We start from the raw sequence: 55196 nt of genomic DNA, 5'->3' as shown, positions 1-55196 counted from the left end.
CGGGGGCCCAGTTGTGAGCTCCCGGCTGCGGACACCACGACATTCAGCCCAACTGCTGCATGATCTCGTCGGAGATTTCCGCGTTGTGATAGACGTTCTGCACGTCATCCAGATCTTCCAACGCATCGATGAGCCGCAAGACCTTCTGCGCCGTCTCGACGTCGGTGATGGGCGCCATGATGGAAGGAATCATCGCCACTTCTGCTTCGTCACCGCGCAATCCAGCTTCCGTCAGTGCTTCGTTGACCGAGAGGAAATCCGCGAAGCTCGTGTAGACCTCGACCGACCCATCCTCCTGGCTGACCACGTCGTCGGCACCCGCCTCCAGCGCCGCCTCCATCAACGCATCCTCATCGACGCCCGGCGCATAGCTGATCTGGCCTTTACGATCGAACATGTAGGCGACCGAGCCGTCAGTACCGAGGTTGCCGCCGTTCTTGCTGAAGGCGTGACGCACTTCGGCCGCAGTCCGGTTACGGTTGTCGGTCATGGCCTCGATGATGATCGCCACGCCGCTTGGCGCGTAACCCTCATAGCTCAGCTCGGTCATGTTGTCCGCTTCGCTGGAGCCTGCGCCTCGCGCAATGGCGCGATCGATGACGTCACGCGACATGTTGGCGGTCAGCGCCTTGTCCACCGCCAATCGCAGACGCGGGTTGTCCGCCGGCACGCCGCCGCCATGCTTGGCCGCCACGGTCAGCTCACGGATCAGTTTGGTAAAGATCTTGCCCCGCTTGGCGTCCTGGCGCTCTTTGCGGTGCTTGATGTTGGCCCACTTGGAATGACCAGCCATAACTCACTCCATTCTTCGACTGAATCAGAAATCTCGATAGCCGGCTCCGCCTGTCATCACTCGATCAAGACAGCTGCCGGCTATCGCCGTAACGTCTCGCAACTCACAGCCGCAAGACGAAGAAGCCTGGCAGAGCCAGGCTTCGGGTAGCGCTTACTCCGCCTTCGGTTGCTCGCGCAGACGGATATGCAAGTCGCGCAACGCCTTGCTGTCCACCGCACCCGGCGCCTGGGTCATGACGTCCGCCGCACTCTGGGTTTTCGGGAAGGCAATCACTTCACGAATCGACTGCGCACCGGTCATCAGCATCACCAGGCGATCCAGACCGAAGGCCAGACCGCCATGTGGCGGAGCACCGAACTTCAGCGCATCGAGGAGGAAACCGAACTTCTCTTCCTGCTCGGCTTCATCGATCCCGAGAATACGGAACACGGTCTGCTGCATTTCCTTGCGATGGATACGGATCGAACCGCCACCCAGTTCGGTACCGTTGAGCACCATGTCGTAGGCGCGCGACAGCGCCGCAGCCGGGTTGGCCTCGAGTTCCTGAGGCGTGCACTTCGGCGCGGTGAACGGGTGGTGCAGCGCGCTCAGCGAGCCGTCATCGTTCTCTTCGAACATCGGGAAGTCGACCACCCACAGCGGCGCCCAGTCGCAGGTCAGCAGCTTGAGGTCGTGACCGATCTTGATGCGCAGCGCACCCAGGGCCTCGGAAACGATCTTCGCCTTGTCCGCACCGAAGAAGACGATGTCGCCATCGACCGCACCGACGCGATCGAGGATCACATTGAGGTTGTCCTCGGGAATGAACTTGACGATCGGCGACTGCAGGCCCTCGATGCCCTTGGCACGTTCGTTGACCTTGATATAGGCCAGCCCCTTGGCGCCATAGATGCCGACGAACTTGGTGTAGTCATCGATCTGGCTGCGCGGCATGCTCGCCGCGCCCGGAACGCGCAGCGCAGCGACGCGGCCTTTCGGATCATTGGCCGGACCGGAGAACACCTTGAACTCGACAGCGTTGAGCTGATCGGCAACATCCACCAGCTCCAGCGGGATGCGCAGGTCGGGCTTGTCCGAGCCGTAACGGCGCATCGCCTCTTCGAACGGCATGTGCGGGAACTCGCCGAACTCCAGATCCAGCACTTCCTTGAACAACTTGCGGATCATGCCTTCGGTGATACCGATGATGTCCGCTTCCTCGAGAAAGCTGGTCTCGATGTCGATCTGGGTGAACTCGGGCTGGCGGTCGGCGCGCAGGTCTTCGTCGCGGAAGCACTTGGCGATCTGATAGTAGCGGTCGAAACCGGCAACCATCAGCAACTGCTTGAACAGCTGCGGCGATTGCGGCAAGGCAAAGAAATTACCGGCATGGGTGCGGCTCGGCACCAGATAGTCACGCGCACCTTCGGGCGTCGGGCGACCCAGGATCGGGGTTTCCACATCAAGAAAGCCGTTATCATCCAGATAACGACGAATGCTGGCGGTGATACGCGAGCGGAGCTTGAGCTTCTCGGCCATTTCCGGGCGACGAAGGTCGATGAAGCGATAGCGCAGTCGCGTCTCCTCGCCCACATCGCTGTATTCGTTGAGCGGGAACGGCGGGGTTTCGGCGTCGTTCAACACCTCCAGCTCGTAGCCCAGCACCTCAATGGCACCGGAAGCCATATTCGGGTTCACCGCACCAGCCGGGCGCAGGCGGACCTTGCCGGTGATCTTCACTACATACTCGCTACGCACCTTGTCGGCGGTCGCGAAGGTTTCGGCGCGATCCGGATCGAAGACCACCTGAGCCAGGCCCTCACGATCACGCACGTCGAGGAAGATCACCCCGCCGTGGTCACGACGGCGATGTACCCAGCCGCAAAGAGTGATTTCCTGGCCGTCCAGGCTTTCGTTCAATTGGCCGCAATAGTGGCTGCGCATCATGGTGAAGTTCGCTTCTCGTATCTTGAATTCGATGGGGCGCCAGAGCCGCGACAGACTGACAGGACCGTGGCTGCTCTGCGCAAGCGGCATGTACCGTACGCGATACCGCATATGACGCCGGGCGCCGCAGCACGCGCTGGGACCGCCAGGCACAAGCGCGGGATTATATCGACATAATCACCGCGGCGCAGCCGTTGCCCTCGCCAACTCGAAATCGAGCCGGTGATGGAACCCTGAATCGATCAGAGCCTTCCAAGGATGAGCATTCGGCCAGAAACGTATCGCTTCACAACGCCACGCATTTTTCTGGCATAACTAACGGCTGAACCATCCCACTAGGAGAAAAACATGGAAATCAACATTGGCATCGCCGAACAGGACCGGGCAGCCATCGCCGAGGGCCTATCGCGCCTGCTCGCCGACACCTACACCCTGTATCTGAAGACCCACAACTTCCACTGGAACGTTACAGGGCCGATGTTCAACACGCTGCACACCATGTTCGAAACCCAGTACACCGAACTCGCCATCGCCGTGGACGACATTGCCGAACGCATCCGCACGCTGGGTTTCCCGGCTCCAGGCACCTACGCGGCATACGCTCGCCTGAGCTCGATCAAGGAAGAGGAGGGCGTCCCTTCTGCCGAGGAGATGATCAAGCTGCTGGTCGAAGGCCAGGAAGCGGTTGTACGAACCGCTCGCGGCATCTTCCCGCTGCTGGACAAGGTCAACGACGAGCCGACCGCCGACCTTCTGACTCAGCGCATGCAGAGCCATGAAAAAACGGCGTGGATGCTGCGCAGCCTGCTTTCGGCCTAAGCTCGGCTGGGCGGAGTGCCGTTAGGCGTTCCGCCCAGACCGCAACATCTGCAGCAAAACAGCGCGATGCCAGGCATTCTCCACCCCCAAGCCACAACAGCGAAGCACGCTCATTTGAGCCCCCTCCTCCTTTCCTGTTAAATACGCCGCGCTGCAGCCCGGACCCGCGCGGTTTCTCGAACAGTGTTCAGCCCCTGACCGACGAACGTTTTCCACGAGCTCCAGGCCTGCGGCTTCTTCTGTCGCGTTATCAACCGTGAGCCATACAAGAATGTTAAAGATCGTCCATGTTCTGGCGGGCGTCATTGCCCTGCTGTTGTCCTTCGTTCCAAGCCTGCGCGGCGCGATGCCATTACTGCTGCAGCCCGATGCCCTGTGCCTGCTGATGCTCGGCCTGCTGAACGCTCAATTCGCCCCGTCCGCCCAGTTGATCGACAGCCGCACCCGGCCAGTCGTCATCGCCGCATCAGCACTACTGCTCCTGTCTATCGCGCTACAGGCCGTCATCGTACTCGTAGCTGTGCCGCAGATCGCCGGCCAGCCCGCCACACTCGCCAGCCTACTGCTCGCTCTTGTGGCCGTACTGCTGCACCTCGCCACGCCCCGTGGCCTGAGCAAGCAGGTGAAACCGGCTCGCACGAACACCCGCGCGCCGTCCGCAGCAGGGCGCGAGGCCGGCACCGTGAAATGGTTCAATACATCCAAGGGGTTCGGATTCATTTCCAGGGACAGCGGAGATGACGTGTTCGTCCACTTTCGCGCCATCCGCGGCGAAGGACACCGCATCCTGGTCGAGGGCCAGCGCGTGGAGTTCACCATCATGATGCGGGACAAGGGACTGCAGGCCGAAGACGTTGTCCCGGTCGAGTAGACCGACCGAGAAGCTGCCACGGGACGAAGTCGACCACTTCGCCCCGTTTCCACGATTCAATAATGCGGTGGCGGCGCCTCGTCCTCGCCAGCGTCCATTGGAACCTGCATTTCCTCCTGACGTTTCGCCAGTGCACGCAACTGAAGCTGCAGACGCTCCATGGTCCGCTGTTGCTCGAAGAGCACGTCGTTCAGCGCCTGAATCGTATCGTCCTGAAACGCCAGACGCGTTTCCAGATCCATCACCCTCGCCTCAAGGTCCACAGGTCATTCTCCGAAACGAAAGTGATCGGTCAGGACCAACTTCAGCTTGTTTCTGATAGCAGCCACCTGCTCATCACTGTAAGGCTTCGCCGGATGCCTGCCCCACACCGGCGCAGGCCAAGCGGCATCATCCCGTCGCCGCGCAATGACATGCATATGCAGCTGCCCGACGACGTTGCCGAGCGTGGCGACATTCATTTTGTCGGCGCCAAAGGTGTCCTTGACGGTCTCGGCCAGCGCAGTGGTCTCCTTCCACAGCGCCAGCTGATCAGCCGCGTCCAGCTGAAACAACTCACTGAGCTCTTCTCGACGCGGCACCAGGATGAACCAGGGGTACTGCGAGTCGTTCATCAACAGCAATCGACAGAGCGGAAAGTCACCAAGCAGCAATGTGTCCTGCTCCAGACGTGAATCAAGTACAAACATAAGACTCCTCTCGCGAAGCAAGGCCGCGTAAATACGCCATAGGAATAGGTAAAAAGAATACCTGAGACATCCGAGACGACAACCTGGCAACCACGCACAAGTTTGGTGCCCATCCCGGGAAAACGCGCTGCCTTTCAGTGCAATGCGACCCCAATATTTCCTCCGCAAAAGCCCGATCAGCTCAGCCACGAACTTTGAGTACGATTCTTGCTAGATGATCTACGCGAAAGCTAGGGCAGCTTCAAAACACCGCAGTCAGCGTCACACAGCTTGCTCTAGCATTGCACTAGGGCTAAACAGTACATTCTCTGGATGGCTTTTCGCGAGAGCGGCCAAAATTGGCTAAAGCCTGATGCGGGACTAAGAAGTTGCACCCTTTCCGCCCATCCGCGGCAAGGTAAGCACCGTTTTTAAACCAAAGGAGCAATCACAATGAAAGTGATGAAGTGGAGCGTAATCGCCCTGGCCGTATCGGCGGGCACCTCCCAGATGGCGTTGGCCAGCCGGGTTCTACCCCGTTAGCACGGACACTTTCGAGTAAGCTCATACCGAGCTGAAGGAGTGTTCATGAAGCGCAAGAAATACAGTCCTGAATTCAAGCGGGAAGCCATCGAGTTGGTTCGTCGTTCAGGGGCGAGCTGTCGACAAGTGGCCCTGGAGATTGGTGTAGCTCCGAACCTGCTCACACGCTGGGTTCGAGAAGCACAACCAGGCACAGAAAAGGCCTTTCCCGGAACCGGTAGTCCGCGAGATGAGGAGCTGGCCCGCCTCAAGCGTGAGTTGGCCCGGGTGACCAAGGAACGTGATTTTTTAAGAGACGCGGCAGCGTACTTTGCCAGGGAATCATCGAGCGGTACACGGTGATCCAGCGCTGCCGCAACGAGTACCCGGTACGTCTGATGTGCCGTTGCCTGAAGGTTTCTGCCAGTGGCTATTACGCCTGGCAGGATCGTGATCCAAGCCCGCGAACTCAAGAGAATGCACGCCTGGTAAGGCGCATTCGGGAGATTCACGAGGACAGCCGTGGTGTGATCGGAGCGCCCCGGATGCACGAGGATCTGCTCGACGAGGGCGAAACCGTCAGCCTGAACCGCGTTGCTCGCCTGATGGCGGCTGAGCGAATTCAAGGTTGGCCACGCCGCAAGAGGCGTGGCTTTGGAAGAGTCGCCAGCGGGCGTCCAGCAGGCGTGAAAAACCTGCTGGAGCGCGATTTCACTGCGCAGGAACCGGAGCGCAAGTGGGTCACGGACATCACGGAAATAGCCACACTGGAAGGCAAACTCTTCCTATGCGTGGTGCTCGACTTGTACAGCAAGCTGGTGATCGGTTGGTCGATGCATCACCGTCAGGATCGGCAGATGGTGATTCGAGCGGTGGAGATGGCGATCTGGCAGCGCCAGGGTGACTGGTCAGTGATCCTGCATTCGGATCGCGGCAGCCAATTCACCAGTGCTGACTACCAGCGCTTTCTGAATCGCAACACGCTGGTCTGCAGCATGAGTGCAGTCGGGCATTGCGGCGACAACGCTGCCTGCGAAGGCTTCTTCGGTCAGCTCAAACGGGAGCGCGTTGCCCATCAGTCGTATCGAACTCGTGATGAAGCACGGGCGGATTTATTCGACTACATCGAGCGGTTTCATAACCCACGAATGCGTCGTAGAGTCGCCCGGCAAGATCTGAAGTTTTCAGCCCTTTTCAAACCGTCCGTGGAAATGGGGTAGAACCCGCCAGCAGTCGGAGTCCAAGGGATTCGTCGAAGATGCGAGCCTGGATCTGTTGCTGCGCAATACTTATTACAACCGTGATTACAAGGATGGCGCCGGCGACGTACGCAGCTGGGGCCAGGGCTTCATCACTACCTTCGAATCCGGCTTTACCCAAGGCACCATCGGCGTAGGCGTCGATGCCTATGGCCTGCTGGGTGTGCGTCTCGATGGTGGCAAGGGCTATAGCTACGGCGCCATGTTCGAGCGCGACTCCAACAACGAGCCTGAGCGTGACCTGTCGCAAGCTGGAGCGGCTATCAAAGCTCAGTTCTCCAACACCGTGATCAAGTACGGCAACCAGATGCCGATGATGCCGGTACTGGCCTATGACGATTCCCGCCTGCTACCCGAGTCGTTTACTGGCACCTTGATCACCAGCAACGAAATCGAAGGCCTCGAGTTGAATGCTGGCCGCTTCACCGCAGATAGCTCCATGCCCTCTTCCAGCCGCGATGACGTAGGCCTGAAGAGCATCGATGTTGTCGGCGGTACCTACGCATTCACCGACAACCTGAGCGCCTCGCTCTACTACGCAGACAACGAAGACGTTGCCAAGAAGAAGTACGCTAACGTCAATTACGTTATGCCGTTCGGCGGCGATCAGTCGCTCGCGTTCGACTTCAACATCTACGACAACAAGTACGACAAAGAAACATTTGGCGAAACCGAAGACACCACCATCTGGAGTCTCTCAGCCAAGTACTCGACTGGCGCGCACGCCTTTATCCTCGCCCACCAGCGCGTTACCGGTGACGGTGACTATCGCTATGACATCGGCGACGGCGGCAGCTCCATCTGGGTAGCCAACTCCTACTACTCCGACTTCAATTCCAAGGACGAACGTTCCTGGCAGGCCAGCTACGAGCTGGACTTCGGCGGCTACGGTGTTCCTGGTCTGTTCTGGAAAACCGCTTATGTCTACGGCGACAACGTAGACACCGGCACTGGCGAAGGTAAAGAGCGCGAGTTCTTCAACCAGGTTCAATACGTCGTACAGAGCGGCCCGGCGAAAGATCTGTCGCTGAAACTGCGTAACTCGATCTACCGCTCCAACAGTGACATGCGTGACTACTACAGCCCGGATCTGAACGAGATCCGCGCATTCATCGAATACCCGCTGAGCATCCTGTAACCCAGGCGCTCGGACCATTCGATGCAAAACGGAGCCCGGCGAAAGCCGGGCTCTTTCGTTTCGCGGCACACCAAGCGCGGCGCGCCCCGTCCTGTACGCCGCAATGCGCGCGCCGTACAATGCCGAGCCAAATTCCAGCCCCTTCTGCAAGGACACAACGGCCACATGCGCACCAGTCAGTTCCTGCTCTCGACCCTCAAAGAAACCCCATCCGATGCAGTGGTCATCAGTCACCAACTGATGCTGCGTGCCGGAATGATTCGCAAGCTGGCGTCCGGTCTCTACACCTGGATGCCGATGGGGCTACGTGCGCTGCGAAAGGCCGAGGCCATCGTCCGCGATGAAATGAACAAGGCAGGCGCCCTGGAAGTGCTGATGCCGGCCATTCAACCAGCCGAGCTCTGGCAGGAATCCGGCCGTTGGGAGCAGTACGGCCCGGAGCTGCTGCGCCTGAAGGACCGCCACAATCGCGAATTCTGTGTCGGCCCCACCCACGAAGAGGTCATCACCGACCTGGCGCGCAACGAGCTTCACAGCTACAAGCAGCTGCCGATCAACTTCTATCAGATCCAGACCAAATTCCGCGACGAAATCCGTCCGCGCTTCGGCCTCATGCGCGGCCGCGAGTTCCTGATGAAGGACGCCTACTCCTTCCACCTGTCCCAGGAATCGCTACAGGAAACCTACGACCGCATGCACGAGGCGTACTGCAATGTCTTCACTCGCCTCGGGCTCGACTTCCGCCCGGTGCAAGCCGACACCGGCTCCATCGGCGGAACCGGCTCGCACGAGTTCCACGTACTGGCCGAGTCTGGCGAAGACGACATCGCGTTCAGCGACACCTCCGACTACGCCGCCAACATCGAGAAGGCCGAAGCCATTCCGCGCGAAACCGATCGTGCGGCACCAAGCGAACAAATGCGCCTGGTAGACACACCGAATGCCAAGACGATCATCGAACTCGTAGAGCAGTTCGGCCTCGCAATCGAGAAAACGGTAAAAACGCTGGTCGTTCATGGCGTCGAAGAAGGCCAACTGATCGCCCTCATCGTACGCGGCGACCACGAACTCAACGAGATCAAAGCCGCCAACCTGGAGCAGGTTGCCAGCCCGCTGGTATTCGCCTCGGAAGCGGAAATCCGTACTGCCATTGGCGCGGGTCCCGGCTCGCTGGGCCCACTAAACCTGACGATTCCCTGTGTGATCGACCGTTCTGTCGCGCTGATGAGCGACTTCGGTGCCGGCGCCAACGTCGACGACAAGCACTACTTCGGCCTGAACTGGGAGCGGGACCTGCCGCTACCGCAGATCGCCGATCTGCGTAATGTGGTTGCCGGTGATCCGAGCCCGGACGGACAGGGGAATCTGGTAATCAAACGCGGTATCGAGGTCGGCCATATCTTCCAGCTGGGCACCAAGTACAGCGAGACGATGAACTGCCGGGTGATGGGCGAGAACGGCAAACCGGCCACTCTGATCATGGGCTGCTACGGCATCGGCGTATCCCGCGTGGTTGCCGCGGCGATTGAGCAGAACTACGACGACCGCGGCATTCTCTGGCCAGACGCGCTCGCGCCTTTCCAGATCGCCCTGGTACCGATGAAGTACGAAAATGAAGCGGTTCGTGAGGCTACCGACCGACTCTACGCCGAACTCACCGCAGCAGGTTACGAAGTGCTGCTCGACGATCGTGACAAAAAGACCAGCCCCGGCGTCAAATTCGCCGACATGGAGCTGATCGGCATCCCGCACCGCATTGTCATCAGCGATCGCGGGCTGGCCGACGGCACTCTGGAATACAAACACCGCCGCGACGCGCAGCCTCAGCCAGTCGCGACTGCTGACATCCTGTCCTTCATCAACTCGCGTGCTCATCGCTGATCGGAAATCATGCTCAACCGACGTTTTGTCGTTTCAACCAGCGCCGCGCTTTGCGCGGCGTTGCTCCTTGGCGGCTGCGCCAATCACTTGCCGCAGCGCAGCGAGCACGAGGCGCGTGTCGAGCGCAAACTGCTCGACCACAGCCTGCGCATCGAACTCGGTGAACCCCAGGTGCTCGAACTGCCGCAGCGGCGTATCCGAGTGCAAGAGCAGATGACATTCGAAGTCACCGATTTCGAAGTAACCCGCCGTTACGATCGCTATACGCCTTACCAGCCCTGGCGAGAGCTGTACGAGATTCCGCTGGGCGTCGTCGCAGTGGTCGCCGGCGTAGGCGCAAACGTGCTCAACGTGGTGATGCTCGGCAACATGCCAGAGAGCGCGACTCGCGACTGGATCAGCTACGGCTTCGCCGGCATCAACCCGTTCATGAACGCCGAGTCCAATGGCCGCTCGCAGCAGAACCTGGCCAGCCTCGACGAGCAACGCCGGGATGCGCGGCTCGAGTACACCAGCCTGCCTTGGGCGGAGCGTCCGGTGCTCGTCAGCGCCGGTCCGCACACTCACGAGCTGTCGACCGATCGTCACGGCGTCTTGCGCCTGAATCTTCTCGACGGGCCGTTCGCTGATCAGGACGTCACGCAGATCGGCAAGTTGCAGCTGTCGGTTGAGGATGAACAGGATGGCACCCGGGCCGAGGCCACGCTGTTGGTCAGCCACAAGCTGCGCGGCAAGCTGCAAGAAGCTCACGACCTGATCTTCGATGACCTGGAAGGCGACGACGTCGCGCAATGGGTGCATCGCGTCCGGCGCCTGTCCGAACTTGGTCTGGAAGAAGAAGCCAGCGAACTGGAGCAGAGCCTGATCGAACTGACGCGCAACGATCCCGAACTGCAACAGCACTTTCTGCAAAGTCTGATCGAAGGCAGCAACGGAAACTGAAGCCGATGAAGACGCCTGCTCTTCTTCTCGCATTGCTGCTGGTGAGCGCCCTGCCGGCAGCAGCCAATATCCGTCAAGCGCCCGAACCCGAACTCCGCGACCTCATGCAGAGGACAGTCGCTGAGGCGGACAGCTTTCAGGATCGCTTCGATGCAGAGGTCTGGCTGGTCGACATGTCCGGCCGACTCAAGCGCTACATCCCCGATGCCGAAGAGCGGCTGTCGCTGCTCCGGCTGGTGCATCGCGAGGCGAGCAAGGCGGGCCTGAAGCCGGAACTGGTGTTGGCGCTGATCCATGCCGAAAGCCTATTCGACCGATTTGCAATCTCCAGCGTTGGCGCGCAGGGCATGATGCAGGTGATGCCATTCTGGAAAGCGGAACTGGGTCGACCGCAAGACAACCTCACCGACAACGCCACCAATCTTCGCTATGGCTGCACCATCCTCAGCTATTACCTGAACAAGGAAAATGGCGACATCAACCGGGCGCTCGCGCGCTACAACGGCAGCCTAGGGCAGAATCGCTATCCGGCCAAGGTGATCGGCTTCTGGCAGGATTTCTGGTACGTCAAACCCTGAGTCACCAGGCGGGCTACTCGCCCTTCAGCCGCGCCAGATGCACAAGGATGCCCTCGGCAGTCTGTTCGCCAACCAGGCGCTCTCGCACCTTCCCCTGGTCGTCAACCAGATAGGTCACCGGCAGCACCTCGCTACGCGGCAATTGCAGACGCTCGGCGGGATCATCACTAAGCACACGGAAGTCGATACCCAGCGCCTTGGCGGCTTGAGCGAGCTCTTCGCCGCGCAACTCGTCGAAGTTCACACCCAACACTGCCAGTCCCTGCTCGGTTTCGGACAAGGCGTTCAGCTCCGGAATCTCGGTGCGGCAGGGACCACACCATTCGGCCCAGTAGTTGATCAGCAGCCATTGTCCCTGCAACTGCGCCGCGGTCACTTCCTCCCCGTGCTGGTCGAGCCCCCAATCCTTTTCGCAGGCAGACAGGAACAAGCAGCTCAGCAGGAGCAGTAACGAGGCGATGGGTTTGGTCATGATGCTTATCCCTAACGTATACGGCGCGAGGATACCGCCAGGTTGCCGCCAAGGCACGCTCTGAACAACCCGATCCTGACGCAGGCCATGGCGGCGCCAAGTAACCGTCGCGCTTTTCGCCATTCTGCGAGTCCGGTCACGCGCGGCGGCGCTCAAGTGCACAGTTTTGCCGGACCAGCGCTGCCTATAATTCCGCACCCACCACCGCATGCCAGTAGCGAAGCCATGTCCCAACTCCACGACAAACTGATCGGCACCGTACCCTCACGCATCGTCGAGCAAGCTGCCATCGCCCTCACTACCTACGACGGGCGCGTCGCTGAATTCAATGTCGCCAGCTGGTTGCAGCTACAGGGACACGCAGGGCTCATGGTGTCTCTCGTCGCCAAATACCGTGATGGACAGCAGCAGCGAGAAGCGATCATTGATCACGGCCGCACCGACGGCGCAGGCAAGATCCTGCTGTCCGGCGTCGCGCGGCTACCGGTCCGACACAAGATCGAGGAGTTGCAGATTCACCTGCGTCCTGCCGCCACGGTAGCTGCAATCACCGTCGAAGAGCTGTTCGCTCACCCGGTCGAGCCCGTAGCTGCCGAAATGAAAGCCGTCCAGGCCTGATTCAGCCACTGACCTTTTTCGGCTCCAACTGCTCGCTTGCCGATGCGGCGCGCGGGGCGTCGGTTGATTCCCCGTCCCTGACAACCAGGGATTCAGGCCATTGCGTAAAGCGAAGACCGGTAAGACGGTTCAATGCCTCGAGCGCCGCGTCTGGCGCTCTCTGGTGCAGATACAGGATGGTGCTGCGCTTGCCGTCCATTAGGTCTTCCCCTCAACTACTCCGAGCCATAGCCAGAAGCGTGCCATCGCCTCGAAAGCGCCGCCACGGCCTGTACTTACGCATCCGATCGCTCGAACAACCTGCCACTAAGCGCAGCGTCTCCACGCAAACACTCCCTTACTGACGATTTTTGTCACCACCTGATTGCAGCCAGTCGGCGAGGCTGCCACCGAACAGGCTGGCCTGCTCCTGCTGCAGCAGCTCCAATGACTGGCGCAACGTCGGATACCAGGGTTCGTCCAGCTGCTCGGGCAACGCTACACGTGCCGACAGCGGCCAGGGATTGCAGCGCAACAGTTGATCCAGACTGTAGTGGTTCAGATCCCGACAAAGCACCCAGCCCCCGGAGCCCGTCCGGCAGACCAGCTGCTCCTGTTCGAAGAACCCGAGTATGTCGTCCCACTCATCTTCGGGAAGACGCAGACCGGCCCTGTGCAGATCGCGCAGGCGCAGCTCCCGCCCCTCCTGCTGACGCTCGTGCAGGTTGCGCAACAGCATCAGCATGACCAGCAGACGTGGCAGCGGCCGACGGCGCCATTGCTGCGATGAGGACAGGCCGCATACCAGCTCAGCGCCGAAGAGCACGATCATCCAGGACAGATAGACCCATAGCAGAAACAACGGGACCGCCGCGAAAGCACCATAGATCAGCTGATAGCTCGGGAAATAGCTGACGTACAGGCCGAACAGCTGCTTGGCCGCCTCGAACAACACAGCGGTGAATATGCCTCCCGCCAGAGCATGTCGTAACGGGACGCGGGTATTGGGCACCGCGGCATAGATCAGGGTGAACGCCGCTACGCTGAGCAGCAAAGGCATGACCTTGATCAGCGTGCCGACGCCAATGAGCGCGTACGGCCCCGAAATCAGCGATAGCGAGGTGATGTAGGTACTGGTGGCAAATCCTGCGCCGAGCAGCAGCGGCCCAAGGCTGAGAATCGCCCAGTACAGCAGAAAACTGGATACCCCTCGTCGTGGTTGTCGTACGCGCCAGATGGTATTGAACGCCTTCTCGATGGTCAGCAGCATCATCAATGCGGTAGCCATGAGAAACCCGACCCCGAACCAGGTGAGCTGCCGCGCCTGGCTGGTGAACGCGAGCAGATACTCCTGAATGGTCGCGCCGGTGGACGGGATGAAGTTGTTGAATATGTAGAACTGGATCTGCTCGCCAACACCTTTGAAAGCGGGAATCGCCGACAGCATGGCGAACGTGACGGTCATCATCGGCACCACGGCGAACAGGGTGGTGTAGGTCAAGGCCGCCGCGCTATGCGGACCTTGATCGGACAAAAAGCGCCGAACCAGGAAGCGACCGAACTCGAGGGCATTGTCGATGCGCTGATGCATCCCTTCTCCTTTTTACAGCTGCCTGGAGCCATTGGCTCGACAGTGCTCATCGTCAAAAGACCCGGAGCAGACCGAAAGCCTGCCCGGATCGCCCGCGCTGCACATTTCGGCGAGCGCCTCGTTGAGGGTTAGAATGGCCACCTCATCCGGCGAGACGCAACCACAAATGACCGAACTCACGCTGTATCACAACCCTCGCTGCTCCAAATCGCGCAGCGCTCTGGAGCTGCTCGAAGCCCGCGGCCTGACGCCCGAAATCGTGCACTACCTGGAAACACCCCCCACCGCCGCCGAACTCTGTGCCCTGTTGGACAAACTGGGACTCACCGCCCGGCAACTGCTGCGTACAGGCGAAGAGGAGTACAAGAACCTCGACCTGGCCAATCCTGCGCTCAGTGAAGCCGAACTGATCGACGCCATGCTCGAACATCCGCGCCTGATCGAACGGCCGATCCTGGTCGCTGGCCACAAAGCGATCATCGGCCGGCCGCCGGAAAAAGTGCTGGAGATCCTGCCGTGAGTGCACCCTACATTCTGGTGCTGTACTACAGCCGCCACGGCGCCACCGCCGAAATGGCCAGACAGATAGCCCGCGGCGTGGAAATGGCTGGGCTGGAAGCGCGTCTGCGTACCGTACCTGCCGTCTCCACCGAGTGCGAAGCTGTTGCGCCAACCATTCCCGACGCTGGTGCACTGTATGCGACCCTCGAAGACCTGAAGAATTGCGCCGGCCTTGCGCTAGGTAGCCCCACTCGCTTCGGCAATATGGCGGCGCCGCTGAAATACTTCCTCGACGGCACCAGCAGCCTGTGGCTGACCGGCGAGCTGGTCGGCAAGCCAGCCGGCGTGTTCACCTCGACCTCCAGCTTGCACGGCGGACAGGAAAGCACCCTGCTGTCGATGCTGCTGCCGTTGCTGCACCACGGAATGCTGGTGCTCGGCCTGCCATACAGCGAGAACGGGCTGCTGGAAACCCGCGGTGGTGGCACGCCTTACGGCCCTAGCCACCATGCCGGCGCGGACGGCAAGCGCTTGCTCGACGAACATGAAATCGCCCTCTGCCGCGCCTTCGGGCAGCGCCTGGCATACACGGCGCAGCGGCTGGAGACTTCCCGTGGCTAAGAAGCGTAAACCGCTGCCATCGCTGGAATGGCTGATCCCACGGGTCAAATCCAGCCGTGCGATAAGCCTTGTCAGCTTCATCGGCCTTGCAGTGCTACTGGTCGTGTGGAACCTGGTCTTTGCCGACCTGCACGGAGCCAGAACCTGGGTTGTCGTCAGCATCCAGCTCATTCCACTGTTGCTGGTCGCACCAGGGATGATCGCTGGCAGCCCGAGGGCGCACGCCTGGCTCTGTTTTATCGTCAACCTGTACTTCATCCAGGGCGTGCTCGCGGCGATCGATCCGGCACGGATGATCTACGGCCTGCTGGAGGCCGGGCTGAGCCTGACATTGTTCATCGCAGCGCTGCTCTACACCCGCTGGAGTTATCAGTACGAACGCAAGGCGGCGGGCGAGGCCTGAGGGTCGCTGATCACGGCGCAAACCGCTTCAGTGGTTTCGCCGACGCCGCCCGAGGCCTGCGCGGTGAGTTGGTTGAGGCGAGTTCGGATGAACGTGGATCCGAGACAAGGCGCTGCGACGGGCCATTGCGGGGCTATGGTAAGGAGCAGCAGCGCAGCAGCGCCGCCACGGGCGCTGAAATTGACCAGCTGAACTCACCAAACAAGCCACTCGCTACCAGCCGAGCGTTTCCTTGAGAAAAGGGATGGTCAATTTGCGTTGCGCCTGCAGCGAAGCCTGATCCAACTGATCGAGCAGCTCGAACAGCGCATTCATGCTGCGTGAGCCACGGGTCAGGATGAAGCGACCAACGTCATCCGGCAGATTCAGCCCACGACGCGAGGCTCGCAGCTGCAGGGCGCGTAGCTTGTCCTCGTCGGACAGCTGTTGCAGCTGGAAAACCAGCGCCAGACTCAAACGAGACTTGAGATCGGGCAGCGTGATCGACAACTCCCGCGGCGAGGCGTCAGCCGCCAGCAACAACCGTCGACCGGCGTCACGCAGGCGGTTGAACAGATGGAACAGCGCCTCCTCCCATACCGCGTCCCCGGCTACCGCCTCGAGATCGTCCAGGCAGACCAGCTCGCTCTGCTCGAGGTTGTCGAGCAAGGCGGGACCATATTCGGCCACTTCAGCCAGCGGCAGATAGACCGCCAGCTCTCCACGCTCCTCCACCCGCAGGCAGGCAGCTTGCAGCAGGTGACTACGGCCGACACCGGCCTGCCCCCAGAGATAGATCAACTCATCGGACCAGCCCGCCGCAGGCGAACACAACCGCTCGACATAGCCGAGCGCGGCTGCATTGGCGCCAGGGTAGAAGTTGGCGAAGGTGGCGTCGTCGCGCAGACGGACGCCCAGGGGGAGCTGGATGGGTTTCATGGCTGGCTGGGTGGTTCGGCCGGTGCACCGGCAGGCTCGGCGTAAAGGTCCGAGAGTTTATAGAGATCGTGCACGTGGCGCAGCAGAACCATGATGACCGCCGCCACCGGCAGTGCCAGCAGCACACCAGTAAAGCCGAACAGCTGACCACCGGCGAGTACCGCGAAGATCACCGCGACCGGATGCAGTCCGATACGATCGCCGACCAGCAACGGCGTCAGCAGCATCCCCTCGAGCATCTGGCCCACCATGAATACCGCTGCCACGCCTAGCAACGGATAGGGATCCAGGCCGAACTGGAACAGCACCGCCAGCACCGCCGCGCCGATACCGACGACGAAGCCCATGTAAGGCACGATGCTGGCCAGCCCAGCCAGCACACCGATCAGCAGGCCGAGCTCCAGCCCCACCAGCATCAGCCCGCCCGCATAGATGATCGCCAGGGCCAGCATCACCAGCAGCTGGCCGCGGAGAAACGCACCGATCACTTCGTGGCATTCGCTCATCAGGCGCACCACCATGCCCTCACCACGTCGCGGCAGCAGGCTGCGCAGCTTGAGCATGATCAGATCCCAGTCACGCATCAGATAGAAACTCACCACCGGTATCAGCAGCAGGTTGCCGATCCATGCCAGCAGGGCCAGCCCCGACGCGGTGGCGCGGCTCAGCACCATGCCGAGAACGTCGGTGGTACTGCCCAGATGCGCGGCGAAGGCCGCTTTGAGCTGATCGAGACGCCAGAAGTTGTCTTCCAGCCCGAACTGCGCCTGCACCCAGGGCAACGCCTGATGCTGCAGCCAGTCCAGGGCCAGCGGCGCCAACTGGTAGAGCCTCACCAGCTGCTTGCCGAGCATCGGCAGCAACACCAGCAACATCAGCAACATCAGCAGACTGAACAAAGCGAATACGACAATCACCCCCCAGGTACGCGACAGCCCCCAGCGCTCCAGGCGATCGACCAGCGGATCACCGAGATAGGCCAGCAGGATACCGATGAGAAAAGGGGTGAGGATCGGCGTCAGGAGATACACCAGCCAGGCGCACAACAACACGCCTGCCAGCCAGAGCCAGCGGTTCGAATCGTTCATGGTCACTCAGTGCCTTCCGTGCGGGACAGTCGCCAAAATCAAATAGGAATTGCAATCACCAGCGATAACGCAGCACCGTGCCGCTCTCGGGCGATGCAGGCGCATTGTCGGGCCCGTCAGCTTCACCGCCCTCTTCCATCGGCTGACTTGCATCCAGTGGCGCCTCGTCTTCGGCGACTTCCTGCAAACGCGCCAGCGCCAGCTGAGCGCGCAGCTGCTCCGGGCTGGCGTTGACACGATAGACGAGGCGATCACTTTCCACCCGCAACAGGCTGCCACCGAAGGGTTCGAGCAACCTATCCAGCTCTGCGAATCGCGCGACATCGGCACCCAGGATTTCCAGGGTGATGTCCGACGCAGCGCCTGGCGCAACCACATAGCGTGGCGCCAGGTACTGACTGACGGCCAGCATTACCGCATCGGCCAGTCCCTCGAGGGTTTCCGCTTCAGCCTTGCCGTCACGCTGCTCGTCGTCGAGCCAGACGTTCCATTGCGCCTGCCAGCGGGAATCGGCTTCTCGCGCATGGACCGCCAACAGCACGTCGGCATCGTAGCGCTCGGACGCTTCGCCCAGCGTCTGCCGGCTGTTCGCGCCGAATGCGTCCGGCGTTGCCAGCAGCTGTTCGGACAGATCAGCCAGCGGCAGGCGCAACGGCAGGCCACGGTGCTGCGCGGCGGCACGCACTGGCACGGCGCTGCGCTGATCGTCGCCGAGCAACTGGGTGCCCTCGACCCGCTCGTTCAGCCACCAGACCAGAAGCGCCGGCCGGTTCGCCCCCCACAGCGACAAGCCGGCACTACGCAGGCTGCGCTCTGTGGTGCCCGGATCGAAATCGACGACGATATGTTCGTGCTCATAACCATACTTGCTGATCAGTTGCTGCGGATCCTTGCGCAACTCAGCGACGGCCTCGCGCTTACTTGCCTGCGCATCGCCGGTCAGGCGCAACAGCAACGTGTCGAATGCCCGCTGCAACGCAGCTGCGCGCTCCTCGCTCTGCTCACCGGAAACAGGCTCACGCACCTGATACAGACCTTTGAGCTGTTCGGCCTGGCTGGACAATGGGGCCCCCAGCGCAAGGCACAGGATGAGTAAGCGGTAGACAAGGCGCATGATCGATCTCGCAGGCCGCCGGACCCCGGGGCAGGAAGTAGGGAAACAGGACGCTACACCTTAAACAGCCGGCCCAGAGCCGGCAACCGCCTACCTCACAGATGCCCGGCTCAAAATGCGGCCCGCCCGCGCCATCGCAGCTGCCGGGATGGCCGCTGTGCGGCAACCCTGATAAAATCGCGAGCTTTCCGCAGACCGGTTCCGGCGCTCGTACGAGCCCGGCATTCAGTACCTAGGCAAACGCGGCGCAGGCGGATGCAGCCCCGGCGTCAACCGGCCACTCTGGTGACGACACCAGTCCCCGGAAACCGTTAGCAATGGCGTGGATGCAGCACCTGACCGGTCGACACCCGCACTCCTTTCACAGGTTCGGATTCTATGAGCAAGCAACCCTCCCTCAGCTACAAGGACGCTGGCGTCGATATCGATGCAGGCGAAGCGCTGGTCGAACGCATCAAAGGCGTAGCCAAGCGCACCGCACGACCTGAGGTAATGGGCGGCCTGGGCGGCTTCGGCGCCCTGTGCGAAATCCCGGCAGGCTACAAGCAGCCGGTGCTGGTATCCGGTACCGACGGCGTCGGCACCAAACTGCGCCTGGCGCTGAACCTGAACAAGCACGACAGCATCGGCCAGGATCTGGTCGCCATGTGCGTAAACGACCTGGTGGTCTGTGGTGCCGAGCCGCTGTTCTTCCTCGACTACTACGCCACCGGCAAGCTCAACGTCGACGTGGCCGCCACCGTGGTGACCGGCATCGGCGCCGGCTGCGAACTGGCCGGCTGTTCGCTGGTCGGCGGCGAAACCGCCGAGATGCCTGGCATGTACGAGGGTGAAGACTACGACCTGGCCGGCTTCTGCGTCGGCGTGGTGGAAAAGAGCGAGATCATCGACGGCTCGAAAGTCGCCGCTGGCGACGCGCTGATCGCCCTGCCCTCTTCCGGGCCGCATTCCAATGGCTACTCGCTGATTCGCAAGATCCTCGAAGTGTCCGGCACCGACATCGAGAACACCCAGCTCGACGGCAAGCCGCTGGCCGACCTGCTGATGGCGCCGACACGCATCTACGTCAAGCCGCTGCTCAAGCTGATCAAGGACACCGGCGCGGTCAAGGCCATGGCCCACATCACCGGCGGCGGCCTGCTCGACAACATCCCACGGGTGCTGCCGGACGACGCCCAGGCGATCATCGACGTCGCCAGCTGGCAGCGTCCGGCAGTGTTCGATTTCCTGCAGGAAAAAGGCAACGTCGACGAACACGAAATGCACCGCGTGCTCAACTGTGGCGTCGGCATGGTCATCTGCGTCGCCCAGGATCAGGTCGAGCCGGCTCTGGCCAATCTGCGCACATCCGGCGAATCGCCTTGGGTGATCGGCACGATCGCCACCGCGGCGCAAGATGCCGAACGAGTCCTGCTGAACAACCTGAAACAGCACTGATGACCGCAAGCTGCAATGTGGTGGTGCTGATTTCAGGGTCCGGCAGCAATCTGCAGGCGCTGATCGATAGCCAGGCCGAAGACAATCCGGCGCGTATCCGCGCCGTGATTTCCAACCGGGCCGATGCATTCGGCCTGACGCGGGCGCAGAGCGCCGGCATCCCCACAGCAGTGCTCGATCACAAGGCCTTCGATGGGCGCGAGTCGTTCGACGCCGCACTGATGGAAGTAATCGACGGACATGCGCCGAATCTGGTGATCCTCGCCGGTTTCATGCGCATTCTCACGCCAGGCTTCGTCCGCCACTATCAAGGCCGCCTGCTGAACATCCATCCGTCGCTACTGCCCAAGTACAAGGGCCTCGACACCCATCGCAGAGCCCTGGAAGCCGGCGACCGCGAGCACGGCTGCAGCGTGCATTTCGTCACCGAGGAGCTGGACGGCGGCCCGGTGGCCATCCAGGCGGCGCTGGCGGTGGAGCCAGGTGAAAACATCGAGCAGCTGACGCAGCGTGTGCATGCGGCCGAGCACCAGATCTACCCGCTGGCCATGCGCTGGTTCGCCGAAGGGCGCTTGCGCCTCGTCGAACAAGGCGCGATGCTGGACGACGTCAACCTGCCGGCCTCCGGCTATCAGATCAGAATCTAGGAGATACCATGCGTCGCGCTTTGCTGCTCGCTCTCGCCGTGCTGACCCTGCCGGTCCAAGCCCTCGAGCTCAAGCCCTTCTCCGCTAGCTACACCGCCGATTGGAAGCAGGTTCCGGTCAGTGGCACCGCTCAACGCAGCCTCGAGCTGCTGGACGATGGCAACTGGAGGCTGGACTTCGAGGCTTCCATGCTGGTCGCCAGCCTCAACGAACGCAGCACTTTCCGCACCGAAGGCGATACCTTCCTGCCACAGACCTACCGCCTCAAGCGCAGCGGTCTGGGCAAGGGCAAGCGTGTCGAGCACCGCTTCGACTGGGACAACAAGCAGGTCGAGGGCAGTGACCGGGGTGATCCGGTCAAGCTGCCGCTGCATCGCGGCTTGCTGGACAAGTCCACCTACCAGCTGGCGCTGCAGCAGGAAGTCGCGGCCGGCAAGCAGAGCATGAGCTATCAGGTGGTCGATGGCGACGAGATCGAAACCTACGATTTCCGCGTACTGGGCGAAGACAAGGTCAGCACCAAAGCCGGCCAGGTCGATGCCATCAAGGTCGAGCGGGTGCGCGATCCGACGCAGAGCAAGCGTGAAACCATCCTCTGGTTCGCCAAGGACTGGGACTACCTGCTGGTCCGCCTGCATCAGGTCGAGACGGACGGCAAGGAGTACCAGATCATGCTCGAGGAAGGCCGTGTCGACGGCAAGACCGTCAAAGGCAACTGAGTCATCGCGGCGGTCCTTCGCCCGCCGCCTCCTACCTGCTTCGAGTTTCCGATGATCTCTGCACGCCCCCTGCTGATTGCGCTGCTGCTTTCCCTCGCTGGTTGCCAGTCATTGTTCGCCGAGCGTCCTCCGACCAAGGCGGCAACCGAACGCCTGCAAGGTGAAGTTCGGCAAGTCGATGGCCAGCTTCAACTGCAGAGCTGCCAGGGCCAACGGACCTTGAAACTACTGGGCCAGGACACCGGGCTGCAGGACGACGCGCAGGCGCTGCTAATCGATGATCAGGACGCACTGTTCGCCGACCTGCGCGGCGCCCTCAGCCAGGCTGAGACGGACGGTACTGGCCAGCTTGCGCTGACCCGCATCTATCGCCTGCAGCGCGAAGGCCACGGCTGTGGCGAGGAAAACTTCAAGCAGCTGATCCTGCGCGCCAGCGGTCATGAGCCAGGCTGGATGCTGAGCGTGACCACCCGCGGCATGCTGCTCGTTCGGCCGGGGGAATCACCGATCGCCCTGCCCTACCTTGAAGAGCAGCTTCCCGGTGGCCAGCTCAGCTTCACCAGCGAGGCCAACCAGCAGCGCCTTGACCTATGGGTTGCACCGCAGCGCTGCGTCGACAGTGCCAGCGGCACGGTCAGCCACCTGAGCGCGGAGCTCCGCCTGGACGGCCAGACCTTGCGCGGTTGCGCCTATTACGGCGGCGCGCGCGACGACTGATCTCACGAATGCGGGGCGTTCGCCGCGCTCATCCTGAAAGAACTGCATCCATGAACAACGCCCTGAATCTGCTGCACCCATACCCCTTCGAGAAGCTGCGCGGCCTGCTCGCTGGCGCCCAGCCGCCTGCCGACAAGCGTGCCATCGCGCTGTCGATTGGCGAGCCCAAGCACCGTTCACCGGACTTCGTTGCCCAGGCACTGGCCGACAACCTCGATCAGCTGGCGGTCTATCCGACCACACTCGGCATTCCGGCGCTGCGCGAAGCCATCGCGCGCTGGTGCGAGCGCCGCTTCGACCTCGCCGCGGATGCGCTGGACCCAGCGCAGCATGTGTTGCCGGTCAACGGTACGCGCGAAGCACTGTTCGCCTTCACCCAGACCGTGGTGGATCGCGCCGTGGACGGCCTGGTGGTCAGCCCAAATCCGTTCTATCAGATCTACGAAGGCGCGGCCCTGCTCGCGGGCGCCACGCCCCATTACCTGCCGTGCCTCGAGCAGAACGGCTTCAACCCGGACTTCGATGCCGTACCGGCAGAGGTCTGGCGGCGCTGCCAGATTCTCTTCCTCTGCTCACCGGGCAACCCGACCGGTGCGCTGGTGCCGCTGGAGACGTTGAAAAAGCTGATCGCGCTGGCCGACCAGTACGACTTCGTCATTGCCGCCGACGAATGCTACAGCGAGCTGTACTTCGACGAAGCCAATCCCCCTGCAGGCCTGCTCACCGCATGCGCAGCACTGGGCCGCAACGATTACAGGCGCTGCGTGGTGTTTCATAGTCTGTCGAAGCGCTCGAACTTGCCGGGGCTGCGTTCGGGCTTCGTCGCCGGTGACGCCGAGATCCTCAAGTCCTTCCTGCTCTATCGCACCTACCATGGCTGCGCCATGCCCGTGCAGACCCAACTGGCGAGCATTGCTGCCTGGAACGACGAGATTCACGTGCGAGCCAACCGCGAGCTGTACCGCGCCAAGTTCGATGCCGTGCTGGAAATACTCGCGCCGGTCATGGACGTGCAACGCCCGGATGGCGGCTTTTATCTCTGGCCGAAAACGCCGATGGACGATCAACAGTTCACCCGCGAGCTGTTCGCCCGCGAGCATGTCACCGTGGTGCCAGGTTCCTACCTGTCGCGCGAAGTGGACGGCATGTCCCCTGGCGCCGGCCGCGTGCGTATGGCGCTGGTTGCGCCGCTGGCCGAATGCATCGAGGCGGCGCAACGCATTCGCCACTTCATCGAAACGCTCTGATTTCACACCGGCGGCGCAGCACCGCCCGGCCTGCTGAGTTCAGGCAACGCCCGGCGGGATCGCATCCTTGCCATAGTCGCGCAGTTTTTCCAGATTCTCCGGCTTCATGTGCTCGGGGATATCCGCACCCGGATGCTCCTGGCGTGGCTCGGGCTGTGTCTCGCCGTGCTGCCGTTCGGTCCGCTCGTCATGCTCGTTCATCAGGCTGCCTCCCATTCAGATGGCATGTTCTTCCCAGATCAGCTGACCCTCGTCGCTGACCTCTATAACCTTAGTCAAGGCGGCCTCGGCGATGGCGTCCGCTTCCGACGCCAGGTCGTAGCGACGACCATCGGCAACCTTGAACACATGCACGTCCTCATCGCTGTCGCGCCGTTTGATGGCGATCACCGCCTCGAATGCATCTTCGGCAGGCACGGCCGAAGAAATCGCCTCGAACTTCTCGAAATGCTTGCGTGCCATTACTCATCACCTCACCGTTGCGATTGTCATCAATGGACAACAGCATCCGCGTAAAAGGTCGAGAGCGCCGGCTGAACGACGTTGCCGCAGCAGGCTCGAACCTTTTATGCGCAATCCGGAGGGCTACCCCAGTGGAAATGACCGAACACTACGCGAACATCGAACCGAGCCGCGCCGAAGTGGACGCGCTGGAAGGCCCCGTGCTGCTGGAGTTCGGCACCGCCTGGTGCGGCCATTGCCGAGCGGCTCAGCCGCTGCTGGCAAAGGCCCTGGCTAAGCGCAGCGGCATTTCTCATCTGAAGATCGAGGACGGCCCGGGGCGCCCGCTAGGACGTTCGTTCCGGGTCAAGCTCTGGCCGACGCTGATCCTGCTGGAGAACGGCCAGGAGCTAGCGCGTGTCGTACGTCCGCAAAACGAGCAGGCCATCGCACAGGCGCTGGGCGAGGCGGGAAAGGCCTGAGGTTGCGCGTCATTCGCGGCGCAACGCAGCTCGATAGGCATGCTCGCCTCCATAGCCCGGCGAGGCGTGGCATAATCCGCCGTCCAGTTTTGCAGGAGCCTTGGAGAGTCGTTTATGTCCGAATCAGATCAGCGGTTGTGCCTATACGGAATCAAAGCCTGCGACACGATGAAAAAGGCTCGTACCTGGCTCGACGAACACGGACTGAATTACGACTTCCACGACTACAAGAGCGTCGGCATCGACCGCGCCCACCTGGAAGCCTGGTGCAATGAACACGGCTGGCAGACCGTACTCAACCGTGCAGGCACCACCTTCCGCAAGCTGGACGACGCTGCAAAGGCCGATCTTGACCAGGCCCGGGCCATCGAGCTGATGTTGGCCCAACCGTCGATGATCAAACGCCCTGTACTCGACCTGGGCGGTAAGACCCTGATTGGCTTCAAGCCCGATCTTTACGCTGCCGAAGTGGCAGCGCCGAACTGATAGCCGCCCACCAGACGGCGCGGCCAACGAAAAAGGATGATCCTATGTCTGCAACCCTATTCAGCCTCGCCTTTGGCGTCGGCACCCAGAACCGCCAAGGCGACTGGCTGGAAGTTTTCTACGCGCAGCCGCTGCTGCAACCGGCCGGCGAGCTGGTAGCCGCCGTCGCCCCGCTGCTCGGCTATGCCGGCGGCAATCAGGCGATCGCCATCACCACCACCCAGGCTGCGCAGCTCGCCGATGTCCTGAAGCCGCTCGACGCCACCCAATACGCGCTGCTGACCCGCCTGGCTGAAAGCCAGCGCCCGCTCGTTGCCACCCTGCTGGCTGAGGATGCGCCGCTGACCTCGACCCCCGAGGCCTACCTCAAGTTGCACCTGCTTTCCCACCGCCTGGCCAAGCCGCATGGTCTGAACCTGACCGGCATCTTCCCACTGCTGCCCAACGTCGCCTGGACCACCCAGGGCGCGGTGGACCTGAGCGAACTCGCCGAGCGCCAGCTGGAAGCACGCCTGAAGGGCGATCTGCTGGAAGTCTTCTCGGTGGACAAGTTCCCGAAGATGACCGATTACGTGGTCCCGGCCGGGGTGCGTATCGCCGACAGCGCGCGCATTCGCCTCGGCGCCTATGTGGGTGAAGGCACCACCGTGATGCATGAGGGCTTCATCAACTTCAACGCCGGTACCGCCGGCCCAGGCATGATCGAAGGCCGCGTCTCGGCTGGCGTATTCGTCGGCAAGGGCTCGGACCTGGGCGGCGGCTGCTCGACCATGGGCACCCTGTCCGGCGGCGGCAATATCGTCATCTCCGTCGGCGAAGGCTGCCTGATCGGCGCCAATGCCGGCATCGGCATCCCGCTGGGCGACCGCAACACCGTGGAATCCGGCCTGTACATCACCGCCGGCACCAAGGTCAGCCTGCTCGACGAGAACGACCAGCTGGTCCAGGTGGTCAAGGCCCGCGAACTGGCCGGCCAGAGCGACCTGCTGTTCCGCCGCAACTCGCAGTCCGGCGCGGTGGAGTGCAAGACCCACAAATCGGCCATCGAACTGAACGAGGCGCTGCACGCGCATAACTGATCGCAAGCTGGAAGCCATAAGCTAGAAGCTGGAAGTAACAGCGAGCTGTCTTGACTTCCAGCTTCCAGCTTCAGGCTTACCGCTATGCTTGTTTCCCCCTGGCGCGCCGACTTCCCTGCTCTGGCGGTGCTCGAAGCGCAAGGCCAGACCTATCTCGACAGCGCCGCCACGGCACAGAAGCCGCAGGCGCTGATCGATATCCTCAGCGGCTACTACACCTGCGGCGCCGCCAATGTGCACCGCGCCCAGCACCAGCCCGCCGAACGCGCGACTCGTGCTTACGAGGATTCCCGCATCAAGGTGGCGAAATGGCTGAATGCGACTTCGCCCACTGAAATCGTCTTCACCCGCGGCGCGACGGAAGCGCTGAATCTGCTCGCCTACGGGCTGGAACATCTGATCGGAGCCGGTGACGAGATCGTCATCAGCGCCCTCGAACATCACGCCAACCTGCTGCCCTGGCAGCAACTGGCCAAGCGCCGCAACGCCCGCCTCGTGGTACTGCCGATCGACGCCGCCGGGCGCATCGACCTCGACGCGGCGGCCGAGCTGATCGGCCCGCGCACCCGCCTGCTCGCCGTCAGCCAGTTGTCCAACGTGCTCGGCAGTTGGCAACCGCTCGACCGCCTGCTGGCCCTGGCCAAGGCCCGGGGCGCGCTGACCGTCGTCGACGGCGCGCAGGGCGTGGTGCACGGCCGTCACGACATGGCCACCCTGGGTTGTGATTTTTATGTGCTGTCCAGCCATAAGCTCTACGGGCCGGATGGCGTCGGTGCCCTGTACGGCCGCGGCGAATCGCTGCTGCAGCTGCGCCACTGGCAGTTCGGCGGCGAGATGGTGCGCACCACCGACTATCAACACGCCGAGTTCCATGCCGCGCCGCTGGGCTTCGAGGCCGGCACGCCGCCGATCTCCGGCGTCATCGGCCTCGGTGCCACGCTGGACTATCTGGCAGGGCTCGACGCTGCCGCGGTCGAGCGCCACGAGCAGGCATTGCACGATCAGTTGCTCGCCGGACTTGCCGCACGCAATGGCGTTCGCCTGCTCGGCTCAGCGCAGGTTGCGCTGGCCAGCTTCGTTGTCGAAGACGTGCATCATTCCGACCTGGGGCATCTGCTCACCGAGCAGGGCATCGCGGTGCGCAGCGGCAATCACTGCGCCATGCCGCTGATGAAACACCTCGGTTTGGATGGCGCGACACGCGTCTCGCTCGGGCTGTACAACGACAATGCCGACCTCGAGCGCTTCTTCAGCGCCCTGGATCAGGCCTTGGAGCTGCTGCGATGAGCGACTTGCCGCAAGCCGCTTGCGAAGCACTGGAGGCATTCACCCAGGCACCCGGCTGGGAGCAGCGCGCGCGCCTGCTGATGCAGTGGGGTGAGCGGCTGGCACCGTTGGACGAAGATGAACGCAGCGAAACGAATCAGGTATCGGGCTGCGAAAGTCGCGTGTGGCTGGTCGGCCAACAACAGGACGGCTGCTGGAGTTTTCGCGCCGCCAGTGATGCCCGACTCATCCGCGGCCTGCTGGCTGTGCTGCTGGCAAGAGTCAATGGCCTGAAAGCTGCCGATCTGGGCGAAGTGGACATGGCCGACTGGTTCGCCCGTCTCGGCCTTTCGCGGCAATTGTCGCCTTCGCGCAGCAACGGCATGAATGCCGTGCTGCAGCGAATGCGTGAGCTGACCGGCTGAGCCGGCCAAGGCGAATCAGCGCTTGCGCAGGATCACGCTGCCGATAGAGTAGCCCGCACCGAACGAGCTGAGCACACCGAGGCTGCCGCTGGGCAGGTCGTCCTGGTGCTTGTGGAAGGCGATCACGGAACCTGCCGAACTGGTATTGGCGTAGGTATCGAGGATCACCGGCGCCTCTTCCTCGGTGGCATCACGGCCCAGCAGGCGACGCACGATCAGGTGGTTCATGTTCAGGTTGGCCTGGTGCAGCCAGAAACGCTTCACCGATTCCACCGCGATGTCGTTCTCGGCCAGGTGCTCACCGATCAGCTCCGCCACCATCGGGCAGACCTCCTTGAATACCTTGCGACCTTCCTGGATGAACAGCTTGTCCGGATCGTTCATGTGCTCTTCGGCGGCACGGTTGAGGAAGCCGAAGTTGTTGCGGATGTTGTTGGAGAACTCGGTCACCAACTTGGTGCTGATGACGTCCCACTGCTGCGCCGAGGTCGCCAGATCTTCGCGCTCGATGACTACCGCGGTGCAGGCGTCGCCGAAGATGAAATGGCTGTCGCGGTCGCGGAAGTTCATGTGCCCGGTGCAGATTTCCGGGTTGACCATCAGGATCGCGCGGGCCTGGCCGAGCTTGATGCTGTTGACGGCATTCTGGATGCCGAAGGTAGCCGACGAGCAGGCCACGTTCATGTCGAAGCCGAAGCCCTTGATACCCAGCGCCGCCTGCACTTCGATGGCGACTGCCGGATAGGGACGCTGCAGGTTGGAGCAGGCAACGATAACGCCGTCGATATCCGCAGCGGTCTTGCCGGCACGGGCCAGGGCTTCTTCGGCTGCCTTGACTGACATCTCGCAGAGAATCGACCACTCGTCATTGCTGCGCTCGGGAATACGCGGAACCATGCGCTCGGGATCGAGGATGCCGGCCTTGTCGGTGACGTAGCGGCTCTTGATGCCGGAAGCCTTTTCGATGAAGGCGGAGCTGGACTCGGGCAGCGGCTGGATTTCGCCAGCCTCGATGGCAGCGGCATTCTCGTTGTTGAAGCGATGAACGTAAGTATTGAAGGACTCCACCAGCTCATCGTTGGAAATACTGCTGGCAGGGGTGTAAAGGCCGGTACCGCTGATGACGACGTTATACACAGTCGTTCCTCTCGAATGGCTTGATCGTTTCTGACGTTGGGACGGCAGCAACAGGACTCGGCCAGTCACGATCATTCCAGCGCCTCTTATGGCGGCTATTGTGCATGAAAATCTGAAAGAATCCGTAACATTGCACTTATAACGGACAGGTAATTAAGCCTTTTGGCACATCTGGATGTGACCGCTTAGTCCAAAAATGAAGAGAGCGCCGAATGGCGCCCTCTTCTGTCCGCAATGATGTACTTAAGTCTCTATTCGATGCCTTGTCCAAGTACGACGCCATCCACCTCCTGTCCATAGAGATTCACTCCGTCATTGGCGTGATAGCGCACTCGTGTCTTTTCCACCGAGCCTTCGACCAGACGCGGGTCCTGCGGCCGCTCATGGCTGTTCATGTATGCGGCCACGTGCCAGGCGTCCTCGTCGCTGAGCGAACCACCCTTGCCCAGCGGCATGCTCTCCTTGATGAAGGCCGCGGCGGTGTTGATCCGGTGCATGCCGGCGCCCCAGTTGAACGAGTCCTTGCCCCATAACGGTGGGAACACATACGCCCCACCCGCCTGCTGCCCCTGACCATTGTCACCGTGGCAGACCGCGCACTGCTCGGCATAGATCTGCTTGCCCTTGGCGATATCGAAACCATCTTTGGGCTGTGGAACTTCGGGATAAGCCCGCCCCGGTAGCTCCTGGCCTGTCGGAGCGCCTACGGAGAGCCAGTACGAATAGGCCGTCAACGCATTGATCACATGGCTATCGGCTGCCGGCGGCTTGCCGTTCATGCTGAACTGGAAACAGCCCTGTACGCGCTCGGCGTAGCTGTTGACCTTGTCATTCTTCTTCCGGTAAGCCGGATACATCGGATACGCGCCCCACAGCGGAGCGGAGTTGGCCTTGCGCCCCTGATCGAGGTGGCAGTTAGTGCAGTTCATGCCGTTGCCGACGTACTCGGCGGCATACTTCTGCGTGTCGACGAAGATCGCCCGGCCCTGCTGCACCAGTTCGCCATAGGCGTTGGCCGGCAGATCCTTTTCCTGCGGTGGCTGAAAGAAGTTCTCATCTGCGCCCTTGGCGGCTTTCTGGGTCAGCTGGGACTGATCGTCCATCTTGATCTCGGCGGCCAGCGACGCACCGCTGACCGCCATGGCCAGCAGCGTCAACCAGTAGGTTCTCATTGGCTGACCTCCTTCTGCTCCAGGCCGGCGAAGTACTCGGCGACGGCCTGCACCTCGTCGTCGGTCATTGCACGGGCGATATGACCCATCAGGTCGCTCGGATCGTTCTTGCGCGTGCCCTGACGCCAGGCATTGAGCTGCGCACTGAGGTATTGCGTCGACTGCCCGGCCAGCGGTGGGAAGCTCTCGCCGACCCCAATGCCAGCGGGACCATGGCAGGCTACGCACTCGGGAATGTTGCGTTCCCAGGCACCACGAAGGGCAAGGTGCGCCCCCACACCTTCCACCTTTTCCGCCCGACCGACGCTGGCGAAAACCGGCGCTGGCCTGGCTTCGAGCATGGCCGCCACGGCATCCATCTCCTCGTCGCTCAACGCTGCAGCGATCGGCTGCATGACCGGATTGCTTCTGGTACCGGAACGAAAGTCCTCCAGCTGCTTGCGCGTATATCCGGCGGATATCCCGGCGAGGCGTGGAAAGCCCGCCGCCGCCATGCCCATCGCATCGGCGCCGTGGCAGGTGCCACACGCCATCGCCGCGGGATTGGCGCCGCCCTGCACGTAGATCTTTTGCCCATCGGCAGCCTGTGCCTGCATCGTCAGCAACAATGCAGCCACACCGGCCAGGGGCCAGTGAGTGAGTTTCATGAAACGGCCTCATCAACGGTTGTAGTCATGCTTGCCGCCACCGGCGCGGTCTTCGCCGACGCTCTGGCTCTATCGATGGTGTGCGGCAGCTTGTCGCATAAGCGACGCTACCACATCGCAGCAGCCAACCTCCAGAAACAGAATAAGCTTAGAACTACTTTGCATATACCGACGCAACAGCCTTCTGCGCAACCAGCGGATGCCCATGAGGCGGCGTCTTGGTTATCCTTGCGCGCTCACTAGCGCAGGATCCCCCATGAAAGACCAACTGGCCGAACTGATCAGCCTCATCAGCTCCGGCTGCATGACCGACGACGAGATTGGCCGCATCGCTGCGGAAGCGGCAGAGGCGTATGCCGATCCGCAAGCCTTTCTCCAGGCCAACCCGGACATCAATTACGACGACAGCTTTCCCATCCCGCTCGGCGAGTGGGTGGTGGTCGGCAGCCTGCCGGAGACGGTCTTGTTCCAGGCGGATGATTATCAGGAGCTGTTCACGCAGATCGTCGCGTCCTTCGGCGACAGCGTGACCTTCGTCCTCAAGCCCAAACAGCTCGCCAAGACCGAGCTGCTGACCGCGCTGAACCGCATTCAGGTGCAGCTGAGCAGCCTGTATCCGGAGAAAGGCGGCTACGTGCTGGTGGACTTCAGCGAGCCGCTGGACGATGAGCTGCAGGCCGTGCTGGTCTATACCTGCGATGTGCCCCGCCTGATGGAGCTGGCGGTGGAAGTAGGCATCTACGCCGCACCGTCGCTCGAAGCGCGGCGTGCGGAGTCGTAGGCTGTATGCCTAATGAGCATGGCATGCGTACGATGCCATGCAGGGCTTGGTTCGGGCCTCACGACTTCATAGCGGAACGGCACCCGATCCGACCTACCGCCTGTCGAGGTTTCGCCGCAGCGGCTCCAGCAGGGGCGACAGGCCGTTATGGTCGATCTCCTGCATCAGCGCCAGCAGGCGGCCGAGATCGCCGGGCGGGAAGCCGACCCGGGCGAACCAGTTGAGGTAATGACCGGGCAGATCGGCGATCAGGCGGCCCTTGTACTTGCCGTATGGCATCGTCTGGGTGACCAGGCGTTCGAGGTCTTCGGGTTTCATGGTGGCCATCGGGTGGAATCCAGGCGGCGCATGGTGCCACAGCCCCGAACCGGGGTATCGCTTCGATCGATTGCCGATAAAAAGCCCATACAAAAAACGAGAGATTATAAGGCAATGCGCCATGCAGGCTGCGAAAGCCCGTGTCACGGCGCTTGCCGGCTTGCAATCCGTTTCGCTTGAAAAATCGATCCGCCCGATAGTTTGTCTCTATTTTCTCCTTCGGCCGTTCTGGCCTAGGCCTTTTCTACGGTTCGTCCGTCCGTAAGCCATTCCGAGGAGAAAAGAAAATGACTGCACCTCAAGCCAGGGCCTGCCTCGCCGCCGCGCTCGGCATCGCCCTCACCTGTTCCGGCGCCCAGGCCGCCGACGACGAGGTCCCCACCAGTTATTCCCCCGTGGTGATCACCGAGAAGTTCGAGACGATCATGCAACGCATGGTCGCCGACAAGGACGGCATCCTGAAAAGGCATCGGGAGCTGCTGGAACAGCGCTACGACCTCAGCGACAAGCCCGCCGAGGGCCTGCAGATGACCCGTGGCAAGCCGATCCAGGCCGGCGTGCGGGTCAAGCTGCCCGACGGCACCAGCTGGGATGAGCTGGCCAATATGAGCCCCGAGGAAATTCGCCGGCAGAAGCGTTTCCCCCTCGGCTTCATGCCGCTGCCCCACCCCAATCATCCCGAGGGCGGGATGGTCTTCCCGCAGTTCCATATCGACGAAGTGAATCGGCTCGAGGGACGCGATCTCACCCGTTTCGACCTGGACTTCGACCTGCCGGACCATTTCCTTCCCGAATTCCCGGCGCCGATCTTCCTCACCACCCGACCGGACCTGGGCGACGTCTCCCAGGGCAAGCTGGTGAACATCCGCAATTTCTTCGAGCTGTTCAACGGCATCCTCAATCCCAAGCAGCTCGAAGGCCTGCGCCTGCTGGTGACGCCGTTCCCGCAGCAGCAGTTCAACGCCACCGACGACCGCCGCAGCGAGCACCCGCACACCGGCGTCTCCTGCCTGGACTGCCACGCCAACGGCCACACCAACGCCGCCACTCACCTGGCCGGCGACGCGCGGCCGCAGAAATTCCGCCATCGCATCGACACCCCGACCCTGCGCGGCGTGAACATCCAGCAGATCTTCGGCTCCCAGCGGGCGCTGAAATCGGTCGAGGACTTCACCGAGTTCGAACAGCGGGCCGCCTACTTCGATGGCGACCCGGTGCTGGCGACCAAGAAGGGCGTGAACGTGCTCGAGCGCGGCAGCCAGGTGCATTTCATGGCCGAGTTCCAGGCCCTGCTCGACTTCCCACCGGCACCCAAGCTCGACGTCGAAGGCCGCCTCGACCCGGCCAAGGCCACCGAGCAGGAGCTGCGAGGCGAGGAAATCTTCCACGGCAAGGGCGCCTGTGCAGGCTGCCACGTGCCGCCCTACTACACCGATCACCTGATGCACAACCTCAGGACCGAACGCTTCTACGAGCCGCAGGAGTACAACGGCGTCATGGCGGTCGGCGACGGACCGATCAAGAACTTTCCCCTGCGCGGCATCAAGGAGTCGCCGCCGTACCTGCATGACGGCCGCCTGCTGACCCTGGAAGACACCGTGGAATTCTTCAACCTGGTCCTGCAGCGCAAGCTGAACCAGCAGGAGAAGGCCGATCTGGTCGCCTTCCTGCGCACCCTCTGAACGCGCGATCCGGCGTCCCGCCCCGGGACGCCGGATAAAACCCGCCTATATGGCGCATAGAGAGGCTTCGCTGGCACGTCCCGGCAGTCGGGCGGACAATCGCGGCCGACACGGCGAACGCATTCGCCGCTTTGCCAACGGAGGAGCCACGATGTCGCAAGCGCCCAAGCACACCCCGGAACTGGATGACGCCACCCTCGCCTTCGCCGAGCAGGTCTTCGACAGCGCGCGCAACGGCGACAGCGCCCGCCTCGGCGAACTGCTGGCGCAGGGCATGCCGGCCAACCTGCGCAACCATGCCGGCGACAGCCTGCTGATGCTGGCCAGCTACCATGGCCATCTGGAAGCCAGCCGAACCCTGCTGGCATACGGCGCCGACCCGCAGTTGCGCAACCAGCGCGGCCACACGCCACTGGCCGGCGCAGCTTTCAAGGGCGACCTGGCGATGGTCGAGCTGCTGCTAGAGCACGGCGCCGACGTCGAGGGCCGCTGCGAAGACGGCAAGACCGCGCTGATGATGGCCGCCATGTTCAACCGCACGGACATCGTCGAATACCTCATCGCCCAGGGCGCCGATCCGCGGGCCACGGACGCCACCGGCGCCACGCCGCTGGCCGCCGCGGCCCTGATGGGTGCTCAGGATGTCCAGACGTTGCTGCGAAGCCTGACGGCGTCCTGACCCGCGAACGATTCCGCGCGGCGCAATGCGGCTTCAACCCCGGGCCGGTATTCGCAGCAATCAGCCGCGCCCGATTGCCGCGAATACCGCCTTGGTATGCTCCGCCAGGACCGCAGGCGCCAGTTCCACTTCCAGCCCACGACGCCCGGCGCTCACATAGATGCTCGCCTGCGCCTGCGCGGAACTGTCGATAAAGGTACGCAGACGCTTCTTCTGCCCCAGCGGACTGATACCACCGACCAGGTAGCCGGTGGCCCGCTGAGCAACCATCGGATCGGCCATCTCCACCTTCTTCACGCCCGCCGCCTGGGCCAGTGCCTTGAGATCGAGGGTGCCAGCGACGGGCACCACGGCGACCAATAGCTCATTCTTCTCGCTACAGGCGAGCAGCGTCTTGAATACCCGCGCCGGCTCCAACCCGAGCTTTTCCGCCGCCTCCAGACCATAGGACGCGGACTTGGGATCGTGCTCGTAGCTGTGTACGGCGTGTTCGGCTCGGGCTTTTTTCAACAGATCGATGGCAGGTGTCATGGCTTTGTAGTGCTAATGATTGATGAATGGCGGTAACGTAAAGCGACAAAGAATCGGTAGTTATAAGCGCCCATGAATCATCCTCTTCTTGCACCGCTCGCGGAAGTCTACGACCTGGCCGTGGTGGGCGGCGGTATCAACGGCGCAGGCATCGCCGCCGATGCCGCCGGCCGCGGCCTGTCGGTATTTCTCTGCGAACAAGGCGACTTGGCCAGCCATACCTCCTCAGCCAGCAGCAAGCTGGTGCATGGCGGGCTGCGCTATCTCGAGCACTACGAGCTGCGCCTGGTCCGCGAAGCGCTGGCCGAGCGCGAAGTGCTGCTGGCCAAGGCGCCGCACATCATCACCCCGCTGCGCTTCGTGCTGCCCTACCGTCCGCATCTGCGGCCCTCGTGGATGATTCGCACCGGCTTGTTTCTCTACGATCATCTCGGCAAGCGCGAGAGGCTCGGTGGTTCGCGCAGCCTGCGTTTCGGTGCGCAGAGCCCGCTGAAGGACGAGATCACCCACGGCTTCGAATATTCCGATTGCTGGGTCGACGATGCCCGCCTCGTGGTCCTCAACGCCATGGCCGCTCGCGAGCTGGGCGCACATGTCCACACCCGCACTCGCTGCGTCAGTGCGCGCAGCAGCAAGGCCCTCTGGCATCTGCACCTGGAGCGCCAGGACGGCAGCCGTTTTTCGATCCGTGCCCGCGCGCTGGTCAACGCCACCGGCCCGTGGGTGGCCTCGTTCATCGAAGAGCAACTCCGACAGACGTCCCCGCACGGCATGCGCCTGATCCAGGGCAGCCACATCGTCGTGCCGAAACTCTATGAGGACGATCACGCCTACATCCTGCAGAACGAGGACCGGCGCATCGTGTTCATCACGCCGTACCTCGGCCAGTTCAGCCTGATCGGCACCACCGACCACGAGTACCACGGCGACCCGGCGCAGGTGCGGATTACCGACGAAGAGATCGACTACCTGCTGGCCATCGTCAACGCGCACTTCAAGCATCAACTGAGCCGCATCGACATCCGCTACAGCTATGCCGGCGTCCGGCCGCTTTGCGATGACGAATCCGATCAGCCTTCGGCGATCACCCGCGACTACACGCTGGCACTCAGCGATAGCGCCAGTGAGGGCCCCTTGCTCTCGGTGTTCGGCGGCAAGCTGACCACCTACCGCAAGCTCGCCGAGGCGGCACTGGCGCAGCTGGCGCCGCTGTTTCCAGAAATGAAAGAGCCCTGGACCCACGACGCGGCACTGCCTGGCGGCGAGCATCTGGAGGAACCATCAGCACTGGCCGATGCACTCTGCGCCAGTTATCCGTGGCTGCCCGGCCCGCTTGCCCGACGCTGGACGCGCACCTACGGCAGCCGCAGCTGGCTGCTGCTCAAGGGTACCGACACGCTGCAGGATCTTGGCGAGTGCTTCGGCGCCGGCCTGCATGCGCGCGAGGTGGACTACCTGATGGTCGAAGAATGGGCGCTGACCACAGAAGACATTCTCTGGCGCCGCACCAAGCTCGGACTGTTCATGCAGGCCGCGGAGGTCGAGCTTCTGCAGCGCTATCTGGACAGCCGGACAGCCGAACGACTGACCCACTTCGACCACGCCGCCCAGGGCTGACGCGCCCGGTACAGCGCCCGCACTGGAGCGCTGCGCCAGCGCCGACGTCAGGCCACCCTGGCATTGCGCGAGGCACGCAGCTGACGGGCCGCAGCGACCATGTTCACCAGCGCCGCCTCGGTCTCCGGCCAGGCGCGGGTCTTCAGGCCGCAATCCGGGTTGACCCAGAGCCGCTCGGCAGGGATGCACTCGGCGGCCTTCTCCAGCAGCTGCACCATTTCGGCGGTATCCGGCACGCGTGGCGAGTGGATGTCATAGACCCCCGGGCCGATATCGTTCGGATAGTCGAAGGCGCGGAAGGCTTCGAGCAGCTCCATCTGCGAACGTGAAGTCTCGATGGTGATGACATCGGCATCCATCGCCGCGATGGACTCGATGACGTCGTTGAACTCGCTGTAGCACATGTGCGTGTGGATCTGCGTCTCGTCGCGTACGCCACTGGCGCACAGGCGGAACGCCTCGACCGCCCAGTCCAGATAGTGCTGCCACTGCGCGTGGCGCAGCGGCAAGCCTTCGCGGAACGCCGCCTCGTCGATCTGGATGATGCGGATGCCGGCGGCTTCCAGGTCGCAGACCTCATCGCGGATCGCCAATGCCAGCTGCCGCGCCTGAACCTCTCGCGACACGTCCTCGCGAGCGAACGACCACATCAGCATGGTCACCGGGCCAGTGAGCATGCCCTTCATCACCCGGTCGGTCTGCTGCTGAGCGTAACGAATCCAGTCGACGGTCATCGGCTGCGAGCGGCTGAGGTCGCCGTAGATCACCGCCGGCTTCACGCAACGCGAGCCATAGCTCTGCACCCAGCCGAAACGGGTGAAGGCATAGCCATCGAGTTGCTCGGCGAAGTATTCGACCATGTCGTTGCGCTCCGCTTCGCCGTGCACCAGCACGTCCAGGCCGATCTGCTCCTGCACCGCCACCGCATGCCGGATTTCGGCCTGCATCGCCTCGGTGTAGTCGCCGAGCGACAACCTGTCCTGCTTGTAGGCCTGCCGCGCCAGGCGGATCGCCGGCGTCTGCGGGAACGAACCGATGGTCGTGGTCGGGAACGGCGGCAGGTCGAGCCGCGCGCGCTGCTGTTCGATTCGCGCAGCGAACACCGAGGTGCGCTGGCTGTCCTGGGGCTGGATCGCACTCAGGCGTGCCTGGACCTGCGGCTTGTGGATGCGTGGCGAGTGCTGACGTGCCGCCTGCACCGCACGGCTGTGCGCCAGCTCGAGCGCCACATCGTCGTTCGTCGGCTCGTTTATGGCTCGGGCCAGGGTCGCCACTTCGGCGCATTTCTGCACGGCAAAGGCCAACCAGCCTTTCAGCTCATGATCGAGCCGATCTTCCCGCTCGAGGTCCACCGGGCTGTGCAGCAGGGAGCAGGACGGCGCCAGCCAGAGACGGTCACCCAGCCGCTCGGCGGCATGCCGTGCCAACTCCAGAGCCTTCTCCAGATCGCAGCGCCAGACGTTGCGCCCATTGACCAACCCCAGCGACAGCACCTTGTAGGTCGGCAACCAGTCGAGAATCAGCGGGTACTGTTCCGGCGCACGCACCAGATCGATGTGCAGACCGTCCACCGGCAGCGCCGCCGCCAGACTGAGGTTGTCCTCCAGCCCGCCAAAGTAAGTGGCGACCAGCTTCTTCAGCGGGGCGCGCTGCAGCAGGTTGTAGGCGCGCTCGAAGGCGTTCTTCCAGTCCTGCGGCAGGTCGAGGGCGAGGATCGGCTCGTCGATCTGCACCCACTCGACGCCCTGCGCCGCCAGCCGGTCGAGTACCTCGCCATAGACCGGCAAGAGTCGCTCGAGCAGCTCGAGCTTGTCGAAACGCTCGGCATCCTCGCCCTTGAGCTTGCCCAGCCAGAGATAGGTCAGCGGACCGACCAGCACAGGCTTGATCGCGTGCCCCAGAGCCTGCGCCTCCTCGACCTCTTCGAACAGCTGCGACCAGGACAGCTGGAACCGCTGATCGACGCTGAATTCCGGCACCAGATAGTGGTAGTTGGTATCGAACCACTTGGTCATCTCCTGGGCCTGGCCACCGCAGCAGCTGTTCGTCACCCCACGGGCCATGGCGAACAGCGTGTCCAGCGTGGGCAGGCCATCGGCGGGGCGGAAGCGCTGCGGCACCACGCCGAACATCAGCGAGTGCGTGAGAATGTGGTCGTACCAGGCGAAGTCGCCCACCGGCAGCAACTGGATGCCGGCATCGGCCTGAGCCTGCCAGTGTTGTGCACGCAGCTGACCGCCGACCTGGCGCAGCCCCTGCTCGTCCAACTCGCCCTTCCAATATGCCTCCAGGGCTTTCTTCAGCTCACGGTCCGCACCGATACGTGGAAAACCGAGGTTGTGCGCTACAGCCATTTCTCACTCCAAATGTCGTTCTGCATGAATGCGCTGATTGTCCGCGCCACGATCACGTGAAACAAACTCACGTAATTACATTTGAAATATAGAAATATTCATGCAGGAGCATTTCGAGCCCTCGGGCCTCTAAAGAAAACCTCCCCGACCAGGCGCAGTCATGAATCCGGATCAGCCACCGCAGAATCTCGAAAGCCTGCTGCAGCGCCTCCGACAGGCTGGCGAAGCCGATCAGCCGGTGACCATCGAGTGCATGCTGCAAGCCACCGATGAGCGCAGCTTCGGCGCCCTGCTGCTGGTGCCTGGCCTGCTGGTGCTTTCGCCGCTGTCGGGAATTCCTGGATTGCCCAGTGTGTTCGCGGTGATGGTTTCGCTGATCGCGATTCAGCTGCTGATCGGCCGGAAGCATTTCTGGCTACCCAAATGGCTGCTGCGGCGTAGCGCCTCGCGCAGCAAGTACGACAAGGCCATGGCCTTTCTGCATCGCATTGCCGGCGTCGTCGACCGCCTGCTCAAGCGGCGGCTGACCTTCCTTACCAACGGCTTGGCGAATCGGCTGAATGCGGTGCTGTGCCTGGCAATCGCCGCCACCATGCCGCCGCTGGAGCTGATTCCGTTCGGCAACTCCACTGCCGGCGCGGCGTTGAGCGTGCTGGGGCTGGGGATGATGGCCCGCGACGGCGTGATGATCGTCGTTGCGTTGCTGTTCTTCTTCAGCCTGGCCTATATGGTTTCGCAGCTCTGGCTCTGAATGGCCCGGCCGATTGCATAGCGGCCACTCGACAGCATCCAGATGCTGGGACACACTTGCCACGGATGAGCGCTGCTCATCTGCATATCCATTCCGGTAACGTCACGCCTATCGTTCAGGCCGTGTAGTTCCCGCCACGCAAGGTAGTTCGGCATGCTGGAAATCCGTCACCTGAAGACGCTTCATGCACTTCGGGAAACCGACAGTCTCGTCGAAGCCGCCGAGCGCCTGCATCTGACGCAATCGGCGCTGTCCCATCAGTTCAAGGAACTCGAAGAGCGACTCGGCCTGCAACTGTTCGTGCGCAAGACCCGTCCGGTGCGGTTCACCAGTGCCGGCCTGCGTCTGCTGCAACTGGCGGATCTGATGCTGCCGCAACTGCGCGGTGCCGAGCGTGACCTCGCCCGTCTGGCCGGCGGCACCGCCGGGCGGCTGCACATGGCCATCGAATGTCACAGCTGCTTCCAGTGGTTGATGCCGACCATCGACCAGTTCCGCGATGCCTGGCCCGAGGTCGAACTGGATCTGGCCTCGGGCTTCTCCTTCGCCCCGCTGCCGGCCCTGGCGCGCGGCGATCTGGATCTGGTGGTGACCTCCGACCCGCTGGAACTGCCCGGCATCACCTACGTGCCGCTGTTCACCTACGAGGCCCTGCTGGCGGTGGCGAACCAGCATGCACTGGCCGCGCGGCCGTACATCCGCCCGGAAGACCTGGCCAGCGAGACACTGATCACCTACCCCATCGAACGCGACCGTCTGGATATCTTCACCCGCTTCCTCGAACCGGCCGACATCGAGCCGGCACAGGTACGCACCTCGGAACTCACGGTGATGATGATGCAGCTGGTGGCGTCGGGGCGCGGCGTCTGTTCACTGCCGAACTGGGCACTGCACGAATACAGTTCACGCGGCTACGTCACCGCCAAACGGCTGGGCGACAAGGGGCTGTTCGCCACGTTGTATGCCGGAATCCGCGCCGACATGCTCGATTCGCCCTTCATGCGCGACTTCCTGCTGACCGCCAAGGACACCTCCTTCGCCACGCTCGAGGGTGTCAGTGCCGCGCCGAAGGTGCGCTGACAGCGGGTCAGCGCCGCCGCGCCAGGCATACGCCAAGGCCGATCAACCCAGCTGCCACGCCGCCGATCAACAACCAGCGCTTGTCATCATCCTTCGACGAGCGCCAGCCACCATCGATGCGCCGCTGGCCCAGCGGCGGATGAAAGAGGTTGCCTGACGAGGGCGCCACTCGCTGCGCCCGGCCAAGCGCGAAACCGGTCAGCAGCCCGTTGATGCGATCGAAACCCGGGGTGAGGAAATGTGCCAGGCGCAGCAATGTGGCGGTCGCCCCGACCGACGTGGTGTGGCGCGGATGCAGAGCCAGGCTGACCATGGCATCGGCCACCTGACGCGGATCGAGCAACGGTGGCGGCGGCTGCAACGAGCGCCCGGCATAGTTGCCACCGTCGCGAAAGCCCGGGGTATCGACGATGCCGGGATAAACGTCGCAGATATGAATCCCCGGCCAGGCTCCCAGTTCGCCGCGCAGCGCCTGGGACAGGCCGCGCAGACCGAACTTGCTGGCCGAATAAGCCACCGCGAACGGCTGCGCCAGCCAGCTGCCAACCGACAGCGTATTGATCAGCACACCGCTCTGCTGCTGCTTGAAGTACGGCAGCACCACATGGGCGCCGCGCAGATAACCGAGCAGATCGGTCTGCACCACCTGTTCATGGGCATCCAGTGGCGTCTCGTCGAACGCGCCGACGGCGCCGATGCCGGCATTGTTGATCCACACGTCGATGCGCCCCTGACCGAACTCTGCCGCGGCACTGGCCAGCGCTTCGACCTCATCGCTGTGGGTGACGTCGGTGGGCACCACCAGCACTTCGCCGCCGAGCGCGCGGCATTCATCGGCGGTTTCCGTAAGCGCCTCGACGTCGCGTGCGGCAAGCACCAGTCGTGAACCCTGGCGGGCGAAAGCCTGGGCAGCGGCGCGGCCGATGCCGCTGGACGCGCCAGTCAGCACTACCAGGGCGCCGTAGAGTTTTCCATAGGCCATCGTCGTTCCTCCGCAGTCTGCTGTCGTAGTTAAGCTGACAGCGACGCCGCGCCGAACATTCCCCCCGATGGTCGGCGCGACGCGCAAGGGCGTACTCAGGCCTGAGCGACGCTACCCGCCGCTTCGTCCGCCCAGGGGTCGTAGGTGCCGAAGCTCCACAGATGCCCTTCGATATCGCGGCAGGTGAAGCCACGACCGCCGTAATCCTCGTCCTTGAGTTCGACGACGATCTGCGCCCCGGCCGCCTTGGCCTGGGCGTAGAGCGCATCGGCGCTGTTGACGATCACGTAGATGCCCTGGGTGGATGCGCCGCCAATCTCGTCGGGCTGGCGCAGCTGCTGGCCGTATTCGGAATCCACCACCGGCCCGACCATCAGCATGCCGTTGCCGAAAGCCAGTTGTGCATGGGTGATGCCGACCTGTTCGTCGCGGTACTGGCGCTGGCATTCGAAACCGAAAGCGCGACACAGCCAGTCGATGGCGCTGGCCAGGTCGCGATAGCGCAGGCAGGGGATCAGGCTGGCCGAGGTGTTCTTGCTCTGCTGAGACATACACAGCTCCCATCATGGGCTGCCGAACGGCCGCCCTTCTCCCATGAGAGCCGCAAGGGGGCGATTCAATTCCCTTTCAGAGGCGTTCGCTCAAGCCCAGGCGAATACCCAGCGCGATGAGCATCGAGCCCAGCGCCCGGTCCAGCCACTGGCTTATGGCCGGATTGTCGCGCAGCGCCTGAGTGGCGCGGGCAGCCAGCAGCACCACAATGCACTCGATGATGATCGCCACCACGACCACCAGCACACCGAGAACCAGCAGTTGCAACGGCACGGCGCCATGCTCGGGGCGGACGAACTGAGGCAGAAATGCCATGAAGAAGATCGCCGCCTTGGGATTCAGCAGATCGACCAGCACGCCCTGGCGATAGGCCTTCCACGCGGATGCCCGCGGCGCCGCCTTGAGGGCCAGAGCGGTTCCGCTACCGGCCGAGCGCAGGGCCTGATAGCCGAGATAGAGCAAATAGGCGGCACCGACGTACTTGACCACCGTAAACGCCAGGGCGGAGGTGGCGAGGATGGCCGAGATGCCCAGCGCGGCGAACGCCACATGCACCAGCGCACCGCTGCATACGCCACAGGCGGAAATCATGCCGATGCGGCGGCCGCCACTCAGGGTGCGCGAAATCACGTAGAGCAGATCCGGCCCCGGTGACAGGTTCAGCGCCAGCGCCGCCGAGAAGAACACCAGCCAGAATACGGGATCACTCATCGCTCCATCTCCATCTACACGCCCGAACCGAGGCCGCCACTCAAGAGATCAGACTTTAGAGAGAAGCCCTTCCGGCTACCAGAAGATTCTCTAACCGCTTTTCGTCGGGAAGCTGACACCAATTTTAACTTTTGACTTTTTTTTGTCGCAAAGCTGAACTACTTTCTATTGCCAGACGGGACCGCTCTCTGCGCGTCACGCAATCAAGGACTGCCCATCAACATTCAGCAAAGGACATGCGAATGAAAGACGATGTCGCGCCGGCTTTCCAGCCCGCCCAATTCCGCATAACGCTTCTCTCTGCCAGCAAGCTGCTCGACAGTACGCTACGCCAGCACCTGTACGACTGCCCCAGCTGCACACTGGTCCATATGGTCACGCCACGACCGGAGCAAATCGATTCGGCACTGGTGCTGCTGGATGTCGCCAGCTACGACCGTAACGATTGCGTGCACCTGCTCCGCCAGCTCGGCGACACACCGGTCGCGCTGATCAACGCCCAGCCCGATCAGGCGCGCAGGCTGGTCGAAACACATCCCTGGATTCGCGGGGTCTTCTACCGCGCGACGCCGCGCGCCATGTTCGTCCGCGGTATTCAGACCATGCTCGCTGGAGGCGACTGGCTACCGAGAGAACTGATGGAAACGCTGCTCTGTCGCTACCGGCAACTCAGCAACGCACATCAGGTCATCGACGAGCTGACCCTGCGCGAAAAGCAGATTCTCGCGCTCGCCGGCCAAGGCCTGTCCAACGCGGCCATCGGCGAAAGGCTGCACCTGAGCATCCACACCATCAAGAGCCATGTGCACAACGCACTGCGCAAGCTCGGCGCCAGCAATCGCGCCCAGGGTGCCTCGCTGGTGCTGGCCCACGTTGGTGAGGCGGTGTCGTGAAACGCACCGCCGCGCTGCTTCTGCTGCTGTTGAGCCTGACCGCTCAGGCCGACGAAGCCGAGCTGCAAGGGTTCATCACCAACAACACGGTTTCCCGCTCCGGTCACGAGTTCTACCTGCGCTTCTGCGAGCGCCTGAACGACATCAGCGCCCTGGACTTCAATCTTGCCATCAAGGAGAGGCCCTCGGCGCGCTGGGGCGTTCTGGTCTGGGTGGAGCACGAGAACCAGACCCTGTATCGCCGCTTCCTGCAGCCCAACGTGGCGGACATGAAGGAGCCTGCCTACGAGGCTGCCGATTTCGTCGTGCAGGAAATCAACCGGCGCAAGATCGAAGCGTTGTTCGAAGACAACATTGACATGGCCAAGGACGAACTATGAAACAGCACATTCACAAGGCGCTCGGCACGCTGCTCGCCAGCCTGCTGCTCAGCGCTGGCGCCAGCGCCACCGAGCTGGTGTACACCCCGATCAACCCCTCCTTCGGCGGCAGCCCGCTCAATGGTGCCTGGCTGCTGGGCAATGCGCAGGCGCAGAACGACAAGAAGGACCCGGATGCGCTGGATCGCTCGTCGTTACTAGGCAACCAGTCCGCGCTGGATCGTTTCACCAGCCAGCTGGAGTCACGACTGCTGGGCGATCTGCTCAGCGGTGTGACCGATGGCAAGACCGGCACCGTGACCACCGACGATTTCATCGTGCGCGTCTACAACGGCGACGCCGGCATGTTGATCGTGGAAATCACCGACCGACTCACCGGCGAAATGTCCGAAATCATCGTCGGTCAGAACTGACCCTTCAAGGAGAAACAAAGGCCATGAGAAGCCTATTCGTAGCCATAGGGATGATGGCTGTATTGCAGGGCTGCGCCGTTCGCGAGCCCATGTCTGCCGATCAGCACCCGCCAACCCTGACTCCACGCACCTCGACCTACCAGGACCTGCTGGCGCTACCACGCCCGAAAGGCCCGCTGGTGGCCGCGGTGTACGGCTTTCGCGACCAGACCGGCCAGTACAAGCCCACTCCGGCCAGTTCCTTCTCCACCGCGGTGACCCAGGGCGCGGCCAGCATGCTGGTCGATGCCATGCAGGCCAGCGGCTGGTTCGTGGTGCTCGAGCGTGAAGGTCTGCAGAACGTGCTGACCGAGCGCAAGATCATCCGCGCCTCGCAGGCCAAGCCGGACGTGGCACCCAATATCCAATCCGAGCTGCCGTCGCTGCTGGCGGCCAACATCATCATGGAAGGTGCCATCGTCGCCTACGAGACCAACGTGCGCAGTGGCGGCCAGGGTGCGCGCTATCTGGGCATCGGACTGTCGCAGGAATATCGCGTCGATCAGGTCACGGTGAACCTGCGGGCCATCGACGTGCGCAGCGGCAGGGTGCTGTCGAACGTGATGACCACCAAGACGATCTTCTCCGTCGGCCGTAGCGCCAACGTCTACAAGTTCATCGAGTTCAAGGAACTGCTCGAAGCGGAGGCCGGTTACACCACCAACGAGCCGGCCCAGCTCTGCGTGCTCTCGGCGATCGAGGCTGCCGTGGCGCACCTGATCGCCCAGGGCGTCGACCGGCGCCTCTGGCAGACCGCCGAAGGCAGCGGTGGCGAGCATCCGGCGCTGAGCAAGTACCTGAGCAAACTGGACTGATCCGAGTCGTCGGCGCAACGCCGACGACGCTTCAGCGTTCCTCCAATCTCCCTTTCCGGCTGACGGCAAGCTTCATGGCGATGCCGTCTGTACGGCCGTGCGCCATCAGCTATCGGGCAGTGCCCCCGGATGCAGCAGCCTGTATCGCCAATCGCCGCCCCCTACGCACCGGATCGCAACATTTTCAATCATTGGATGGATGTTCGCCGCCCCGATTAGGGGCAAGTATGTCGACACCAGAGCCCATCAGGACAGGACGCCATGACTCGCTCGCAACGGATTGCGCATGACCTGCTGCTACCGGCAGTTCTGCTACTGGCTACTGCCAGCCACGCCGATATCCCCGTCTCGATCGATCTTGCCCCCAACGAACTGGCCTACCTCACGGCTGATCCGTCCGCCCATGCCGACATCAGCGGCCAGGGCGCCGTGGCGCTGGTCCAGCAGTCCGGCGAGAGCATGACCGGCCGCATCGCCCAGACCGGCTCCGAGCTGGAGGCCTACATCATCCAGAGCGGTTACGCCAACGGCGCCAGCATCGAGCAGATCGGGCAAGGCAACGCGGCGCTGATCAGCCAGAACGGCTTCGACAACGACGCCCACATCGAACAGACCGGCTCGGACAACCGCGCCGCCATCGCACAGCAGGGCTCGAGCAATCGAGCCCTCATCGAACAGACCGGCAGCGGGCATAGCAGCAATGTCAGCCAGAGCGGCCGAGGTCTGACGGTAGTGGTTCGCCAGTACCGCTAATCCCAAGGAAATACCGCTGTACTTAAAACATCCATGGAGTGACAAAAATGTTTAAGTTCAAACCTCTTGTAGCAGCCATTCTGACCGTCGCCACTGCCCAGGCCTTTGCCGCCGAGAACACCTCGGAGCAGAACCAGCACGGCATCAACAACAACGCAGAAGTGCTGCAAAGCGGCGGTTCGGGCAACTTCGCCACACAAAACCAGAGCGGTTTCAGCAACGACGCGATGGTCGAGCAAGCCAACGCGCAGGCCACCACCGCCACCCAGACCCAGACCGGCAACTTCAACAATGCCGAATCCCGCCAGAGCGGCGCGCTGATGACCGGCTCGACCCAGACCCAGAGCGGCTGGGGCAATGATGCACTGGTAGAGCAGACCGGTACCTACAAGACTGGCGCCACGCAGAACCAGAAAGGCGTTGCCAACGTCGCCGAGACCTTCCAGGCCGGCGCGACCATGGCCAACGCCACCACCAACCAGGACGGCAAGGACAACTACGGCCTGATCACCCAGACCGCCACCTTTGGCAGCCAGGCGGTGGTGAACCAGAACGGCGACCTGAACAACGCCAGCATCACCCAGCTCCTCAGCAACAACGACCGCGCAACCATCACCCAGCAAGGCGTCGACAACGATGCGCATGTCACCCAGATCCTCAGCAGCGGCTCCATTGCCGAAGTCGAGCAGAGCGGCTGGCGCAACGACGCCATGGTTTCGCAGACCGGCGTGCTGCACGAGGCTTACGTCAAGTCCGACGGCAGCAACAACAGCGTCGACGTCGACCAGAGCGGCAATGCGCAGAACGCCTTCGTCCTGCAGCACGGCGTCGGCAACGACTCCAGCATCGTGCAGACCAACGGCTGGCTCGGTGGCAACAACACCGCCACTACCGAGCAGTCAGGTATCGGCAACGAAGCCGACGTGTACCAGGACGGCCGCAACCAGACTGCCAAGACCATCCAGGAAGGTGGCTTCAACGTTGCCTCCGTGGAGCAGCAGGGTCGTGGCAACGATCTGCACTTCCACCAGGACGGTACCGGTAACGAGCTGAACGCCGTGCAGCATGGTACCGACAACGAAATCGTCGGCGTCAGCTATGGCTGGGGCAACAGTGCCGATCTCGAACAGGACGGCCGCGACAACCTGGCCACCGTTCGCCAGGAAGGCTCGCTCAACGACGTGATGCTGAGCCAGAGCGGCGCCGATCATCTGATCAAGGTGACTCAGAACGGTGTCGGCAACGAAGCCATCGCCAGCCAGGCCGGCTACGGCAATGCGGCCTACATCAACCAGAGCGGCTGGAACAACACCGCCCTGGTCACCCAGCAGTAAGCTCGTGCTACACCCGACTGCCGGCGCCCTGCCGGCAGTCGCGCTTCCTCTCTGCGCGATTCCCGTCCCGCACTTTGCCTTGGCCAGTCGGCGCACCGTTTCGGTGGCGAGCCTGGCGATCGGCCATCGCAGCGCCCCAAACTGAAGCAAGCTGACGCATCGGTCAGGTCACGCCAACGCGCTCACCTCCCACCCGACGGCCCGGCCATCCGCGAACCTCCTTCATTCGATAAAAATAAATCCTTTTTTATCAAACATTTATCCTTAACTACAATGAAATATCCGGTATTGGCGCGACGCTTGCTATGTGACCAAAGCCTGACCGCTTGGACAACTTACAAGCTCATTCAAATGCCAATACGGAGACACACTCAATGAAGCGCAGCCTGACCACCGCAGCCCTCGCGGCCGGGTTCATCCTCAGCAGCCAAGCCATGGCCAGCCCAATGTTCTGGCAGAACAACAGCCTCACCTACCTGTACGGCAAGAACTTCGCAGTCGATTCGGGCCAGGATGGCCGCGAAGCCGCCATCCAGCAGACCATCACCTTCGAACATGCCAGCGGCTGGACCTGGGGCGACATGTTCCTGTTCGTCGACCACAAGTGGTTCAACGGCCACTCGGGCAAGGACGGCCGCACCTACTACGGCGAATTCAGCCCACGCCTGTCGCTGAGCAAGATCAGTGGTGCGGACCTGTCCTTCGGTCCGGTCAAGGATGTGCTGATCTCCGCGACCTACGAACGCGGCGAAGGGCGCAACCGCAACTATCTGCTCGGCCCGGCCGTCGACCTGGCCGTTCCCGGTTTCGATCGCCTGGCCATCAATACCTACTACCGCGAGCCCGACGGCATCACCGGCAAGCCGGGCGGCCAGTGGCAGATCACCCCGACCTGGGCCATCACCATTCCGGTCGGCAAATCCGACATCCTGCTCGACGGCTACATCGACTGGGTGGTCAACGACGCCGGCTCCAAGTCCAAGGGCGACTACCTCGCCAAGAACTTCCACTTCAACCCGCAGGTCAAGTACGACCTGGGCAAGGCCCTGGACTACACGCCCGGCAAGCTCTATGTCGGTATCGAATACGACTACTGGTCGAACAAGTACGGCATCGAGGACAGCAGCGCCTTCAACACCGACAACAACGTCACCAACTTCATCGTCAAAGCGCACTTCTGATGCGCCTCGCCGCCCGCAAACCGGGCGGCACTCGTTCGGTGCCAGTCGCGATCCTGGCCGCCACAAGCGCAACGGCTGCATCGAACAGCGAAACTCGTGCAGAATCAGCTCGGCTCGACCATCACCCCGGGCGGTCCGACGGCATTTCCCGGGGCTGCGAGGCGAATGAACGCAGCGCATAGGCCATCATCCTCAACACGCAGCAGGCCCGCCCCGCATAGTGGAGCAGGCCAACCGCCAGCGCGCTCACGGACAGGGAACATGGACAAGAACAACGCACCCCAGCCGCTCTACACCGCCCAGGGCAAGCCCGCCGGCCGCATTCGGCAGAAGAACGAGGAAACCATCCTCGCGGCGGCCGCCGAAGAGTTCGCCCGCTACGGCTTCAAAGGCACCAGCATGAACGCCATCGCCACCCGCGCCGGGCTGCCCAAGGCCAACGTGCACTATTACTTCAACAGCAAGCTGGGGCTGTATGTCGAGGTCATGCGGCATATCCTCGAACTCTGGGATACCGCCTTCGACGACGTGACCGTCGACGATGACCCGGCCATTGCCCTGGCCGAGTACATCCGCATCAAGATGGAATTCTCGCGACGCCACCCACAGGCCTCGAAGATCTTCGCCATGGAAGTCATCAGCGGCTGCGAGTGCCTCTCCGAGCACTTCAACCAGGATTACCGCAACTGGTTCCGTGGCCGTGCCGCGGTGTTCGATGCCTGGATCGCCGCCGGCAAGATGGACCCGGTCGACCCCATGCACCTGATCTTCATGATCTGGAGCAGCACCCAACACTATGCCGACTTCTCCGATCAGATCCGCCGTATCAACGGCAAGCGCATGACTCGCGCCGATTTCGCCCACGCCAGCGACAACCTGATCGCCATCATCCTCAAGGGCTGCGGACTGACCCCGCCGCCACCCGCGGATCGCTGACCGACCGTGGCCCGCAAGCTGCGCATCCACTCCCCGGCCATCCACTACTTCGACATGGTGCGGCGCTGCCAGTCGATTCGCGAGGCGTCGCGCCGGCTCAACGTCGCGTCGTCGGCGGTGAACCGGCAGATTCTCAAGCTCGAAGACGAGATCGGCGCGCCCCTGTTCGAACGCCTGCCCGGCGGGTTGCGGCTGACCGCCGCCGGCGAGATATTCGCCCGCCATGTCATCGTCGTATTGCAGGACGCCGAGCGTGTGCGCTCCGAACTGGACGCGCTGCAGGGCCTGCGCACCGGCCATGTGGAGATCGCCACGGTCTCCGGCGTCACCACCGACCTGCTGCCCGGTGTGCTGGAGCGGCTGCGCGAGCGGTATCCACGAGTCACCGTGGGCGTCACCAGCCTCGGCTCGCAGGCGATTCCCGAGGCTGTCATCAGTGGCCAGGCGGACATCGGCCTGGCCTTCGCCCTGCCGCGTACCGCAGATTTGCAGCAGCTGGGCGTCGGCCACTTCCGCCTTGGCGCCATCGTGCCTCCCGTACACCCGCTGGCCGAGCGCGCCGAGGTGAGCTTCGCTACCTGCGCCGAGTATCCGCTGATCCTGGCCAAGAGCGATCTGTCCATCCATCACCTGCTGGCGCCGCTGCTGGCGCGCACCCGACCGCGGCACAAGGCGCCGCTGGAAACCAGCTCCGTGGAGCTGGCCCTGCAGATGGCCAAGCGCGGTGCCGGGGTCGCCTTCCAGACGCGCATCGGCATCGAAGCCGAGCTGGCCGGCGGCACGCTGGTGCACGTACCGCTGAACGATGGCGGCGCCGTATTCAGCGACCTCGGCGTGTACGTACGCAGTTCGCGTTACCTGCCGGTCGCGGTGGATGCCTTCGTTCGTGCCCTGAGCGAACAGATCGGCGAGCGCGAAGCGGCTCAGGGCAACCGATCGCCGAGCGGCCACAGCGTCGAAACCACGGCGCGCTGAACATCCGCGGAAGATTTCGCTCTATTGTGCGAAGCCACTATCCCGGAGTTGCCATTGAAATCGTCACGACTGCTGGCCATACCTGCCGCGTTGCTGCTGTCCCTGCATGCCCTCCCTTCCCTCGCCGCCAGTGGCACGCCGCTCGGCTGGGTGGAGCGTGGCAAGGTGCTTCCCGAGGAAGTCACGGTGAAGTTCAAGCTCGACACCGGCGCGCTGACTTCGTCGATGCATGCCGAAGACATCGAGTATTTCGAGCGGGACGGTGAAGAATGGGTCCGCTTCGATCTGGACCTCAAGGACGTCAAACGGGACAAGCTGGTCGAGTCGCGCATCGAGCGCAAACTGCACCGTGAACTGACCGTCCGTGGCGCCGGCGGCAAAGAGGATCGACCGGTCGTGCTGATGAAGGTGTGCATCGGCGATCGCCTGCTCGAGGAGCAGTTCTCGCTCAGGGACCGCGATGAAATGCACTACCCCGTACTGCTCGGCCGCCGCACCCTGGAAAAGCTCGGCCCGGTCGACTCGGCGCGCACGTTCACCATCGAGCCCAGCTGCGAAGAACTGGCAACTCGTTGACCCGCGGCGCACGCTGAACCACCGCGGCGAGTAGGCCCCGCTGTGCATTGCGCTGCTGGCCGCCCAGCGAAGCCTCGCAGTTGGCCAGCAAGTGCCACCACTACCCTGGCCGAGCCACATGAACGGCACCGACCGAGGGCTGTCGAGATGAGCGAGGGCTGGCGAGTTGCCGCCCCACCAGTCATCGCCAGGAGGAGAGCACGCCTATGCAGCCCTACGCCAAATTCGGCGCAATGATTGCCACCTCGACGTTGGTCATGTTCGGTCTGATGTACCTGAACGTGTTCCAGACCGACCACATCCTGTTCAGCGAAACCCGCGCCTACATGGCACTGATCATGGGTGCGACCATGGCGATCATCATGCTGGCGTTCATGCTGAAGATGTATCCGCGGCGTGGGGTGAACATCGCCATCTTCGCCGGTAGCGCGCTGATTTTTGCGGTGTCCTTGTGGCTGGTGCGCAGCCAGGCGACGGTGGATCAGGTGTCGTGGATGAAGGCGATGATTCCTCATCATTCCATCGCCATCCTCACCAGTGAGCGAGCGGATATCCAGGACCCGCGGGTAAGGGAGCTGGCGGACAGCATCATCGAGGCGCAACGCCGGGAAATCGGCGAGATGAAAATGCTGATCGAGGAGCTCCAAGCGCGCCCCTGATACTGTGCTCAGTCCACCTCACGGGCTTGCATGGCCTGGATCTGGTGGGCTAAAGCGGAGCACGGCGTCGATATGCCATAGGTTGGACTGAGGTGCATAACACCGAAGCCCAACATGCACGGAGACGATGCACGGTCCCCGCCGCCCTTCGTCGCTCACCACAACCTACACACCTATACACCGGAGCTCAGCGGACGAACACCAGCGCCTTCAGGCCGCTGTCGGGATTCACATCAGGGAATTCCGGAGGGTTGTCCAGGCGCCGCTCGAAGCGCAACTGCGGGGCTTCGGCGGCCATGCCCTCGACCAGGAAGGCCGGAGCGACGTCCGGATCATTGACGCAGGCCAGCACCTGTCCATCGGCCGCGAGCAGTTCCGGCAAGCGGCGCAGGATCTTCCGGTAATCGCGGCTCAGTGCGAAGCTGCCCTTCTGGAACGACGGTGGATCGATGATGATCAGATCGTAGGGCCCAAGCTTCTTCACCTTGCCCCAGGACTTGAACAGCTCGTGGGCGAGAAAACTCACCCGGTCCAGATCGTGCCGGTTGAGCCGATGGTTCTCGCGCCCGCGGCTCAGCGCCGCGCTGGCCATGTCCAGATTCACCACATGCTCGGCGCCGCCGGCCAGCGCCGCGACCGAGAAGCCGCAGGTATAGGCGAACAGGTTCAGCACACGCTTGCCACATGCCTGCTCCTGCACCCAGCGGCGGCCGTAGCGCATGTCGAAGAACAGACCGTTGTTCTGCTTGCGGCCCAGGTCCAGCTTGTAGCGCAACCCGTTCTCGTCGATCAGCCACTCGTCCAGCGGCTCGCCGAGAAGCAGCTCGGTCGGGCTGTCCGGCAGGTAGCGGTGCTGCAGCAACAGGGTATGCGCCCGGCTGCGCCGCCAGGCCAGTGACTCGCTCAACGCCAGCAGCATTCGCTGCAACGCCGCCCGGTCCGCCGCGGCCGGTTCGCGGAACAATGCGACCAGCACCACGCCCTGCAACCAGTCGACGGTGATCTGTTCGAGCCCCTGCCAGCAGCGACCGCGACCATGGAACAACCGGCGGGTTTCGCTGGGGGCCGGGTCGAGGCCGCGAAGCAGGTGCTGTTGCAGGATGGCGAGCGCGTCGGCGTGCATGGGCATATTCGGTCGGGCGTGGGGCGCGGCATTCTAGCAGCGCCGGCCGACCGTTGCGGCAAAGCGTCGCGCGGCTCGCCGCACGCGCGCAGAAGCGGACGATCCGCCGGCACGGCAGCGCAGGCTGGCGCTACCCGTGTCACAACGGCCATCGGCGACGGAAACGAGCGTTTCGCCCGGCAGACGGCTAGGTTGCAAGCCTTCAATCACAACATCCAATGAGAACGATTAGTATTTGAAATAGCATTTGCTATTGCATAAGATGCAGCCGCCTTCAGCCACCCAAGCGCGCGATGCATATGGATGCAGCTCGACAATCGAAAGCCGCCGTGCACCTGGCCATGCTCATCAACATGCTGTCGATCGGCAGCCTGATGATGGTGATGCCGCTCGGTCCGGATTTCGTTCGCGCGCTGGGCATGCAGGCCAGCCATGTCGGTTATATCGCCGGCGGCGCCACCCTGGCATCGGCCCTCAGCGCGGCGCTGACTGCCGCCTGGCTCGACCGCCTGGACCGCAAGCGGACCCTGGTCACCCTATTGACGCTGCGCTTCGCCCTGCTGCTGAGCTGCGCGCTGGCCAGCGACCCCACACAGCTGATTGGTCTGTTCGTACTGTCCGGCCTGGTGTCGGGGCCGATGGGGGCGGTGCTGATGGCGGCCATGCTCGACCTGATTCCGCCGGCCGAACGCGGGCGCCGACTCGCCTACGTCGCCATGGGCTATTCGCTGGCGGCCATCGTGGTGACGCCCGTGGCGCTGGAACTGGCCGCGCGCGGCGGCTGGCAAGCCCCCTTCGTATTGTTCGGCGCAGCCGGAGTGCTGCTCGCCGTGCTTTGCCAGCTGTCCTTTCCCGCACCGCCGCCGCATGCCCGCGCGGCCGGTAGCATCCGGCCGCTGCTGCGCTCGCCGCTGTGCCTGGGCGCACTGGCCATCGTCGCGCTGCAGATGTTCGGCCACTTCCTGCTGGTGCCGCATTTCTCCAACTACTTCCAGTTCAACCTCGCCTTTGCGCGCGAGCACATCGGCCTGCTCTACCTCTGCGGCGGCCTCGCCAGCCTGGCGGCGATGCACCTGGGCGGCGTGCTGATCGACCGCGGCAACGCGGTGGCGGTCGTCCTGTTCAGCAGCGGTCTGCTGGCGGCCATCACCCTGCTCGGTTTCGCGCTGATGCCGGGGCTTTCGCTGTTTCTGGTGTTCACGCTGTTCATGGCGCTGGGGGCGGTGCGCACCAGCAGCACCCTCACCATCGCCGCCGGCATTCCGCAGCCCCAGCAGCGTGCGGCCTTCATGGCCCTGCAGAGCACCGTTTCGAACGTCGCCTGCGGTCTCGGCAGCCTGTTCTCGGCGGCCTACCTGGGCTCTGGCCCCGGTGGACGCCTGATCGGCTTCGACGATCTGGCCTGGTTGTATGCCGGCACCGGAACAGCCGCCGGTATCGGCGTGTTGTGGCTGCTGCGCGGCCTCGGGCGGCGCGACGCCGCCAGCGACGCAAAAACACAAGGCGGGACACAACCTGCCGGGGAATCGTGATCAGTTCTGCAACCAATCGGCAATGGAGTCTGCAATGCAACCTGTACGAACAATCAGCCGCCCGCGGCACCTGTCCCTGACCCTGCTCGGCAGCCTGCTGCCGTTCGCGGCGCTGGCCGACACCCCGGCTACCACCCTGGAAACCCAGGTCATCACCGCCACCCAAACCGCCCACAGCGAACTCAGCGCACCGGCCAGCGTGTCGGTGGTGACCCGCGACGAGCTGAACAGATACCCCGTCTACAACCTCGCCGACGCGGTGAAGTACCTGCCCGGCGTGCACATCAGCCCGTCCTCCACCTACGGTCGCAAGGAAATCAAGCTGCGCGGGATGGATTCGGACTACACCCTACTGCTGGTCAACGGCCGCCGGGTGAATTCCCGCGAGGCGCTGACCTCCAACTACGCCAACGACTTCGACCTGTCGTCGATCCCCATGGCCGCCATCGAGCGCATCGAGGTGATCCGCGGGCCGATGTCCTCGCTATATGGCGCCGATGCCCTGGGCGGCGTGGTCAACGTGATTCTGCGCCAGCCGACGGACAAGACCGAAGCCGGCATCGCCTACGGCTACGAACACCCGACCGAAGGCGACTCCGGCGACAGCCACAAGGCCAGCGGCTACCTCAGTGGCGCGCTGATCGACAACAAGCTGCGCGGCAACCTGATCGTCGAAACCACCGACCAGGCGGCCTGGGGCTCCGAGCAGACCGTCTTCGCCAACACCGATGCGCTCGAGAAACGCCAGAACGGCAGCGCCTTCGGCACCCTCAGCTGGCTGCTGGACGAGCGCCAGAGCATCGACCTGGACATGAGCTACCGCAGCGACGACCGCAAGGCGATCTGGAACAACTCCGGCGTATCCTTCCCCACCAACATCCAGGAAATGGACCGCTGGACCCTGGGCCTGGCGCACAACGGCAACTGGGATGGCTTCAACAC

General features: G+C 62.9%; 61 protein-coding genes and 1 pseudogene (1 of these 62 running past the window's edge). 40 read left to right on the top strand and 22 right to left on the bottom strand.

Features of this window, described 5'->3' with window-relative positions:
* Window positions 1–43: 43 nt before the first annotated feature.
* Window positions 44–793 (bottom strand): YebC/PmpR family DNA-binding transcriptional regulator, encoded by a 750-nt coding sequence (locus tag P5704_021350; protein WOF78524.1) that lies wholly within the window; start codon window positions 791–793, stop codon window positions 44–46.
* 153 nt (window positions 794–946) lie between these two features.
* Window positions 947–2722 (bottom strand): aspartate--tRNA ligase, encoded by a 1776-nt coding sequence (gene aspS / locus P5704_021345; GenBank protein ID WOF78523.1) that lies wholly within the window; start codon window positions 2720–2722, stop codon window positions 947–949.
* A gap of 348 nt (window positions 2723–3070) precedes the next feature.
* Here aspS and P5704_021340 point away from each other — a divergent pair, with 348 nt between their 5' ends.
* On the top strand, window positions 3071–3541 hold the full coding sequence (locus tag P5704_021340) for a Dps family protein (GenBank protein WOF78522.1): 471 nt from the start codon (window positions 3071–3073) through the stop codon (window positions 3539–3541).
* 271 nt (window positions 3542–3812) lie between these two features.
* Complete coding sequence (locus P5704_021335) at window positions 3813–4412, top strand: cold-shock protein (GenBank protein ID WOF78521.1); 600 nt, start codon at window positions 3813–3815, stop codon at window positions 4410–4412.
* A gap of 56 nt (window positions 4413–4468) precedes the next feature.
* On the opposite strand, the gene P5704_021330 is transcribed toward P5704_021335, so the two are convergent.
* Window positions 4469–4675: a SlyX family protein gene (locus tag P5704_021330; protein ID WOF78520.1), complete on the bottom strand. Its 207-nt coding sequence runs from the start codon at window positions 4673–4675 to the stop codon at window positions 4469–4471.
* Between the two features lie 3 nt (window positions 4676–4678).
* Window positions 4679–5101 (bottom strand): HIT domain-containing protein, encoded by a 423-nt coding sequence (locus P5704_021325; protein ID WOF78519.1) that lies wholly within the window; start codon window positions 5099–5101, stop codon window positions 4679–4681.
* A 567-nt stretch (window positions 5102–5668) separates the two neighbouring features.
* On the opposite strand from P5704_021325, the gene P5704_021320 reads away from it, so the two are divergent.
* The 5 genes and pseudogenes from P5704_021320 (at window position 5669) to P5704_021300 (ending at window position 11400) form a co-directional block, all read left to right on the top strand.
* A protein-coding gene (locus P5704_021320) for an IS3 family transposase (GenBank protein WOF78518.1) occupies window positions 5669–6822 on the top strand; the annotation gives its coding sequence in 2 pieces (ribosomal slippage) (window positions 5669–5915 and window positions 5915–6822; 1155 coding nt in all).
* A gap of 7 nt (window positions 6823–6829) precedes the next feature.
* Window positions 6830–7999 (top strand): annotated as a pseudogene (locus P5704_021315) (OprD family porin).
* Window positions 8000–8164: 165 nt separating this feature from the next.
* A complete protein-coding gene (locus P5704_021310; protein WOF78517.1) occupies window positions 8165–9880 on the top strand; it encodes a proline--tRNA ligase in 1716 nt (571 codons plus the stop codon).
* A 9-nt stretch (window positions 9881–9889) separates the two neighbouring features.
* Window positions 9890–10822: a hypothetical protein gene (locus tag P5704_021305; GenBank protein WOF78516.1), complete on the top strand. Its 933-nt coding sequence runs from the start codon at window positions 9890–9892 to the stop codon at window positions 10820–10822.
* Window positions 10823–10827: 5 nt separating this feature from the next.
* Window positions 10828–11400, top strand: a complete 573-nt coding sequence (locus P5704_021300; GenBank protein WOF78515.1) for a lytic transglycosylase domain-containing protein — start codon at window positions 10828–10830, stop codon at window positions 11398–11400.
* 13 nt (window positions 11401–11413) lie between these two features.
* Here the strand turns inward: P5704_021300 and P5704_021295 are convergent, their stop codons facing one another.
* Complete coding sequence (locus P5704_021295) at window positions 11414–11872, bottom strand: TlpA disulfide reductase family protein (protein WOF78514.1); 459 nt, start codon at window positions 11870–11872, stop codon at window positions 11414–11416.
* A gap of 225 nt (window positions 11873–12097) precedes the next feature.
* Between P5704_021295 and P5704_021290 the strand changes: the two genes are divergently transcribed.
* Window positions 12098–12490, top strand: a complete 393-nt coding sequence (locus tag P5704_021290) for a hypothetical protein (protein WOF78513.1) — start codon at window positions 12098–12100, stop codon at window positions 12488–12490.
* A gap of 1 nt (window position 12491) precedes the next feature.
* Here P5704_021290 and P5704_021285 read toward each other — a convergent pair whose 3' ends face one another.
* Both P5704_021285 and P5704_021280 read right to left on the bottom strand, forming a co-directional pair.
* Window positions 12492–12689 (bottom strand): hypothetical protein, encoded by a 198-nt coding sequence (locus tag P5704_021285; protein ID WOF78512.1) that lies wholly within the window; start codon window positions 12687–12689, stop codon window positions 12492–12494.
* 138 nt (window positions 12690–12827) lie between these two features.
* A complete protein-coding gene (locus P5704_021280; GenBank protein ID WOF78511.1) occupies window positions 12828–14060 on the bottom strand; it encodes a virulence factor BrkB family protein in 1233 nt (410 codons plus the stop codon).
* 166 nt (window positions 14061–14226) lie between these two features.
* On the opposite strand from P5704_021280, the gene arsC reads away from it, so the two are divergent.
* Genes arsC through P5704_021265 form a run of 3 tightly spaced genes read left to right on the top strand, consistent with a single transcriptional unit; the run spans window position 14227 to window position 15585 of the window.
* Window positions 14227–14580 carry an arsenate reductase (glutaredoxin) gene (gene arsC, locus P5704_021275; GenBank protein ID WOF81297.1) on the top strand — a complete coding sequence of 118 codons (354 nt, stop codon included), beginning with the start codon at window positions 14227–14229 and terminating at the stop codon, window positions 14578–14580.
* On the top strand, window positions 14577–15182 hold the full coding sequence (gene wrbA, locus P5704_021270) for an NAD(P)H:quinone oxidoreductase (protein WOF78510.1): 606 nt from the start codon (window positions 14577–14579) through the stop codon (window positions 15180–15182). The genes arsC and wrbA overlap by 4 nt, the downstream gene beginning before the upstream one ends.
* The gene (locus tag P5704_021265) at window positions 15175–15585 is read left to right on the top strand and encodes a DUF2069 domain-containing protein (GenBank protein ID WOF78509.1); all 411 of its coding nucleotides are present in this window, start codon (window positions 15175–15177) and stop codon (window positions 15583–15585) included. Before wrbA ends, P5704_021265 begins: the two co-directional genes overlap by 8 nt.
* A 213-nt stretch (window positions 15586–15798) precedes the next feature.
* On the opposite strand, the gene hda is transcribed toward P5704_021265, so the two are convergent.
* From hda to P5704_021250, 3 genes are read right to left on the bottom strand one after another with little or no spacing between them, the layout of a single operon-like run.
* Complete coding sequence (gene hda / locus P5704_021260; protein ID WOF78508.1) at window positions 15799–16503, bottom strand: DnaA regulatory inactivator Hda; 705 nt, start codon at window positions 16501–16503, stop codon at window positions 15799–15801.
* Complete coding sequence (locus P5704_021255; protein WOF78507.1) at window positions 16500–17591, bottom strand: AI-2E family transporter; 1092 nt, start codon at window positions 17589–17591, stop codon at window positions 16500–16502. The genes hda and P5704_021255 overlap by 4 nt, the downstream gene beginning before the upstream one ends.
* A 55-nt stretch (window positions 17592–17646) precedes the next feature.
* Entirely contained in the window at window positions 17647–18705 is a 1059-nt protein-coding gene (locus tag P5704_021250) for a DUF2066 domain-containing protein (GenBank protein ID WOF78506.1), read from the bottom strand.
* A 378-nt stretch (window positions 18706–19083) separates the two neighbouring features.
* Between P5704_021250 and purM the strand changes: the two genes are divergently transcribed.
* Genes purM through dapC form a run of 5 tightly spaced genes read left to right on the top strand, consistent with a single transcriptional unit; the run spans window position 19084 to window position 23472 of the window.
* Window positions 19084–20142, top strand: a complete 1059-nt coding sequence (purM, locus tag P5704_021245; GenBank protein WOF78505.1) for a phosphoribosylformylglycinamidine cyclo-ligase — start codon at window positions 19084–19086, stop codon at window positions 20140–20142.
* Window positions 20142–20789, top strand: coding sequence for a phosphoribosylglycinamide formyltransferase (gene purN / locus P5704_021240; GenBank protein ID WOF78504.1), 648 nt, complete (start codon window positions 20142–20144; stop codon window positions 20787–20789). The genes purM and purN overlap by 1 nt, the downstream gene beginning before the upstream one ends.
* 8 nt (window positions 20790–20797) lie before the next feature.
* Window positions 20798–21508 (top strand): DUF3108 domain-containing protein, encoded by a 711-nt coding sequence (locus tag P5704_021235; protein WOF78503.1) that lies wholly within the window; start codon window positions 20798–20800, stop codon window positions 21506–21508.
* A gap of 51 nt (window positions 21509–21559) precedes the next feature.
* Window positions 21560–22225 carry a hypothetical protein gene (locus P5704_021230; GenBank protein ID WOF78502.1) on the top strand — a complete coding sequence of 222 codons (666 nt, stop codon included), beginning with the start codon at window positions 21560–21562 and terminating at the stop codon, window positions 22223–22225.
* A gap of 50 nt (window positions 22226–22275) precedes the next feature.
* Window positions 22276–23472, top strand: coding sequence for a succinyldiaminopimelate transaminase (gene dapC / locus P5704_021225; protein ID WOF78501.1), 1197 nt, complete (start codon window positions 22276–22278; stop codon window positions 23470–23472).
* A 39-nt stretch (window positions 23473–23511) separates the two neighbouring features.
* Here dapC and P5704_021220 read toward each other — a convergent pair whose 3' ends face one another.
* Window positions 23512–23673, bottom strand: a complete 162-nt coding sequence (locus tag P5704_021220) for a hypothetical protein (GenBank protein WOF78500.1) — start codon at window positions 23671–23673, stop codon at window positions 23512–23514.
* A gap of 15 nt (window positions 23674–23688) precedes the next feature.
* A complete protein-coding gene (locus tag P5704_021215; protein ID WOF78499.1) occupies window positions 23689–23934 on the bottom strand; it encodes a hypothetical protein in 246 nt (81 codons plus the stop codon).
* A gap of 131 nt (window positions 23935–24065) precedes the next feature.
* Between P5704_021215 and P5704_021210 the strand changes: the two genes are divergently transcribed.
* The 5 genes from P5704_021210 (at window position 24066) to P5704_021190 (ending at window position 27651) form a co-directional block, all read left to right on the top strand.
* The gene (locus P5704_021210) at window positions 24066–24395 is read left to right on the top strand and encodes a thioredoxin family protein (protein ID WOF78498.1); all 330 of its coding nucleotides are present in this window, start codon (window positions 24066–24068) and stop codon (window positions 24393–24395) included.
* A 114-nt stretch (window positions 24396–24509) separates the two neighbouring features.
* Window positions 24510–24881 carry an ArsC family reductase gene (locus P5704_021205; GenBank protein ID WOF78497.1) on the top strand — a complete coding sequence of 124 codons (372 nt, stop codon included), beginning with the start codon at window positions 24510–24512 and terminating at the stop codon, window positions 24879–24881.
* A gap of 44 nt (window positions 24882–24925) precedes the next feature.
* Window positions 24926–25960 (top strand): 2,3,4,5-tetrahydropyridine-2,6-dicarboxylate N-succinyltransferase, encoded by a 1035-nt coding sequence (dapD, locus tag P5704_021200; protein ID WOF78496.1) that lies wholly within the window; start codon window positions 24926–24928, stop codon window positions 25958–25960.
* 84 nt (window positions 25961–26044) lie between these two features.
* Window positions 26045–27247, top strand: coding sequence for a cysteine desulfurase (locus P5704_021195; GenBank protein ID WOF78495.1), 1203 nt, complete (start codon window positions 26045–26047; stop codon window positions 27245–27247).
* Window positions 27244–27651 carry a SufE family protein gene (locus tag P5704_021190; GenBank protein ID WOF78494.1) on the top strand — a complete coding sequence of 136 codons (408 nt, stop codon included), beginning with the start codon at window positions 27244–27246 and terminating at the stop codon, window positions 27649–27651. Before P5704_021195 ends, P5704_021190 begins: the two co-directional genes overlap by 4 nt.
* A gap of 15 nt (window positions 27652–27666) precedes the next feature.
* Here P5704_021190 and P5704_021185 read toward each other — a convergent pair whose 3' ends face one another.
* The 3 genes from P5704_021185 to P5704_021175 form a co-directional block, all read right to left on the bottom strand.
* Window positions 27667–28788, bottom strand: coding sequence for a beta-ketoacyl-ACP synthase III (locus P5704_021185; protein WOF78493.1), 1122 nt, complete (start codon window positions 28786–28788; stop codon window positions 27667–27669).
* Between the two features lie 251 nt (window positions 28789–29039).
* A complete protein-coding gene (locus tag P5704_021180) occupies window positions 29040–29960 on the bottom strand; it encodes a c-type cytochrome (protein WOF78492.1) in 921 nt (306 codons plus the stop codon).
* Window positions 29957–30607, bottom strand: coding sequence for a c-type cytochrome (locus tag P5704_021175; GenBank protein WOF78491.1), 651 nt, complete (start codon window positions 30605–30607; stop codon window positions 29957–29959). Before P5704_021175 ends, P5704_021180 begins: the two co-directional genes overlap by 4 nt.
* A gap of 256 nt (window positions 30608–30863) precedes the next feature.
* On the opposite strand from P5704_021175, the gene P5704_021170 reads away from it, so the two are divergent.
* A complete protein-coding gene (locus P5704_021170; protein ID WOF78490.1) occupies window positions 30864–31388 on the top strand; it encodes a hypothetical protein in 525 nt (174 codons plus the stop codon).
* A 93-nt stretch (window positions 31389–31481) separates the two neighbouring features.
* Here P5704_021170 and P5704_021165 read toward each other — a convergent pair whose 3' ends face one another.
* On the bottom strand, window positions 31482–31706 hold the full coding sequence (locus P5704_021165) for a DUF3820 family protein (GenBank protein ID WOF81296.1): 225 nt from the start codon (window positions 31704–31706) through the stop codon (window positions 31482–31484).
* A gap of 287 nt (window positions 31707–31993) precedes the next feature.
* Between P5704_021165 and P5704_021160 the strand changes: the two genes are divergently transcribed.
* Window positions 31994–33388, top strand: coding sequence for a cytochrome B6 (locus tag P5704_021160; GenBank protein WOF78489.1), 1395 nt, complete (start codon window positions 31994–31996; stop codon window positions 33386–33388).
* A 151-nt stretch (window positions 33389–33539) separates the two neighbouring features.
* Window positions 33540–34067: an ankyrin repeat domain-containing protein gene (locus P5704_021155; GenBank protein ID WOF78488.1), complete on the top strand. Its 528-nt coding sequence runs from the start codon at window positions 33540–33542 to the stop codon at window positions 34065–34067.
* 60 nt (window positions 34068–34127) lie between these two features.
* On the opposite strand, the gene ybaK is transcribed toward P5704_021155, so the two are convergent.
* Complete coding sequence (gene ybaK / locus P5704_021150) at window positions 34128–34598, bottom strand: Cys-tRNA(Pro) deacylase (GenBank protein ID WOF78487.1); 471 nt, start codon at window positions 34596–34598, stop codon at window positions 34128–34130.
* Between the two features lie 72 nt (window positions 34599–34670).
* On the opposite strand from ybaK, the gene glpD reads away from it, so the two are divergent.
* Window positions 34671–36215, top strand: a complete 1545-nt coding sequence (gene glpD, locus P5704_021145; protein WOF78486.1) for a glycerol-3-phosphate dehydrogenase — start codon at window positions 34671–34673, stop codon at window positions 36213–36215.
* Window positions 36216–36262: 47 nt separating this feature from the next.
* Here the strand turns inward: glpD and metE are convergent, their stop codons facing one another.
* Entirely contained in the window at window positions 36263–38569 is a 2307-nt protein-coding gene (gene metE, locus P5704_021140; protein ID WOF78485.1) for a 5-methyltetrahydropteroyltriglutamate--homocysteine S-methyltransferase, read from the bottom strand.
* Window positions 38570–38729: 160 nt separating this feature from the next.
* Here metE and P5704_021135 point away from each other — a divergent pair, with 160 nt between their 5' ends.
* Together P5704_021135 and metR are read left to right on the top strand one after the other, a co-directional pair.
* The gene (locus tag P5704_021135; protein WOF78484.1) at window positions 38730–39320 is read left to right on the top strand and encodes an exopolysaccharide biosynthesis protein; all 591 of its coding nucleotides are present in this window, start codon (window positions 38730–38732) and stop codon (window positions 39318–39320) included.
* Between the two features lie 153 nt (window positions 39321–39473).
* On the top strand, window positions 39474–40400 hold the full coding sequence (metR, locus tag P5704_021130) for a transcriptional regulator MetR (GenBank protein ID WOF78483.1): 927 nt from the start codon (window positions 39474–39476) through the stop codon (window positions 40398–40400).
* Between the two features lie 7 nt (window positions 40401–40407).
* Here the strand turns inward: metR and P5704_021125 are convergent, their stop codons facing one another.
* The 3 genes from P5704_021125 to P5704_021115 all read right to left on the bottom strand — a co-directional run bounded on the left by P5704_021125 (window position 40408) and on the right by P5704_021115 (window position 42645).
* Entirely contained in the window at window positions 40408–41382 is a 975-nt protein-coding gene (locus tag P5704_021125) for an SDR family oxidoreductase (GenBank protein WOF78482.1), read from the bottom strand.
* 95 nt (window positions 41383–41477) lie between these two features.
* The gene (locus P5704_021120; GenBank protein ID WOF78481.1) at window positions 41478–41933 is read right to left on the bottom strand and encodes a VOC family protein; all 456 of its coding nucleotides are present in this window, start codon (window positions 41931–41933) and stop codon (window positions 41478–41480) included.
* A gap of 76 nt (window positions 41934–42009) precedes the next feature.
* The gene (locus tag P5704_021115; GenBank protein ID WOF78480.1) at window positions 42010–42645 is read right to left on the bottom strand and encodes a LysE family translocator; all 636 of its coding nucleotides are present in this window, start codon (window positions 42643–42645) and stop codon (window positions 42010–42012) included.
* 242 nt (window positions 42646–42887) lie between these two features.
* Between P5704_021115 and P5704_021110 the strand changes: the two genes are divergently transcribed.
* The 11 genes from P5704_021110 (at window position 42888) to P5704_021060 (ending at window position 51599) form a co-directional block, all read left to right on the top strand.
* Window positions 42888–43538 carry a response regulator transcription factor gene (locus P5704_021110; GenBank protein ID WOF78479.1) on the top strand — a complete coding sequence of 217 codons (651 nt, stop codon included), beginning with the start codon at window positions 42888–42890 and terminating at the stop codon, window positions 43536–43538.
* Window positions 43535–43918 (top strand): curli production assembly/transport protein CsgE, encoded by a 384-nt coding sequence (csgE, locus tag P5704_021105; protein WOF78478.1) that lies wholly within the window; start codon window positions 43535–43537, stop codon window positions 43916–43918. Before P5704_021110 ends, csgE begins: the two co-directional genes overlap by 4 nt.
* Window positions 43915–44331, top strand: coding sequence for a curli assembly protein CsgF (locus P5704_021100; protein WOF78477.1), 417 nt, complete (start codon window positions 43915–43917; stop codon window positions 44329–44331). Before csgE ends, P5704_021100 begins: the two co-directional genes overlap by 4 nt.
* A gap of 23 nt (window positions 44332–44354) precedes the next feature.
* On the top strand, window positions 44355–45185 hold the full coding sequence (locus P5704_021095; GenBank protein ID WOF78476.1) for a CsgG/HfaB family protein: 831 nt from the start codon (window positions 44355–44357) through the stop codon (window positions 45183–45185).
* A gap of 261 nt (window positions 45186–45446) precedes the next feature.
* Window positions 45447–45938, top strand: coding sequence for a curli production assembly protein CsgB (locus tag P5704_021090; GenBank protein ID WOF78475.1), 492 nt, complete (start codon window positions 45447–45449; stop codon window positions 45936–45938).
* A 47-nt stretch (window positions 45939–45985) separates the two neighbouring features.
* Window positions 45986–47272 (top strand): hypothetical protein, encoded by a 1287-nt coding sequence (locus P5704_021085; protein WOF78474.1) that lies wholly within the window; start codon window positions 45986–45988, stop codon window positions 47270–47272.
* Window positions 47273–47646: 374 nt separating this feature from the next.
* Window positions 47647–48453 carry an outer membrane protein OmpK gene (locus tag P5704_021080; GenBank protein ID WOF78473.1) on the top strand — a complete coding sequence of 269 codons (807 nt, stop codon included), beginning with the start codon at window positions 47647–47649 and terminating at the stop codon, window positions 48451–48453.
* A 261-nt stretch (window positions 48454–48714) separates the two neighbouring features.
* Entirely contained in the window at window positions 48715–49389 is a 675-nt protein-coding gene (locus P5704_021075; protein WOF78472.1) for a TetR/AcrR family transcriptional regulator, read from the top strand.
* A gap of 6 nt (window positions 49390–49395) precedes the next feature.
* Window positions 49396–50364, top strand: coding sequence for a LysR substrate-binding domain-containing protein (locus tag P5704_021070; GenBank protein WOF78471.1), 969 nt, complete (start codon window positions 49396–49398; stop codon window positions 50362–50364).
* 54 nt (window positions 50365–50418) lie between these two features.
* A complete protein-coding gene (locus P5704_021065) occupies window positions 50419–50940 on the top strand; it encodes a RimK/LysX family protein (GenBank protein ID WOF78470.1) in 522 nt (173 codons plus the stop codon).
* Window positions 50941–51146: 206 nt separating this feature from the next.
* Window positions 51147–51599: a DUF305 domain-containing protein gene (locus tag P5704_021060; GenBank protein ID WOF78469.1), complete on the top strand. Its 453-nt coding sequence runs from the start codon at window positions 51147–51149 to the stop codon at window positions 51597–51599.
* A 187-nt stretch (window positions 51600–51786) separates the two neighbouring features.
* Here P5704_021060 and P5704_021055 read toward each other — a convergent pair whose 3' ends face one another.
* Entirely contained in the window at window positions 51787–52722 is a 936-nt protein-coding gene (locus P5704_021055) for a class I SAM-dependent methyltransferase (GenBank protein ID WOF78468.1), read from the bottom strand.
* 293 nt (window positions 52723–53015) lie between these two features.
* Between P5704_021055 and P5704_021050 the strand changes: the two genes are divergently transcribed.
* Entirely contained in the window at window positions 53016–54254 is a 1239-nt protein-coding gene (locus tag P5704_021050) for an MFS transporter (GenBank protein ID WOF78467.1), read from the top strand.
* Between the two features lie 34 nt (window positions 54255–54288).
* Window positions 54289–55196 carry the 5' end (the start) of a TonB-dependent receptor gene (locus tag P5704_021045; protein ID WOF78466.1) on the top strand. Its footprint extends 1060 nt past the window's final position, so 908 of the gene's 1968 nt are visible here — the first part of the coding sequence; it begins with the start codon at window positions 54289–54291; the stop codon falls past the right edge of the window.

This window comes from Pseudomonas sp. FeN3W (assembly GCA_030263805.2).
Classification (GTDB): domain Bacteria; phylum Pseudomonadota; class Gammaproteobacteria; order Pseudomonadales; family Pseudomonadaceae; genus Stutzerimonas; species Stutzerimonas stutzeri_G.
The sequence above is the reverse complement of the archived record's forward strand: the minus strand, read 5'-3'. Positions and strand labels throughout refer to the sequence as shown.

Bases quoted from the DNA above. Each gene is read 5' to 3' on its own strand.
- P5704_021080 (WOF78473.1), top strand. From the start codon at position 47,647: ATGAAGCGCAGCCTGACCACCGCAGCCCTCGCGGCCGGGTTCATCCTC.
- metR (WOF78483.1), top strand. From the start codon at position 39,474: ATGCTGGAAATCCGTCACCTGAAGACGCTTCATGCACTTCGGGAAACC.
- hda (WOF78508.1), bottom strand. From the start codon at position 16,503: ATGAAACCCATCCAGCTCCCCCTGGGCGTCCGTCTGCGCGACGACGCC.
- P5704_021155 (WOF78488.1), top strand. From the start codon at position 33,540: ATGTCGCAAGCGCCCAAGCACACCCCGGAACTGGATGACGCCACCCTC.
- P5704_021220 (WOF78500.1), bottom strand. From the start codon at position 23,673: ATGAACGAGCATGACGAGCGGACCGAACGGCAGCACGGCGAGACACAG.
- glpD (WOF78486.1), top strand. From the start codon at position 34,671: ATGAATCATCCTCTTCTTGCACCGCTCGCGGAAGTCTACGACCTGGCC.
- P5704_021325 (WOF78519.1), bottom strand. From the start codon at position 5,101: ATGTTTGTACTTGATTCACGTCTGGAGCAGGACACATTGCTGCTTGGT.
- P5704_021170 (WOF78490.1), top strand. From the start codon at position 30,864: ATGAAAGACCAACTGGCCGAACTGATCAGCCTCATCAGCTCCGGCTGC.
- P5704_021295 (WOF78514.1), bottom strand. From the start codon at position 11,872: ATGACCAAACCCATCGCCTCGTTACTGCTCCTGCTGAGCTGCTTGTTC.
- purN (WOF78504.1), top strand. From the start codon at position 20,142: ATGACCGCAAGCTGCAATGTGGTGGTGCTGATTTCAGGGTCCGGCAGC.
- P5704_021075 (WOF78472.1), top strand. From the start codon at position 48,715: ATGGACAAGAACAACGCACCCCAGCCGCTCTACACCGCCCAGGGCAAG.
- P5704_021280 (WOF78511.1), bottom strand. From the start codon at position 14,060: ATGCATCAGCGCATCGACAATGCCCTCGAGTTCGGTCGCTTCCTGGTT.
- dapC (WOF78501.1), top strand. From the start codon at position 22,276: ATGAACAACGCCCTGAATCTGCTGCACCCATACCCCTTCGAGAAGCTG.
- P5704_021055 (WOF78468.1), bottom strand. From the start codon at position 52,722: ATGCACGCCGACGCGCTCGCCATCCTGCAACAGCACCTGCTTCGCGGC.
- P5704_021300 (WOF78515.1), top strand. From the start codon at position 10,828: ATGAAGACGCCTGCTCTTCTTCTCGCATTGCTGCTGGTGAGCGCCCTG.
- arsC (WOF81297.1), top strand. From the start codon at position 14,227: ATGACCGAACTCACGCTGTATCACAACCCTCGCTGCTCCAAATCGCGC.
- P5704_021100 (WOF78477.1), top strand. From the start codon at position 43,915: ATGAAACAGCACATTCACAAGGCGCTCGGCACGCTGCTCGCCAGCCTG.
- P5704_021160 (WOF78489.1), top strand. From the start codon at position 31,994: ATGACTGCACCTCAAGCCAGGGCCTGCCTCGCCGCCGCGCTCGGCATC.
- P5704_021235 (WOF78503.1), top strand. From the start codon at position 20,798: ATGCGTCGCGCTTTGCTGCTCGCTCTCGCCGTGCTGACCCTGCCGGTC.
- P5704_021290 (WOF78513.1), top strand. From the start codon at position 12,098: ATGTCCCAACTCCACGACAAACTGATCGGCACCGTACCCTCACGCATC.
- P5704_021215 (WOF78499.1), bottom strand. From the start codon at position 23,934: ATGGCACGCAAGCATTTCGAGAAGTTCGAGGCGATTTCTTCGGCCGTG.
- P5704_021310 (WOF78517.1), top strand. From the start codon at position 8,165: ATGCGCACCAGTCAGTTCCTGCTCTCGACCCTCAAAGAAACCCCATCC.
- P5704_021115 (WOF78480.1), bottom strand. From the start codon at position 42,645: ATGAGTGATCCCGTATTCTGGCTGGTGTTCTTCTCGGCGGCGCTGGCG.
- P5704_021125 (WOF78482.1), bottom strand. From the start codon at position 41,382: ATGGCCTATGGAAAACTCTACGGCGCCCTGGTAGTGCTGACTGGCGCG.
- P5704_021285 (WOF78512.1), bottom strand. From the start codon at position 12,689: ATGGACGGCAAGCGCAGCACCATCCTGTATCTGCACCAGAGAGCGCCA.
- dapD (WOF78496.1), top strand. From the start codon at position 24,926: ATGTCTGCAACCCTATTCAGCCTCGCCTTTGGCGTCGGCACCCAGAAC.
- P5704_021110 (WOF78479.1), top strand. From the start codon at position 42,888: ATGAAAGACGATGTCGCGCCGGCTTTCCAGCCCGCCCAATTCCGCATA.
- P5704_021305 (WOF78516.1), top strand. From the start codon at position 9,890: ATGCTCAACCGACGTTTTGTCGTTTCAACCAGCGCCGCGCTTTGCGCG.
- P5704_021250 (WOF78506.1), bottom strand. From the start codon at position 18,705: ATGCGCCTTGTCTACCGCTTACTCATCCTGTGCCTTGCGCTGGGGGCC.
- P5704_021120 (WOF78481.1), bottom strand. From the start codon at position 41,933: ATGTCTCAGCAGAGCAAGAACACCTCGGCCAGCCTGATCCCCTGCCTG.
- P5704_021135 (WOF78484.1), top strand. From the start codon at position 38,730: ATGAATCCGGATCAGCCACCGCAGAATCTCGAAAGCCTGCTGCAGCGC.
- P5704_021165 (WOF81296.1), bottom strand. From the start codon at position 31,706: ATGAAACCCGAAGACCTCGAACGCCTGGTCACCCAGACGATGCCATAC.
- P5704_021190 (WOF78494.1), top strand. From the start codon at position 27,244: ATGAGCGACTTGCCGCAAGCCGCTTGCGAAGCACTGGAGGCATTCACC.
- P5704_021255 (WOF78507.1), bottom strand. From the start codon at position 17,591: ATGAACGATTCGAACCGCTGGCTCTGGCTGGCAGGCGTGTTGTTGTGC.
- P5704_021050 (WOF78467.1), top strand. From the start codon at position 53,016: ATGCATATGGATGCAGCTCGACAATCGAAAGCCGCCGTGCACCTGGCC.
- P5704_021060 (WOF78469.1), top strand. From the start codon at position 51,147: ATGCAGCCCTACGCCAAATTCGGCGCAATGATTGCCACCTCGACGTTG.
- ybaK (WOF78487.1), bottom strand. From the start codon at position 34,598: ATGACACCTGCCATCGATCTGTTGAAAAAAGCCCGAGCCGAACACGCC.
- P5704_021335 (WOF78521.1), top strand. From the start codon at position 3,813: ATGTTAAAGATCGTCCATGTTCTGGCGGGCGTCATTGCCCTGCTGTTG.
- P5704_021095 (WOF78476.1), top strand. From the start codon at position 44,355: ATGAGAAGCCTATTCGTAGCCATAGGGATGATGGCTGTATTGCAGGGC.
- P5704_021230 (WOF78502.1), top strand. From the start codon at position 21,560: ATGATCTCTGCACGCCCCCTGCTGATTGCGCTGCTGCTTTCCCTCGCT.
- P5704_021180 (WOF78492.1), bottom strand. From the start codon at position 29,960: ATGAGAACCTACTGGTTGACGCTGCTGGCCATGGCGGTCAGCGGTGCG.
- P5704_021205 (WOF78497.1), top strand. From the start codon at position 24,510: ATGTCCGAATCAGATCAGCGGTTGTGCCTATACGGAATCAAAGCCTGC.
- P5704_021090 (WOF78475.1), top strand. From the start codon at position 45,447: ATGACTCGCTCGCAACGGATTGCGCATGACCTGCTGCTACCGGCAGTT.
- purM (WOF78505.1), top strand. From the start codon at position 19,084: ATGAGCAAGCAACCCTCCCTCAGCTACAAGGACGCTGGCGTCGATATC.
- P5704_021085 (WOF78474.1), top strand. From the start codon at position 45,986: ATGTTTAAGTTCAAACCTCTTGTAGCAGCCATTCTGACCGTCGCCACT.
- P5704_021195 (WOF78495.1), top strand. From the start codon at position 26,045: ATGCTTGTTTCCCCCTGGCGCGCCGACTTCCCTGCTCTGGCGGTGCTC.
- P5704_021175 (WOF78491.1), bottom strand. From the start codon at position 30,607: ATGAAACTCACTCACTGGCCCCTGGCCGGTGTGGCTGCATTGTTGCTG.
- P5704_021340 (WOF78522.1), top strand. From the start codon at position 3,071: ATGGAAATCAACATTGGCATCGCCGAACAGGACCGGGCAGCCATCGCC.
- P5704_021350 (WOF78524.1), bottom strand. From the start codon at position 793: ATGGCTGGTCATTCCAAGTGGGCCAACATCAAGCACCGCAAAGAGCGC.
- aspS (WOF78523.1), bottom strand. From the start codon at position 2,722: ATGATGCGCAGCCACTATTGCGGCCAATTGAACGAAAGCCTGGACGGC.
- metE (WOF78485.1), bottom strand. From the start codon at position 38,569: ATGGCTGTAGCGCACAACCTCGGTTTTCCACGTATCGGTGCGGACCGT.